A 57,671-nucleotide genomic window follows, 5' to 3' on the forward strand; every position below is an offset into this window, starting at 1 on the left:
TTTCGTGAGGGAAAGTTCAATGGCTTTTTCTGCTTTTTTTTCATCCACATCACCCGTAAAAGTGTAGTGCAGATGGATGCTTTTAAATTCTGACCAGGTCTCTACTTTTTGTTTATCTCCTTCAACATCAATGGTCACGGTATCCAATTTTTGCCGCTGTTTTTTTAAGATTCCAATGATGTCGATCGTTGAACAACCGGCTGCGGCAGCGAGCAACATTTCAGTGGGGCGAAGTCCCCCGTTAATTCCGCCAATATCAGGCGAACCGTCCATTTGAAGCGTGGAGCCGTCAGAATTTACAGCTTCCATATGGACGGCATCGTTGAGTCTTTTTACTTTAACTTTCATGGGATAATCTTCTTTAAATACTGCTATTTACTAAAGAGACAAGATAGGGATTCTTGCGTTGATGATGAAGTAGGAAGGAATTGTTTTACATGGAGTTTTGATGGGGTGAAACGGGGCTCCTATCATGGGTGTTCTCATGAAGACTTTGGGAAGGCAAAATGGTTTATCGGTCAATGTCCGTTTTACAGGAAGCAGAGCTTCCGGCGGAGTGTTCCGAAGAAAGATCTTCGGAACAAGTATTAGATCTCTGTCAATTTTTGCTCTATATGACGTATTCAAGTATAATCATGCAAACAATTAAGTCGTAGCTCCGCCGCAACTGCTGCCGGCGCCGGCCGTACATCCGTAGCAGTGTTGATCGGTAACAATCTCACGATTATTCAGAGATTCCAGATTCCAGTTTTTGATATGCTGTGGAGAATTTTTATCGGTTTTCATTTTCAGCATTTGATTGAAATCGCAATCGTACAGAGTACCGTCCCAACCGATGGAAATGGTATTGCGGCACATCACTCCCATAGCCGCTGCAGGATTGAAGTTGGCAACCAGTTTTTCCATGTAATCGTCAAGATTTCCGCTGGTCATAAGAAAGTTTAGATAACGGCTGATCGGTAAATTGGTAATCGTAAACAGATCGTTGAATACAATTCCATGATCTTTGGACAATCTCTCTTGGTATTGCTGTTTCATGGACTCCTGATCGCCCGGTAAAAATGCTCCGACCGGATTATAAACGAGGTTGAGTTTTAAACCGGTCTCCTCTTTCCCGTAACCAATTTCATTCAGGATTTTCAGCACTTTTATGGATTTATCATATGTTCCCTCACCACGCTGCGCATCTGTTCTTCGCTTGTTATAGAAAGGCAGAGAACAGGTAATCTCCACATTTCGATCGGCCATAAAAAAGGGCAAATCCTCAAACTTCCGGGTATTTAAAATGGTGAGGTTTGATCGGACAATGACATGTTTCCCCAGCTTTGAAACCTCATCCACAAACCATCTGAAATGCGGGTTCATTTCCGGCGCGCCACCGGTCAGATCCACAGTTTCGATATCGGTATTTCGCAGTGCATCGAGGCAGTATTCCAAGGTTTCTTTGGTCATAATCTCAGTCCGGTCCGGTCCCGCATCCACATGGCAATGCTTGCAGGTCATATTGCACATATACCCGACGTTGATTTGGAATATTTCAATCCCGGTCGGCCTGAGTGGGAAAAGCCCGATGCCATTCAGTTTGGACTCAAACTTCTCAAGGCTTTTTACCTTTTCGGTTTGATTATTGATGATATCTAGTTGAACAACGGGATCAGCCAGTGAATGACTTTGCGCGATGAGAGATTTCATAAATGTTTGATAGAAGATTTAATGTGTTAAACCCATCTCCTCAATCCCCTTCCCTATTCTGCAAAATAACAGAACAAGGAAGGGGAGGATTAAATTTTTCAAAAGCCCCTCATTGTTCCGATTGTTTGTGATCGGGATATGAAGGGGGTGGGTTCCAAAATGTTTATGTATACATAAACAAAACAATAACTTACATCGAAAGTTTTTTAACCTGATTCATCATTTGTACTCCGTGCACGAGAGAAGCTCCGCCGCGAATAGCTGTTGCAACGTGAACGGCTTCCATCATTTGTTCTTCTGAGCAGCCTTTTTGCAGAGTGTCTTGTGTATATGCATCAATGCAATAGGGGCATTGAATAGTGTGCGCCACAGCAAGTGCAATCAGCGATTTTTCTCTTGCTGTAAGGGCACCTTCTTCAAAAACAGAACCATAGTAATCAAAAAATTTGTCGCCCAGCTCTTTTTGAAATTCTGTTACATTGCCAAATTTCTTTAAATCTTCGGGATTATAGTACGTTTTTTCCATGATGTTATTATTTGATTGAGGGTTCTGATAAAAAGGTATGTAAAGTGGCGTGAGCCGAATGGTTCAGATAAGCCCAAACCATTTTGGTTCAAACAGATACTAAACCCGGACGGTAAGAAAAAGAGAAATTATATGATTTTCATTCATTATTGAACATTTATCATATAGAAGGAGAGCACGAACTTTATCACAAAAGGATAAAAAGAGAATGGAACACGGGGAATGTACGTCAGTTTGAACGCCGTCGAAAATTTAACTTTCGACATTCTTTCGGGGAAATAATCCGCGAAATTGCGTTCAATATGACGTGGACATTCATTTCACCAGGAAGCAAAAGAATTTAGGATGCATCCGCCATCTCATTCAGAGATGTGAGAAGCTGATTAGAAATTTCACCTGTATTGGCAAGTTTCGTTCCCGGTTCTTCAGTATAGATATCGGCAGGTCTGTAACCTTCTTCAAGAAGTTGCAAAATTGCGGATTCTATTTTCTTGGCAGCAGGCTCGAGATCAAGCGAATATCTGCATAAAAGTGCTGCTGAAGCCACAGCGGCCAACGGATTGGCAATTCCTTTTCCGGCGATGTCCGGCGCTGAACCATGAACGGGCTCATACAAGCCGTTTTCTCCGCCTAAACTTGCAGAGGGCAACATCCCAATGGAGCCGGTAAGCATGGAGGCTTCATCACTTAAAATATCACCGAAAAGATTTCCGGTAACAATTACATCAAATTGTTTGGGATTTCGGATGAGCTGCATAGCGGCATTGTCGACCAGCATGTGGCTCAATTCTACATCCGGGTATTCCTCAGCCACTTCAAGAACGGATTTTCTCCACATCCGGGAGCTTTCCAGAACATTCATTTTATCAACAGAACAGACGCGTTTGTCGCGAAGCCGGGCTGTTTCAAATGCGATTCTTGTCACTCTCTGAACTTCAGATCGGCTGTATTTCATGGTATCAACAGAAAACGGGTCTCCATTTTCTTCAGAAGTAAACCGCGGTTTCCCAAAGTAAACGCCACCGGTCAGTTCCCGAACAATAAGGATATCGGTGCCTTCGATAACTTCTTCCTTGAGGGTAGACGCACCGGCAAGTGCCGAGTGCACAAAAATGGGCCGAAGATTGGCAAATACACCCAACTCACTTCGAAGCTTAAGTAAAGCAGCTTCCGGGCGCTTATTGGCGCTGAGGTCATCCCATTGAGGGCCGCCAACAGCGCCCAGAAGTACAACTTTAGTCTCCTTGCAGGTTTGCAGTATTTCGTCAGTTACCGGTTCACCAAATTCTTCGTAACAAGTGCCTCCGAAAGGAAGTTTGGTTACATTTAGTTTCAGGTCATGCTGCTCTAATACAGTTTCCAATACATCAAGGGCTACTTGTGTAACTTCCGGGCCGATACCGTCTCCGGGCAGTGCTACAATCTTTACTTCACTCATGCTTCCTTAATCATTCCGTTTTGTCGTGCATATTCAAAAATGCCGCCGGCGTGAACGATGTCTGCCACACTTCCCAGCGGTTTGATTTTGTAGGTTTTGTCTTGGGTATGATTGATCAGTTGATGGTTTTCCTGATCGATTTCAAGTTCATCACCTGTATGGATGTCCTTGCTCAAGTCGTCTCTGCTTTCAAACGGGATGAGAAATCCGCCATCCACGGAATTACGGTAGAAAATTCGTGCATAGGAGGGAGAGATGATTGCTTCAATACCAGCAATTTCGAGGGATGCCGGAGCGTGTTCGCGGGAAGATCCGCAGCCGAAATTGTCGCTGGCTACAATAATCTTGAATTCGCTTTTGGTTTCATCATCTTTGGTGAGTGGTATATTCCCCTGCGGCAACCCCGATTCTTCAATGGGAACGCCGGAAAGGGCATACTTTCCATAAAGCTTTCGTTCTTCCGGATCATCAAGGCTGTACACAAGATGTGCCGCCGGGATAATCTGGTCGGTGTCAATATTTTTTCCCAATACAAAGGCTTTTCCTTTGATGGGTTCTTGTGGTTCGTTGCTCATTTTATTGAGTAAAAATTTTCTGTTTTTGATTTCAAAAATCCCCTTCTAAAAGGAGAAAGAGGGATGGCCAAATTTCGGATGCAGGTACTCTCCTTACGTGGAGTTCCTGCATCCTGAAACTTGTATATCCTGCACTCCGACTAAATCACTGTTTCCTGGATAAACACTCTGGGATCGGTAATAACACCGGTCACAGCAGAAGCCGCCACGGTATATGGCGATGCGAGATAGACGGCTGATTGTTTGGATCCCATTCGTCCCGGGTAATTCCGGTTGGTGGATGAGATACAAACCTCCGTGTCTTGTAACCGCCCAAACGTGTCTGATGGTCCACCCAAACAAGCTGCACAAGATGCGTTTCCAATTCTGCAGCCCGCTTCTCTGAAGATTTCAATCAACGGGGTTCCGAGCAGGGTTTCTGTTTCAAGGCCTTTTGCAATTTCAGTGGTTGCAGGAACAATGTAAGTATCGATTTTTGTCTTGTTGCCGCGAAGAATTTCGGCAGCAGCCTTAAAGTCAGACAGTTTTCCGCCTGTACAGGAGCCGATATACGCACGATCAAGTGGCGTTCCTTCCACTTCCTCGGCAGTTGCCTTGTTGTCCGGACTGTGTGGTTTGGCCACCATCGGTACCAATTCTTCCAGGTTATAAAAGTGTTCGCTGAAATATTCGGCATCGGGATCACTGTACACGCATTCGTAGGGGTGATCCGTCCGGGATTTTACATATTTCTCGGTAATCTCATCCGGTTCAACCACACCGTTTTTCCCTCCGGCTTCAATAGCCATGTTGGTCAGTGTCATGCGATCTTCCATAGAGAGCGCCTTAATACCGGGGCCTGCAAATTCCATGGTTCGGTAGGTTGCACCGTCAGTTCCGATATCACCAATAATTTTCAGGATGATATCCTTCGCCATCAAATAAGGTGGCAGTGAGGTCCCTTCAAATACAAACCGCATGGTTTCGGGTACTTTTACCCAAAGTTTTCCGGTTCCCATGATAAAGGCGGCATCCGTATTTCCAATACCGGTGGCAAACTGTCCGAACGCTCCGGCAGTACAGGTGTGAGAGTCTGTTCCGAAAAGAACTTCTCCGGGCCGTGTAAAACCTTCTTCGGGAAGAGCTACGTGGCAAACGCCTTTGTAACGGTCCGACCCCACATCATAGAAATAGGGCAGATCCTGTTCAGCGGAAAACGCACGAAGTACATCTACGTTTCGGTTGGCATATTTATCACTGGTAAAAATATAGTGGTCGGGGATGATAACCAGTTTTTCTTTATCCCAGACTTTTGCATTCTCACCAAATTGTTTGTTGAAGATTCCGATTGCAGGCGGTCCGCAAACATCGTGGGTCATCAGGATATCAACATCCACCCACACACTTTCGCCTGGCGTTACGTGATCTCTGCCACTGTGTTTGGCAAGGATTTTTTCAGTTAACGTCATTCCCATAATTCAGGAGCTATTCTTTAGTGTTTGTAATTAAAAGTTTTCAAATGAAGTTTCTCCTCAAGGGAGAGTTCCATTATCCGCCAGCCGCAATCGACTGATCGGGATTTTGTTTTGAATATTCAGTATTTGCCATCAGGTTGATCAGGTCTTCATCCTTCACAATCTTCTGTTCATCAGCAAGTTTTGTGACCATGGTGTAGACCCGGTTCAAGTCTTCCTTGTTGAGGAAATACCCAAGTTCTTCCAATTTTTTACCGAGTGCAAACCGGCCGGAGTGTTTACCGATTACAATTTTGTTTGAGGTCAAACCAACAGAATCGGGCGTCATAATCTCGTATGTTAACGGATTTTTCAGCACGCCGTGTTGATGGATTCCCGCTTCGTGCGCAAATGCATTTTCTCCCACAATCGCCTTGTTTGGCTGAACTCCCTTGCCGGTGATCTGTGCAAGCATCTGGCTGGAAGGATAAATTTCGTGGGTGTCAATTCCCGTGGAGTAATCCATGTTGTTTTTGCGTGTCTCGATTGCCATTACAACTTCTTCGAGTGAGGCGTTTCCGGCACGTTCGCCAATTCCATTGACGGTGCATTCGATCTGACGCGCACCACTTCTGACAGCCATCAGCGAATTTGCAACGGCCAGGCCTAAATCATTATGGCAGTGCACGCTGATGGTCGCCTGGTCGATATTCGGAATTCGGGTGTGCAGCGTTTGGATCAGGTCGGCATACTCCCATGGAAGGGCGTATCCAACGGTATCCGGCACATTGATGGTGGTTGCACCTGCTGCGATGACGGCCGTAAAAATTTCGATCAAAAATTCGGGATCGCTTCGGGAAGCGTCTTCCGCTGAAAATTCCACATCATCGTAATGAGAGGTGGCGAATTCTACAGCATTTACTGCCGACTCAAGAACCTCCTCACGGGTCATCTGCAATTTGTGCTGAAGGTGTATATCACTTGTCGCAATAAAAGTATGAATACGTGGTTTTGCGGCATGTTCAAGTGAAGATACGGCCCGTTCCAGGTCTACCTGCCGAGTTCTGCAAAGAGCAGCTACCGTACTTTTTTTGATGATTTTTCCAATTTCTTTAACGGTTTCATAATCACCGTCGGATGCGATTGGGAACCCGGCCTCAATCACATCAACACCCAGTTTTTCGAGCTGTAGAGCAAGACGAAGCTTTTCCTGCTTGTTCATGCTGTATCCCGGCGATTGTTCGCCGTCTCGAAGGGTTGTATCAAAGATGGTAATGTGATTGTCCATTGGTTTGATTGTTGTTTTTATGGTTGTTGGAAAGTTCCATCCTTTTGAAGGACGGAAATTCTTCAAAATTTCAGCTTATGCCGTACTTCCCTCAAGGGAAGTTTTTATACTTGTCTTTTGTTGCGGTTTGCTGTTCTTGTTCATCAAAAAGTAAATAATCCCTTCTGAAAGTGCTTTCCAGCTTGCATCAATAATATTCTCAGAAACGCCGACCGTGCCCCAGCTTGAACCATCCTGGACAGAGTCGATCAAGACGCGGACCTTGGCCCCGGTTCCGTCTTTTTCATTTAATACCCGTACTTTGTAATCCTGTAACTGTACGGTGGAAATTTCCGGGTAAAACTCACAAAGAGCACGCCTGAGAGCGGCGTCCAATGCGTTTACGGGGCCGTTTCCTTCAGCGGCACAAAGCTCAATCTGGTCATTCACACGAACCTTGATGGTTGCTTCAGACCGGGAAACGCCATCGGCATTTCGTTCCATAATCACACGAAATCCTTCCAGATGGAAAAACTCCGGAGCTTTGTTGGTTTTTTGTTTTACCAGCAATTCAAAAGATGCTTCAGCCGCTTCAAACTGGTAGCCGTCATTCTCGAGCCGTTTCAGCTCGTTGACAATCTCGGAACCTTCTTTTGAAGTCTTGTCAAAATCAAAGCCGAGTTCTTCAGATTTGTACGAGATATTACTTTTACCAGATAGGTCAGATAACAAAACCCGACGGCTGTTTCCAACCAGATCGGGTTTTATATGTTCATAGGTCTGTTCGTTTTTCATCACAGCGCTGACGTGGACCCCGCCTTTATGCGCAAAAGCACTCTTCCCGACATACGGTTGTTTATTGTCCGGTGTCAGGTTGGCCAACTCACTCACATATTTCGAGATGGTTGCCAAGTGCTTCGTTTGATCTTCAGGAATGCACGAATATCCCAATTTCAATTGAAGGTTTGGAATCACAGAGCAGAGGTTCGCATTTCCGCAACGCTCACCGTATCCGTTGATGGTTCCCTGAACATGCACGGCCCCGGCTTCCACAGCGGCAACTGCATTTGCAACGCCCAGCTCACAATCATTATGAGAGTGAATGCCAATAGGAGCGTCAATTTTGCAGCGAACTTCCTGGACAATTGCTGTAACCTCGTGCGGCATGGTTCCGCCATTCGTATCACACAGAACAACGACATCGGCTCCGGCACTTTCAGCAGCTTGCAACGTTTTTAAAGCGTATTCGGCACTGTCTTTATAACCGTCAAAAAAGTGTTCGGCATCATAAATCACTTCTTTTCCGTGAGATTTTAAATAACTGATTGAACCTGAAATCAATTCAAGGTTTTCCTCAGGAGTGATATTTAAAGCCTCTTTTACATGAAGCAGCCAGGTTTTTCCGAAAAGAGATACGGCCGGGGTGTCGGCATCAATCAACGCCTTGAGGTTTGGATCCTCTTCGGGTTTGTTGCCGGCACGGCAGGTACTTCCAAAAGCAACTATTTTTGCATGTGCAAATGTATGTTCTTTTGCTTTGTCGAAGAATGCCATGTCTTTGGGATTTGAGCCCGGCCAACCGCCTTCAATATAGTCAATACCAAATTCGTCGAGCCGTTTGGCAATACGAAATTTGTCTTCGGCCGAAAATGAGACTTTCTCTCCCTGGGTGCCGTCCCGGAGAGTGGTGTCGAATATTTGGATTGACTTTGACATGGTTAAAACTTCGTTAAAATTAACTGCGTTGAGTGAGGATTACTTCTCGATCCAGTCCATCATGGAGCGGAGTTCTTTCCCTACTTTTTCAATTTGATGTTCACTGAGGTCTTTTCTCATCTTGTTGAGATTGGGAAGACCTTCTTTATTTTCGTTGATCCATTCTCTGGCAAAATCACCTTTCTGAATTTCTTCAAGAATATTTTTCATTCGTTTCTTGGTGTCTTTATCAATCACTCGTGTTCCGCGTGAAAATCCACCGTATTCAGCCGTATCACTTACTGAATAATACATGCCTGCGATTCCGCCTTCATACATCAGGTCAACAATCAGTTTTAATTCGTGCAAGCATTCAAAGTAGGCGATCTCAGGCTGGTATCCGGCTTCCACCAATACTTCAAAACCGGTTGCTACCAGTTCGGAGGCGCCTCCGCAAAGAACGGCTTGTTCACCGAAAAGGTCGGTTTCGGTCTCTTCTTTAAAAGTGGTTTCAAGAACACCGGCGCGGGTTCCGCCAACTCCTTTTGCATATGCAAGAGCTGTTTCTTTGGCTGTGCCGCTGGCATCCTGGTAGATGGCAAACAGGCAGGGAACTCCGGATCCTTCTGTAAATACTCTTCGTACCAAATGGCCGGGACCTTTGGGCGCTACCATAAATACATCAACATTGTCGGGTGGTACGATTTGATCGAAGTGAATATTAAAACCATGAGCAAATAGCAGGGCATTGCCTTCTTCAAGATTGGGTTCAATGCTTTCTTCATAAACTGTTTTTTGAAACTGGTCGGGGATCAGGATCATAACAAGATCGCCTTTAGCGGCAGCTTCCGATGTTTCATATACTTTTAACCCTGCTTCCTCTGCATCACTCCAGGAGGAACTGTCTTCACGGAGACCTACAATTACATTTACGCCACTCTCGTGCAGGTTCAGTGCATGTGCATGCCCCTGGCTTCCATAGCCAATAACTGCTACGGTTTTATCTTTAAGGACATCGAGGTCGGCATCTCCGTTATAATATGTTTTCACTTTCATTTAATCGCTTCTTGTTTGGTTATGTTGATTTAAAATTTATTTGATAGAAGTCCCCTTGAGAGGGATGTAAGAATGTGTTCACTAATTAAAACTCACAGTTCCCTGAAATTCACGTTTTAGTGCCACGCTACCGGTGCGAGACATTTCGGTGATTCCGTACGGTTTCAGCACCTGAATCATTGCGTCTACTTTGTCGGTATTTCCGGTGACTTCAAGCGCAAGTTTATCATTGGTAATATCGATTACTTTGGCTTTAAATGCCTGTGCAATCAGCATAATTTCTGAACGTCCGGCTTTTGCTGTTGAAACTTTTACAATCGCCAGCTCGCGTTCAATGCATTTTTTATGGGTGAGATCGGTCACCTTCTGTACATCAATCACATTATGAAGGTGTTTGTTGATCTGTTCAACCGTTTTTTCGTCACCGTAGGTTGTAATTGTGATGCGTGCCATTCCGGGCTCCGCTTCCGATGCAAAAGTGACGCTATCGAGCTCAAAACCCTTTCCGCTAAAAATCCCGATGATGCGGGAAAACGTATTCAGGTTGTGCTTTACCAAAACGGAAAGTGTGTGCCGGGAATCTTTTTTCAATACTGTAGTTGCCATTATTTATTTACGTCGTTATCTGATTCAACCATTTCATACAAAGCGGCACCGGAGGGTACCATGGGGTAGCAGTTTTCAGTTTTCACTACACGAAAATCCATCAAAACCGGCCCGTCTTTTATTTTCATTGCTTTGTCGAGAACCTCTTTCATTTCTGCCGGATTGGTAGCCCGCATTCCAACGGCTCCGTATGCTTCAGCCAGTTTTACAAAATCGGGATTATTGCTGCCGAATACGGAGTAGCTGGTTCGGTTATTGTAAAAGAGTTGCTGCCACTGGCGAACCATGCCGAGACATTCATTATTCATCAGGGCGATTTTAACGGGAATTTTATATTCAACAGCCGTTGCCAATTCGCAAGACAACATTTGGAATCCGCCATCGCCCGTAACACAAACCACATCCCGATCAGGAGATGCCATTGCGGCTCCCATTGCTGCGGGGAAACCAAATCCCATGGTTCCAAGTCCGCCGGAAGAGATCCATGATCTGGGGTGATTAAACGTATAGTGCTGTGCAGCCCACATCTGGTGTTGTCCTACATCGGTTACAACAATGGCATTGCCATTCGTTGCTTCAGAAATCGCTTTGACCATATGCTGCGGATAAATGGTATCGTCAGACTTCGGCACCCTCAGTGGATGTTCTTTCTTCCAATCCTGGATCGTATCCCACCATTTATCAATTTTGGGAGCCTTGGCAAGCTTGCCAATTGCCGGAAGTACATTTTTTACATCGCCTACAATCGGGACTTCCACATTTACATTTTTGCCAATGCAGGAGGGATCGATATCAATTTGAATTTTCCTGGAATATTGGGCGAAACCATCCAGCCGTCCTGTTACGCGATCATCAAAACGGGCTCCTACGGCAAGCAGAACATCACATTCGGTGATGGCCATGTTGGCATACCAGGTTCCGTGCATTCCAAGCATTCCCAATGACTGTGGTTTGCTTTCGGGAAAAGCCCCCAAACCCATTAATGTAGTGGTAATAGGGATGTTCAGTTTTTCAGCAAATTCTATAACCTCTTCCCATGCTTCACCCAAAATGGCTCCGCCGCCCACATACATCAAGGGTTTTTTCGCCTTGCTGATCATTTCGGCCGCTTTGGCAATTTGAGGCTGATGGCCGTGAAGGGTAGGTTTGAAACTTGGGATATCCACTTTCTTCATTCCGGAATAGCGGGCGGCTGTATTCAACATATCTTTTGGAAGATCAACCAAAACCGGGCCGGGCCGTCCGTTGGTGGCAATATGAAATGCCTCACGAATCACGCTTTCCAGTTCATTTACATTCCGAACCAGGTAATTCTGTTTGGTGATGGGTCTTGTAATTCCCACAATATCTGCTTCCTGGAAGGCATCGTTTCCAATTACGCTGGTAGCAACCTGTCCGGTTAAAACTACAAGCGGTATGGAATCCATCATGGCTGTGGCAATACCTGTAACCGTATTGGTGCCGCCCGGGCCGGATGTTACCAGCACAACACCGGGTTTCCCGGTGGCCCGGGAGTAACCGTCAGCTGCATGGGTTCCCGCTTGCTCGTGGCGAACCAGGATGTGCTTCATGTCGTGCTCGTCAAAAAGCACATCATAAATAGGTAAGTTTGCTCCTCCGGGATAACCAAAGATGGTATCTACGTCAAGATCGGCGAGAGTCTTAATTAAGATCTCTGCGCCATTAAACGAGGGGCCCGGATTTTCATCCTCGCTCCGTTTAACAGGCTGGAGCGGCTGAGCCTTTTGAAATTTGTTTGTCGGTGATGAGGGTGTGGATTCAGATGGTTTCATATTGTCTCGCGGATATATATTGCCCGCCAGAGGTCAAAGTTAAATAAAATCATGTTCGCTTCTAACCTCTGGAGGGTGTGGATTAACTAATAATTAGAATTAGGTTTAGAATGCCAGAAATTAGAATCGAGATAGTTAGCAAATTAAGAAAGAAGCTTCTTGTACTATCTGAAGAGAGAGAAAAATCAGAGCTCACAGAATGTAAGGAACTCAAAACGGTCGCGATAAATACAGCAATCACGAACTGCAAATTTACAGTGCCCTTGCCGTCCATTGGCCGGGTCAAAAAATCGTTTAAAAAAGTATGTGTGATTGCGGTAGACAATTTGTAATCTGTTACTTCAACATCGCATTCAAAAACATAGATAAAGACATTAATGGAAGCAAGAAGTTTTTATAGATTCTTCGAATAGATTTCTTGACCTAAGAATGATTTTTTCAAAAGCGCTTCCATTAAAATTATCATTGACGTCTAACATATTGAAATTCAATAACTAAGCACCTTTATAAGTACCATGACGAAACTGAATAAATACAGCTCCAGATTAACAGAAGAACAATCCCAGGTAGGCTCAAAGGCAATGCTTTATGCAACCGGATTGAGCGAGGAAGACATGAAAAAGGCCCAGGTGGGAATCGCAAGTACCGGCTGGGACGGCAATCCGTGCAACATGCATCTTAACGGTTTGGCCTCTGTGATCAAGGAAAATGTTTGGGATAATGACATGGTTGGATACGTGTTTCATTCCATTGGAGTGAGCGACGGAATTTCGATGGGAACCCAGGGAATGAAATTTTCGCTTCCGTCCAGAGACATCATTGCCGACTCCATCGAAACCGTGATGAACGCCCAGTGGTACGATGCCAACATTTCGGTTGTGGGTTGTGATAAAAATATGCCCGGCTCCATCATGGCAATGGCGCGCGTAAACCGTCCATCTATTATGGTATACGGCGGAACAATCCGTCCCGGAAACCTAAATGGACGCAAGCTTGATCTCGTTTCCGCTTTTGAGTCGTACGGGGAATTGTTATCCGATAAGATTGATGAAGACCAGCTTCACCAAGTTTTGAAACACGCCTGCCCGGGAGCTGGCGCCTGCGGGGGAATGTACACGGCCAACACCATGGCATCGGCTATCGAGACGATGGGAATGAGCCTTCCGTTCAGTTCGTCCATCCCCGCAACACACCAGGAGAAAATCAACGAGTGTAAGCGGGCGGGCAAGGCGATCCGTAATCTTCTCGAAAAAGATTTGAAGCCGCTGGACATCATCAACAAAAAATCAATTGAAAATGCGGTGGCGATGATTATTCTGTTGGGAGGTTCCACCAACGCTGTGATGCACATGCTGGCAATTGCCCGTGCCGCCAAGGTGGATTTTACTATTGATGATTTCCAGGAGGTCAGCAACAGGACCCCGTTCCTGGCCGACCTGAAGCCAAGCGGAAAATACGTGATGGAAGACCTTTATAATGCAGGCGGTGTTCCTGCGGTTCAGAAGCTGATGTTTGAAGAAGGACTTTTGCATGAAGGATGCATTACCGTAACAGGCAAAACACTCGAAGAGAATGTGGAAGATTTGCCCGGCCTTCTTGAAGAACAAAAAGTGATTCAGCCGATTTCAAATCCAGTAAAGAAAACGGGTCATCTGCAAATTCTTTATGGAAACCTCTCGCCGGAAGGCAGTGTGGCAAAAATTACCGGGAAAGAAGGTACCACGTTCACAGGGACAGCCAAAGTGTTTGAGTCTGAAGAGGATTGCCTGCGCGGAATTCGTGGCGGCCATGTAGAAAAAGGCGATGTAGTTGTGATTCGGTACGAAGGCCCCAAAGGCGGCCCCGGCATGCGCGAAATGCTTTCCATCACCGCAGCTATTATGGGTGCCGGTCTTGGTAAAAATGTGGCTTTGATTACTGACGGACGCTTCTCCGGCGGAACCCACGGTTTTGTGATCGGACACATTACGCCCGAAGCTCAGCTTGGCGGAAACATTGCACTGCTTCGCGATGGCGATATCATCGAAATTGACGCTGACGAGCGAACGCTGAATGTCAAACTCTCGGACGAAGAACTCGATGAACGCCGAAAAACCTGGACGGCGCCCGAACTGAAAGTTCAAAGCGGTTCGCTTTATAAATATGCGAAACTCGTTTCCACCGCATCCGAAGGCTGCGTAACGGACTTATGATGAATATCGAATATTGAACAAGGATTTTAGAATGTCGAAGGGTCATTGCGGACAACACGAAGCTATCTCCACTTCATAATTCGTTATTCCTCGTTCGATATTCATTATTCTAGCGTCATTGCGAGCGAAACGAACGGAGTGAGTGCAGCGCGGCAATCTCCGAATGTTGTTGGGGGTGTATTCCTTGAGGGGGGGTGAGAAGTAGCAAAGGCCAAAGTCAGGAGATTGCGTCACTCCGTTCGCAATGACCATATTAATTGTTCTAAACCTGTCGCGTCATTGGCGAGAGAGTTCCGACGCTTCGGGACGACCGCGGCCCCAAAGAGATGCCTTTGGCACAATCCCCGAATGCAATTACAACTGGGGTTTTCCAATGCAAGGAGATCGCCACGCCCCAAAAATGAGGGCTCGCGATGACGATAATCACATCTTAAAGTCATTGCGAGTGAAACGAACAACGAGAGTGCAGCGCGGCAATCTTCACTTCATAATTCGTAATTCGTTGTTCGCTATTCATCATTCCTCTCCATAAATAAGGAATCCCCTCATATTTATTGATATCGGACCAGGCTACATTACTTGGATAACATCTAATAAAACCATTCAAGTATGAGTACTAATCAAGTGATATCTGCGAGTTTGAGAGTTTTTTCTGTTCTTTTGGTTCTGTCTGTGGCTGCCGTTTTTATATCGTCATCTCCGGCCGGGACCTCCAGTGAGGGTGAAGATGGATTCGCCCGGCTTTTTAATGATGATAATTTTGATAACTGGTACACCTTTTTCCCGGAGTATGGAAAGAATAACGATCCCGACAACGTCTTCTCCATCAATGAGGGAGTGATTCACGTTACCGGCCAGCATTTCGGATACCTGGCTACCGAGGAGATCTATGACAATTACCATCTAAAACTTGAGTTCAAGTGGGGTGAACAAAAATGGGAGCCAAGACTGGACCTGAAACGGGATAGCGGTATCTGTTTTCATATTGCAGAGGATGTGCCCGACAGCGTGTGGCCCAAAAGCATTGAGTGCCAGATACAGGAAGGCGATGTTGGTGATTTTTGGCTGATCGGCGGAACGACCATTTCGGTGGACGGAGAACGCAATGAACCGGGTGATTTTATGCGTTTCCAAAAGAAAAGAGATCTCGAACGCCCCAACGGGGACTGGAATACGGTAGAGGTGATAACCTATGACGGCGCGGTTACCTATCTCGTAAATGGCGTGGTCGTCAATCACGGAGAAAAAGCCAGCGTAAAACAAGGACGAATTTTGCTGCAATCCGAAGGCGCGGAGATTTACTTTCGGAATGTGGAGATCAAAGAATTTGAATAGCGAATATCTAACAAGGATTTCTGAATGATGAACGGTTATTGCGAGGAGATCGCCACGCCCAAAAAAGCAGGGCTCGCGATGACAAATATTGCATTTTTAATGTCATTGCGAGCGGATCGAACGGAGTGAGTGTAGCGTGGCAATCCCCAAACGTTTTTTTCCGCTAACGAGACATTCATTTTTCCCTCGAAACTCCACTGGTTCATCCTTCCATTTCACCAAAGGTGCACCAAGGATGATACAAGCCTGCTCCGAGCGAGAGGGAGGAGAAGAATAGCGAATATCGAGTGAAGAACTCAGAATGTAGAAGGGTCATTACGAGCGGAGTAATCTGCACATATTTTTATCTTTGCCTGTCGGTCAGTTGATCTATTATGGCAGGTAGTTACAGTTTTATGGATCCGTTATTAGGATTTAACTTTGTCTGATTTGCAATAAGAAGAAAGATGTTAATTATTTTCATTGCAAATAAATAAGATTTTTTTTCTCTTTTAGTAGTTGGCTTAAATCCAAATTCATCAATTTATATGGGACATGAATACAGAAGCATTGCGATTGAGAAGTTAGGTCTAGATTTTTTAAACCCTCGTTATGAAGAGGCAGAAAACCAAAGAGACGCCCTTCAAAAAATGCTATCAAATCAAAAAAAGAAACTTGTTAATTTAGCTGAAAGCATTATTGAAAATGGGCTTAACCCATCTGATATACCTATAATTATAAATGGAAAAGGTGATGGTTATACAGTTCTTGAAGGAAATAGGAGGATAACGGCATTAATTCTCTTATCACAGCCACAAATAGTTGATTTGATTAGTGATAGTAGCTTAAAAAAGTCTTTTAAAAAGCTGCACAACTTGTTTCTTGATAATCCAATTAAAGAAGTGCAGTGTGTTTTCTTCGAGAAACGAGATGAGGCAAACATCTGGATAGATCAGAAGCATTCGGGAGAACAAGATGGCGTTGGTATTGTTAAATGGGGTGCAAAAGAAAAAGCCAGATTTCAAGAAAGAAGTGGAAAAATTGATGCAAGATTATACGCAATTGAGTTAGTAAAACATTTTGGAAATCTAAATGATGAAGAGAAAAGTAAAATTAATAATATAGCTATTACTACTCTCTCCAGAATTTTATCTGATAGTTCTATAAAAGAAAATATTGGAGTGGGTATTATTGGTGATAAACTAGTGGCTCGAACTGGAATTGAAAATTTTATTCTACCATTAAAAAAAATTGTACTCGACTTAGCGGAAAGAAAAATTAATGTAACAGATGTCTATTATTCAGGGGATCGAGAAGGCTATTTACACACTTTTAATAAAGAAATTCTTCCTGATAGAATTGATTTGAAAAGTAATTTCGAAGAAGTTTCAATTGAAATTGCCAAAGAAGACGTGGAAGAGGATTCTGATATATTTGACGAAGAACAAGAGACAGAAGATCCTCAAAAAAGGTGGAACTTAATTCCTAAAGCTTTGGAATGGCACATAAGTAATAAAAGAGCACAACAGATATTTATTGAGCTTAAAAAATTGAATTTGAAGGCTTATAAAAATTCTATATCAGTAACTTTAAGAGTGTTTCTTGAGATAAGCATGGACCACTTTATAGATGAAAATAAAATGCTAACTGTTTATAAGAATGAGAAGTTTAAAAATAAAGTCCATAAAATTGCTGATTATATGGAGGAAGAAAAAATGTTAAATAAAGATCAGCTTAAGGCGGCGCGAAATGCAGCTAGTAGTCAGCATCATTTATTTTCTGTTGACACTTTTCATAACTATGTTCATAATCGTTATCTAATTCCTTCTCCTGATGAACTTGTTATAACGTGGGACAATATGGAGTTATTTGTTAAGAAGTTGTGGGGCATCAAATGAGGTTTTTGTCACCATTAAGATATCCGGGGGGGAAAGGTAAGTTGGCCCCCTTTTTTCATGAACTAATACAGACTAACAAACTACATGATTACGAATATGCTGAAGTCTATGCTGGTGGAGCTGGCATAGCACTTGATCTTTTAACTAATAAATTTGTTTCGGCTATACATCTCAATGATTTGAGCTATCCAATATTTAGTTTTTGGTACTCTATTTTAAACCATACAGATGGATTTTGTAACAGAATAGAAAACATTCCTCTCACAGTCGAAGAGTGGTTCAATCAAAAAAATATACTGCATAATACTGAATCAAATGAAATATTTGATGTAGGATTTGCTGCATTTTATTTAAATCGCACTAATAGATCTGGGATTTTAAATGGTGGCTTGATTGGGGGAAAATCACAAAGTGGTAAATGGAAGATGGATGCAAGATTTAATAGGGAGAATCTAGTAAAAAGAATAAAGCTTATTCAACTTTTTAAATCGAGGATTAATTTATACAACCTTGATGCTAAACAATTTCTGAGTGAATCGATAAATGAATTATCAGATGAGATGTTGATTTATTTGGATCCCCCCTACTACGAAAAAGGCAACGAGTTATATGAAAATCATTATCATCATGATGATCATAATGACATTGCAAATATAATTGGCACCATTGATAACAAAAATTGGATTGTGTCCTATGATAACACAAAACCAATTCGAAAAATTTATCAAAATTATGATAGACTAATGTATAATCTAAATTATAGTGCTCAAAAAAAGTACCTGGGCTCAGAGATAATAATTCTTGACCCAGATTTAGAGTATCCATCAGTAGGAGAAATTGACATTATAAAAAATCCGCAAGTTGTAAATGCAAAGTTAATATTCTGAATTTTTTTCGTAGAAACCCCATCTCCAGCTAACAAATAATTCCCTGAAATAGTCCTTTTTTCCTGCGATATTAAAGGACGTGCTGAGGTTCAAGCTATTCTGAGTACGTTTAAATTACCTATCACAGCTAATTAATCTAACTATTGCACTATGCGCTATCATAAACTTTGTCTGTTACTAACGGCCTGTATGTTTGCGTTAACATCATCAACACTGTTTGCCCAGAACTGGGAGCCTGCAGGAGATAAAATTAAAACCGAATGGGGCGAGAATCTCGATCCCGAAAATGTGTGGGATGCCTATCCGCGACCTGTCATGGAGCGGGAAGAGTGGATGAATCTCAACGGATTGTGGGATTATGCAATTCGTCCGGCGAATCAGTCCGCCCCCGATAATTTTGACGGCGAAATACTGGTGCCGTTTGCGGTGGAATCGAGTTTGTCCGGAGTGATGGAGCGTCTCGGCAAAGAGAACGAACTTTGGTACGAGCGGGAGATTGAAATTCCGTCGGACTGGGACGATAAGAATATCATCCTGCATTTCGGTGCGGTAGACTGGAAAGCGGATGTTTGGCTGAACGACGTCAAAATCGGTTCGCACACCGGTGGGTATGCACCGTTTTCGTTTGACATCACTCCATACTTGGAAGATGGATCGCAGAAACTGGTTGTAAAAGTTTGGGATCCTACCAGCGAGGGAGGTCAGCCGCGTGGGAAGCAAGTGGTCAATCCCGAAGGCATTTGGTACACCCCGGTTTCCGGAATTTGGCAGACCGTTTGGCTGGAACCGGTTAGCGATGTTTACATCAAGGATTTCAAGCAAACGCCTGATATCGACAAAGGAATCGTCACCTTCAGCGTAGATGCCAAGAATGCGGAGGACGGCGATGTGTACGAAGTGATCGTTCGCGATGAAGGAGAGGTTGTAGCCCGGCAAAAAGCGGGTATGGGCCAGTCGCTCGATATCCCGATTCCCGATGCGAAGTTGTGGTCGCCCGAATCGCCTTTTCTCTATCGAACGGAGGTAATCTTGCATCATTCCGGAGAAGAAACCGACCGGTTTGATAGCTATTTTGCCATGCGGAAAATTTCCATGAAACGGGATGAAAACGGGATGGTTCGGTTGCAGCTTAACAACGAGAATTATTTCCAGTACGGCACGCTGGACCAGGGTTGGTGGCCGGACGGGCTTTACACCGCGCCGAGTGATGAAGCGTTGCGATATGACATCGAAAAGACAAAAGAGTTTGGGTTTAACATGATCCGAAAACACGTAAAAGTAGAACCGGCACGGTGGTACATGCATGCCGATGAGCTGGGGATGCTGGTGTGGCAGGATATGCCGAACGGTGGTGGACAGCCGGACTGGCAAATGAGACAGTTTTATAAGGGTGATGATCTGACGCGCTCACCAGAAGAGGAAGCGATCTTCAAAAAAGAGTGGAAGGAGATTATCGACTATTTATATAACCAGCCTAGTATTGTGGTTTGGGTGCCGTTTAACGAGGGATGGGGGCAATTTCGCACGAAAGAGATCAGCGATTGGACGAAAAAACTGGATCCGTCACGTCTGGTGAATTCGGCATCGGGCGGAAACCATTTTCCCGGCGTGGGTGATATTCTGGATCTGCACAACTATCCGCCACCGGCGATGTATTTATATGATGGAATGAAAGCCAACGTGATGGGTGAGTATGGCGGTATCGGCTTGGTGATGCAAGACCATCTTTGGGATACCGAAAAACGGAATTGGGGATATGTTCAGTATCAGTCTGTTGAAGAAGTGACGGATGAATATGTGAATTTTGCCGAAATGCTCGTGGATTTTGTGAAAGCTGGATTTTCCGGGGCGATTTATACGCAAACAACCGACGTTGAAGGCGAAGTGAACGGCTTGATGACGTACGATCGAAAACGCGTGAAAGTGGATGCCGAACGGGTACGGGAAATCAACCAAAAGGTGATTGATGCGCTGGATTAGGAGAAAGGCTGATTTTTGACTGCTGAGGACAAGAGACAAAAGTCATTGCGAGCGAAACGAACAAAGTGAGTGCAGTGTAGCAATCTCCGGGTTTTATTCAATTTGGTTTCCAATCAACACCGTGAGATTGCTTCGCGTTGCTCGCAATGACATAGTATTTAAGCTTTGAACCTATTGCGTCATTGCGAGGGAGCCTGCGACCGCGGCCCCGAAGGGATGCCTTTGGCACAATCGCCGAACGTAATGAAGTACCTCCTAAAAGTGACATTAGGAGATCGCTTCACTTCGTTCGCGATGACCGTTCTGTGTCGTCATTTTCCTGTCATTACGAACGGATTGAACGGAGTGAAAGTAGTGCGGTAATCCCCAAATGTGATTACGACTGGATTAATCCGTATGGCAGGAGATCGCCACGCCCCAAAAAGCGGGGCTCGCGATGACGGTTAGTGCGAGTGAAGAGAGCAACGCGAACATAATGCGGCAATCACCAAATTTCTCTAAGGATTTGGATTTTCTGTAAGGATTTCAGCTTTTTCCGTTCATACAGATATGAACAAATCCTACTACATCTATATCCTTACGAATAAATATAACCGTGTTTTATATACAGGAGTTACCAACGATTTGGTTCGGAGAGTTCACGAGCATCGGTATTCAAAGAAAGGATTTACTGGGAAGTACAATGTCAGTAAACTGGTCTACTTTGAAGAGTTTACTTCTCCTGAACAGGCGATTCAAGGGGAAAAACAGATCAAGGCAGGATCTCGTGAGAAGAAAATTGAGTTGATTGAGGAGATGAATCCTGAGTGGGAGGATTTGTATGAAGATGTGGTTGGGTGGCATGAATAAGTTGTTGAAGCTTACTTGATAATTGTTGTCATGAGATTGCTTCGCGTTGCTCACAATGACAGTGTTTACGGTTTAATCCAATTACATCATTGCGAGCAGGAGTCGATAGCAATGACACAGTAATTTCCGAGCGTGATAAAGTCATTGCGAGTGAAACGAACAAAGTGAGTATAGCGCGGCAATCTCCGGGCATATTTTTAAATTGAGACTTTACCAACGAGAAGAGATCGCTTCACTTCGTTCGCGATGACGATAACAATGACGCATCAACCTTCTTCAAACATTCTGTTCTGGGGCCTTTTAAATCACTTCTCGCTATCCCGGAGCATATTCTTCAATCCGCCTTCAGAAGTCTCTTCAGGCCTTTTTGGACGGGGAGTCACTCGCTTTTTTCGCAAACGGTATTCTGGCTCTTCATCCTCATCATCCAGGTGCTCCAACTGGAGTTCCAGAATTTCATACATCAGCTTAGACCGGAATGCTTGAGCTTTATCCAGGTGCTTTTTCTTTACAGATAATTTCAGCCGGTTCTCTTCCAGCTGAAAGGGATTATCAAGATTGGGAATGCGATTGAAAACCAGCTCAACCCGTACGGAAAACCATTTCTCTTTAAGTTCAACCGAATCCAGAATGCGCAGCGGAATGTGGCACGATTTTACGCTGGAATCCAATAAGCCGAGAGTAGTGTCCTTTACTTTGTACTCTATTTCAAGGACATCCTTTGCCACCCGTAGAAGACCGCTGATTTCAGCGAGTCCCAAATAGATTTCTTTTTGTTTGAAGGGGAGGACGATGTTGGACATGAAGTGTATACATGATTAAAGCGTTATAAAAGGTAAGAGAAATGCAGGGTATTGCAAAGGGGGATGTAAGACCATGCAGGAGATCGCTTCACTTCGTTCGCGATGACAGGATTGACGTTGACTCGGTGTCATTGAGGGAGCTTGCGACCGCGGCCCCGAAGGGATGCCTTTGGCACAATCTCCAAATATGATTACGACTACATCAATACTTACGGAAGGAGATCGCGTCGCTCCGCTCGCGATGACGGTCTTACGTTTTTTCATATCCCAATCGTGATTATGTTTGCCACCTGAATGGAACAATTTCACTTTAGATCTCTTTAAATGAATACCGAATTCTTAGAATGATAATTACTAATCAAAGGAGACAGAATCACGGCAGATTCAACGAAACAGAGCGAAGAGGAGAAAAAAAAGAACAAGGGAAAGCAAGGCAAGGGAGCAAATATGAAAAACCCTGAGACTGACGAACATCAAGGGAAGAAAGGAGCCCATCATCGTAAATCTAAATATGCGAAAGGCTCCAAAAATTAAAACACAACCACTTTAAAGCAAAAAGCCGTGCTCTTTTTTGAGTGCGGCTTTTTTTATACTCAGTTTCTTCAAGCTTTATTCCAGTCCTACTTCTTACTGCGAAGCATCATTTCCTGGATCACTCTGTCGAGTGGGATTTCTTTTTCTACAAGAAGTACCAACATGTGGTAAATCAGGTCGGCGGTTTCACCAATTAATTCAGCATCTTTTTTATTTTTCGAAGCGATAATGGTTTCAACCGCCTCCTCACCCAGTTTTTGAGCAATTTTGTCGATGCCTTTTTTGAAGAGTTTTGTGGAATAAGATCCCTTTGGCTTATTGATTCGCCTGCTGATTAATAATCGTTCAAGATCGTATAGAAATTCGATTTCTTCTTTGGTAGCCATTATTAATGATTTTAATCGTTTAGTATTCGTACGCTGATTCCCTGCTGAGCCATATTTTGTTTTAGCAGTGCAATTTCAATTTCCCTGAAATGGAAAATACTGGCCGCAAGTACGGCATCTGCATTTCCAATCAAAACAGCATCGCAGCAGTGCTGGATGGTTCCTGCACCGCCACTGGCAATAACGGGAATCGATAAAATTTCATTGGTCTTTTGCAAAAGTTCAAGGTCGAAACCGGATTTGGTTCCGTCGCGGTCCATACTGGTCAACAAGATTTCTCCGGCGCCAAGCTCTTCGGTTTTTTTCATCCATTGCAGGGCATCCAGACCGGTGGGTTCAGAACCGCCTTTTACAAAAACTTCCCAGGTATTGCTTCCATCCGTTCGTTTCTTGGCATCCACAGCCGCAACAATGGCCTGGAATCCAAACTCATCAGAAGCCCTGGTTATCAAACCGGGATCTCGCACAATGGAACTGTTTAAGGATACTTTATCTGCACCGGCTTTTAAAATTTCCTCAATTTCTTCCACCGATTTAATACCGCCTCCAACTGTAAACGGAATGTTGATGTGAGAGGCAATATCTTTGACAAGTTTTACGAGGGTTTTTCGCTTTTCCTTTGTTGCAGTGATGTCAAGAAAAACCAGTTCATCGGCTCCTTCGGTGGTATATCTCTGGGCAAGTTCAACGGGATCGCCGGCATCCCGGAGCCCGACAAAATTTACCCCTTTAACGGTTCTTCCGTTTTTGATATCTAGGCACGGTATGATTCGTTTTGTCAACATTTTTAGAAGGAGTGAAGATAACGGATTATTTCATCGAAATGAATGAATTTTATGTTATGATTCGGTTTTGTGCCAAATGATTACAATGAGATTCAGGGAGAGCGGGTAAAAATTTCGGAACGTGTGATAACTTGTCTGGGTATACTGCAGTTCTTTGGTGTATTAAATATGAAATCCCTCAATAAAGAAAACAAGACAAGAACAATCAGCAACAGGAAAAATCCCCATGAATAGTGCTCCATTGTTTAAAATAATGCTGTTACCTCTTCTTTTGGTTCTCACTTTAACCACCTGTAAAAGTGATGTGGTGGGTCCCGGAAATGACGGCCCGAAAGGTGAATTGCCAAGAGATCTGACCGTCGTGGAAAAAGAGCTTATTGAAGCAGATCATTCCTTCAGTTACAAAATTTTCAGCAGGACGGTCGCCTATGATCAGAAAGAAGAAAATATTTTTATCTCGCCGTTAAGTATTTCTATGGCGCTGGCAATGACGCTAAACGGCGCGGAAGGACAGACTTTTGAGGACATGAGATCAACTCTCGAACTGAAAGGGATGGACCTGGAAGAAATCAACAGTTCATTCAAATCATTAATGGAATTACTGGTTTCGCTTGATCCAAGTGTTCAATTGAAAATTGCCAATTCTATTTGGTATCGCGAAGGATTTCCGGTTAACTCCGAATTTCAACAGAACATGGATGAATATTTCAGTGCCCAAATTCAGGGGCTCGATTTTAGCGATCCGGCTTCGGTGGATGTCATCAACAACTGGGTCAGTGAGAATACCGAAGAGTTGATCGAAAAGATTATTGATGAAATTCCGGGAGATGTGGTGATGTACCTCATAAATGCGCTCTATTTCAAAGGAGAATGGCTGCGCCAATTTGATCCGGATGAAACAACTCCGGCTGACTTCTATCTTGAAAACGGTGAAACCGTTGAGGTTGAAATGATGAACCAGCAAGGACGGTTTGCCACGTATCAAAATGAGGAAGTACAAATGATTGAGCTTCCATATGGCGACAGTCTCTTTACGATGACTATCCTGATGCCCGGCAATGATGAAACGCCGATTGACCAGTTTATTGAAGAACAGGTAACTGCGGAGAATCTTGATCAGTGGAGATCGAATCTTCATGTATCCGAATATCATCAAATTACGGTTGGGTTGCCCAGGTTTGAGATGGAGTACGAGATTACTTACAACGATGTCCTTAAGGCAATGGGAATGGAAATCGCATTTACCCCTGGAATGGCGGATTTTTCAGGTTTGATTGAGTCTGAATCAGCCGACTTGTGGATTGATGAAGTCAAGCACAAAACATTTATCAGGGTAGATGAAGAAGGAACCGAAGCTGCGGCCGTTACATCTGTTGCCATTGTTGAAACATCACTGCCACCATCCATGATTGTGAACCGGCCGTTTGTTTTCATTATTTATGAAAGAGAAAGCGGGGCAAATCTCTTTATGGGAAAAATAAAAAATCCGCCGTCACTGATGGATTAAAGTGCTTTTATGTATTTAAAGATGGGCTTATCCTTTATTTAAACCAAGTATAAACTGGTGTTTACCGTATCATCTTTCACGAAAAATTGCGTTTATAAGAGGGTAATGTTAAACAAAAAGGAGGGTTAAATTATGGACAAGCCAACATCATGCCCCAAATGTGGTGCATCAGCAGTTGACATCTGTCAAATTACTAATGAGAAAGATGACGACTGCGTACGCAGTTAAATCTCAATTATTTTATTAAAAAAGCCGTTCTGAATGAAGGACGGCTTTTTTTGTTTCGGAGAAAGTTCTAATCAATATGTAGTTCGGCTAATTGATCCAGGCTTATTTTTTTTTCATAATATGCCTTTCCTACCACAACTCCGTACACATCAATGTTTTGGAGATTTTTTAAATCATCGGTATTTGAAACTCCGCCAGAGGCAATCCAGTTCAAATTCGGAAAATCGGATTGAAGCTCTTCATACATGTTGATATTGGGCCCGCTCAGCATGCCGTCCCGTGAAATGTCTGTACTGAGCACTGTTTGAAGTCCGGCATCTATCATGGGTTGCAAGAAATCAGAAATAGATTGATCGGACGTTTCCAGCCAGCCGCCGTAGGCCATTTTCCCATCTTTCAGGTCGAGTCCCAGAATCATTTTTTCGGGATGATCGCTGACTGCACCGATCCACTCATCCGGCTTTTTAACGGCCATAGAAGAGCAAATCACACCACTTAATCCGGCATTCAATAATTGATCGATATCGCTTCTGGATCGGACACCGCCTCCCGTTTGGACAGACAATCCCAGTTCATTAATTATTTTTTTGATGATCGACAGGTTTTCAAACGTACCACTTTTCGCACCGTTCAGATCCACTACATGAATATGAGAAAATCCGGCATTTTTGAACTTGGCAGCCTCTTCAACCGGATTTTCGTTGTAGACGGATTTTTGAGCATAATCACCTTTTTGGAGGCGAACGACCTGTCCGTCGAGCAGATCAATGGCAGGGATAATTTTCATAGATGATAATTTTTTCTTTTGAAAATAAGAGTCATACGGATGAAAAGCAGGTGCAAAGTCATTGCCAGGAGCGCTAGTAATGACGTGGCAATCTTCGAATGAGATTACATGTAAGTTAATCAACGTTGGAGATCGCTTCACTTTGTTCGCGATGATTCTCCTGGATTAACCGTCTTTAACCATATCCAAAAAGTTCTGAAGCAGCAACGAGCCAACCTGTCCCGACTTTTCGGGGTGAAACTGAACGCCAAGAAAATTGCCTTTTTTCACCACGGCGGTAAAATCATGAATGTAATTGCACGTAGCAATGGTGTGTTCAGTAACCGGCGCATAATATCCATGGACATAGTAAACAAAATGCTTCTCATTGATTCCGGATAAAAGGGAGTGATTTTTTACGGATTCAAATTGATTCCATCCCATGTGCGGTACTTTTGCTTTGGATGCATCGAATTTTTTAAGCCGGCCGGGAATAATACCCAATGTTGTGGTGTTGCCCTCTTCAGATGATTCAAAAAAAAGCTGCATTCCCAAACAGATACCGAGCACCGGTTTTTTGGTATTTTTGAGCCATACATCCAAATCTTTAGAGCGAAGATCATCCATCGCAGCTGCAGCATGGCCTACGCCTGGAAATATGATGGCACTTGCATTCTCCAGTTCAGCCGTATTATCGGTGATGATGTAATCGGCATTTAAACGGTCCAGTGCATTCGAAACCGATGCTAAATTTCCTGCCTGGTATTTTATTATTCCAATCATTTTGTTGTGTGAGGAGACGAGCATGTGTCTGTCATTGCGAAGGAGCGGAAGCGACTGCGGCAATCTTCAAGTTGGATTGCATCGCTTTTCTGGCAATGACTGTAAACGTTAATTTTTGTCGTCTCACAGATTAAATCGTTCCTTTAGTTGTGGGTAAAATGCCGCGAATTCGTTCATTACGGCTTACAGCAAACCTCAGTGCTTTGGCAAATCCTTTGAAGATTGCTTCCACAATGTGATGCTCATTTTTTCCGTCAGCTTTAACATGGAGGGTAGCCCTGGCGTTCATGGCCAGCGAATAAAAAAAGTGTTCCAGCATTTCGGTTGGGAAGTCGCCGACGTACTCTCGCTTCAGTTCAACATTCCATTCAAGATATGGCCTGTCAGAAAGGTCAATACCAACGGTTGATTGCGCTTCATCCATCGGTAAAACAAAGCCATACCGCTGTATACCGGCTTTATCATCCGAAATAGCTTTCCTGATGGCCTGGCCAAGTGCGATGGCCGTATCTTCAATGGAGTGGTGTTCATCTATTTCGAGATCACCATCACATTTGATTTCCAGATCGATCAACCCGTGCCGGGCAATTTGGTTCAGCATGTGATCAAAGAAATTAAGTCCGGTCTTGATATTACTTTTCCCGGTGCCATCAAGATTCAGGGAAACCGAAATTTTCGTCTCTTTGGTGTCTCGCTGAATTACTGCTCGTCGGCTTGGAAAGAGAATTTTGCGGCTGAGTTCAGTCCAATCAGACGCTTCTTCAATCAATGTGTTCTCCGAAATAAATTGCAGAGATTCTTTTTGCTGAATAAAACCATCTGCATCCTTTTTCAAAAAATCACCCTGAGTGATTCCTTCATTCCGGATGAGTTCGCGTTGTTGTTCGGTGAGGGCATCTTCAGAAAAAGAGAAATCCATTTCATACTGTTGCAGATATTTTACTCCAAACAGAAGGCCAGGCAAAAGCAAATGTTCAGAATGGCTTTTCAAGGCAGATGATTCAATCCAGATTTTCATACAAGAACCTCCTTCAGTGTTTTCAGAAAGCGGATATTTTCGTCCGGCATACCGATGGTTACACGCAAACAATCTTCGCACAACGGCTCATTTCCGCGATAACGAACAATCACGCCGCGATCGGCCAGTTTCTGGTAGATCTCCTTCGCATTTTTGATTTTGAAAAGGAGAAAGTTCGCATCAGATGGATAGACTTTTTCAACCTCATCAGCATGACGTAACTGCTCGGCCACATATTCTTTTTCTTCAAGGATTTTTTCGATGTTGAATTTCATCAAATCCATATTATCAAATGCATCGAGTGCGGTTTGCGCGGTAAGTTTGTTCACATTATAAGGAGCCTTCACCTTCATCATATAACGGATGATTTCCGGATTTGAGATCGCAATTCCGAGCCGAATTCCGGCGAGTCCAAACGACTTCGAGAACGTTTGAAGTACCACAAGATTTGGATACTGCTGAACCAGTCCCGCCATCGATTCCTGTTTGCTGAAGTCGATATAAGCCTCATCCACAACCACAATTCCGGGAAATTGGGAAACGAGTTTGAGAAGATCCGTTCGTTTCATCTCATTCGCGGTGGGATTATTTGGCGAACACAAAAACAGAACTTTTGTCTGATCATCCACTTGCTCCAGAATCTTGCCAGTTTGGAGCTGGAGGGATTCAGTCAGAAGAACTTCCTTTACACCAAGATTATTGATGTTTGCAGATACTTTGTACATGCCGTATGTAGGCGGAGTGGTGATAATGGAATCCTGGCCAGGCTCACAAAAAATCCGCATGATCAGGTCAATTGCTTCATCACTTCCTACTCCGAGAAAAATGTTTTCAAAATCAACCTGTCTCCAGTCAGCAATTTTTTTACGAAGCTTATTGTGTGTTGGAGTTGGATACCGATGCAATTCAAGTTGATTTCGGACCGGCGCCCCCAGACTGTTTTCATTGGCATCCAAAAGAAGCCCCTTTTCAAAGTCGTCGCGGGCACTTCGGTACGGGTTTAAATTTCTGATGTTCGGACGAACGAGATTATCTATGTCGATGGTTTTAAGCATGTTTTGATTTTAATCCTTCAATTTTTTTAATCGCAAACTCACAGCTTTTTTATGGGCATCCAGGCCTTCCAATTCAGCCAATATTTCGACCGTGGGGCCAAGATCTTTCAAACCGGTTTTTGAGATTTTCTGCATGGTAATAAATTTCTGAAAACTGCTGAGTGATACTCCGCTGTACATTCGTGCATAGCCGTAAGTGGGTAATGTGTGATTCGTTCCGGAGGCGTAATCGCCCATACTTTCCGGTGTCCACGGGCCGATAAACACCGAACCGGCATTTGTTACTTTTTTAGCAAGTTTGTCTGCATCCCCGGTGTTGATGATTAAATGTTCCGGTGCGTACCGGTTTGAAAATTGAATCGCTTCGGCCGAATCATTAACCAGTAACATAAAACTGTTTTCGATGGCTTTGGATGCAAATTCCTTTCGTGGAAGTTGGTTGAGGAGCTTATTCAATTCATCTGATATGGCGGAAGTATCCGTTTCTTTTGTGGCTACCAAAATCGCCTGGCTGTCTGATCCGTGTTCGGCCTGGGATAGCAAATCAATAGCAACAAATTCAGGATCAGCCGTTTCATCGGCAATCACCAAAACTTCAGACGGACCGGCCGGCATATCGATGGAAACCATCGCTTCGCTGTTTTGGAGAATCATTTTGGCGGCAGTAACATACTGGTTGCCGGGCCCGAAAATTTTATCCACTTTCGGGATGGATTCTGTTCCAAATGCCATTCCTGCAATGGCTTGGGCACCACCGGCCTTTACAATTTTTGAGACGCCGGTTTTTTGAGCAACATACACAACCGATTCAGGAATTTTGCCATTTTTATCAGGAGGTGTGGCCAGGACAATGGTTTTGCATCCGGCTAGCATGGCCGGAACACAAAGCATCATAGCGGTTGACGGAAGTGGAGCAGTTCCGCCCGGGATATAAACCCCAACCCGTTCAATCGGTTTGGCTACGCGTTGACACACCACTCCGTTTTGAATTTCCACTTCGATATCATCCGAAATCTGTCGCTGATGAAACTTCGAAATATTATGCATTGCGCGATCCAGGGCCGCAGTAATTTCATCAGGCAAATGGATGGAAATGTCATTGGGATCTACAGCTAACGGATCGGGATCAACACCGTCAAATTTTTTCGAAAACTCCCGAATCGCCCGATCCCCCTTTCTTTCAACGTCATCCAGAATAGGCTGTACCTGACCAAAAACAGCACTAAAATCCATTTTTGGCCGCCGGCAAAGAATCCCGGTTTCAGATTCGGAAAGTTGGTTGTAAGTGTACGTTTTCATAAAGGTTCAGTATTAAGTATCGGGTAGAAAGTAATGAGTACATTGAATCCTGATACTCAATACTTCATGCTTACTAACTCATTAAGCGATCATACTTTCTATGGGTAACATCACAATTCCGGTGGCACCGGCTTCTTTCAGGCGTTCCATCACATCCCAGAATGTTGATAATGGAACAACCGTGTGGATTGCAACCATTCCGTTATCTGCAAGGGGCATAACAGTCGGGCTTTTGAGTGAAGGAATGATTTCCTTGATTTGCTCAACAGCTTCCTGTGGGGCATTCATCATAATATACCTGCTTTTGCCCGCTTTTTGATACCCTTCAATTCGTTGGATTATTTTTTCAATGAGCTGACTTTTTCCTTCTGAGAGAGGTTTTTTGGTTCTGATCAGTTGGGTTTCTGAATCAAAAATATTGATCAGTTCAATCAAGCCATTTGCTTTGAGCGTGTTACCGGTAGAAACCAAATCACAAATGGCATCGGCAATTTCCAGGCGGGGAGCAATTTCCACAGATCCTGAAAGAGTAATCACTTTTACGTCAATGTTTTTCTCTTCAAAATAACGTTTTGTGATACCGGGATAACTCGTGGCAATTTTTTTACCGGCAAAATCTTCCGGTTTTTTGATGTCTCCGTTTTTGGGAACAGCCAGAGAAAGCCGGCATACGCCATAATTCAATCCGTGTAAAATATCTACGTCTACCTGGTCTTCTTCCACAACATTGGCTCCCACAAAGCCAAGATCGCAAACGCCATCCTGAACATATTCCGGGATATCATCATCGCGAATTAGCAGGAGTTCTACGTCAAAATTGAGGCATTTGACAAGCAGACTTCGTTTGTAGTCGTCAAACTTTAGTCCAATTCCTTCCAACAAGTTTAACGTTTTATCGGTCAGTCGTCCGCTTTTTTGGACGGCAATTCGTAGTGAGGTAGTAGAATCGAGAGTTCTCATAGGTCAAAAAAAATCTATAAATACAGAATATTAAAATTTAAAAGGTGAAAAAATGCGGTGCGGAAGTGTGGAAAGAGTTTAATGCACAACATGTTCATGGCTACCATGATGATGGTGGCCCAAATGATGAGAGATATGGAGTTTGAATGTCATCACGAAAAGAAATTAGGCATTTCGTGAATAGAATTCCAACATAAAGTTGGTTTGATGAAGAATGAAAAAAACAGGCTGTTCAAAGCTTCTTGTTTTTAATCAATCAAAAAGTCGAACAGCCTGCATGAAGTATAAGTTATTATGGAGTATTATTCTCCTCCCAAAAATACGATTCCAACATTCGTTGTGTCGGACGGCATAACTTCCACATCAAAAAGCTCTTTTTTCTGGAAGCCGCCTTCTGACGGATCAATAGCTACCGTATACGATCCCGGCAACAGGCCAATCAGGCGAAAATCTCCATTCGTGTTGGCTTTGGTTCCCGCAAGGGTATCTTGTCCCGCAATTGCGTAGACCCAGGAAAGTGACTCCTCCGGCTCAATAGTACCTTCGATGGCTCCGGTTGTGGCGAGAGCAACTGTTCGTATCACAGGTTTCAGAATAAATTTACCGGAGTTTCCGGCTTCCACAATCGAGCGCGAGGCATCAAAATCGAGAAGAAGTGTGTAAACTTCTCCACCTTCAATTTCAGCATGAATATTGAGTTTTAAACCGGATTGTTGCGCACTTGGCGTATCCAGAGTATGCGATACGCCATCTTTAACGATTTCATTATCGCTGCCGAGAATCAATCTTATCTGGCTGTAAGTGCCATCTTCAAGTTCGGTTTCGCCCAGTACTTTCAGCTCGCCGTTTGTCAGATCGAGCAAGTTGACGCGCATGGGGTCTTGGTTGATGGTTATCCAGCCATCATCATCTTCGTCAATATCGTCGTTATCGTTCAGATGAATTCTTACCGCCTGGATGTCAATCCAAACGGCATCATAATCAGCCGGGGCGTCGGTTAAGAAGACGCGTAAAGTACCGTTGCCATCGTTTGAGTCTGTGTCGTTGGCAATATCACAGGATGTGAGCAAAAGTAATATTGTAAATAGAGTAATAACTAATCGTGAATACATGGGGTGTTCTCCTCTTTGTTTGTGTGATCTTGACTGCTTTTATTACAGCAAAGAGGGGATGTTCCCACTAATTGAAATGCAAAAAGTTTCTAGTCAGAACGGTTGATATGAAAATGCCGGTCCGCAAAATTCAGGAATTGTATCCAGTCATACAGCTTTAAGTCGTGCTCTCCGTTGCGAATATGATAGGCCGCATAAGGATTGTCGGTCGGATTATTTATGGGAGGCATCCGATCATAAAGTGGAACGGACAGGCCATATATTTTTTTCCAGACTTCAGATGCGTGAAGCAGCGAAAGGTACATTCCTCGCGGATCAGCCCAAAGATCTTCTTCGGCTGCCGTAATATAAACTCCCCGTGGCGCTATGGTGGAAATCAGCATGTGCTGGTCGAAAGGCAATGCGTCTTCTTTGTCATTAAATTTCTCAAAATTTGGGGTGAACCAATATGGAAAACCATTATTGATGATTTTGACAGTTTCCCCGAATCTCCGTTTGGAAAGAGCCGCTCCAACTGCTCCTGATTCATTTGCTACGACAATCGCCCAACGTTCATCATTTGCTCCGGCCCACAGCGCAGCTTTTCCGCCTCGCGAATGCCCCACAAGTATTGATTTATTCTGATCAATATCATCGTCCGTTTCTAAATAATCCATCACCCGCATGGCGCCCCACGCCCACGCCGAAAGTGCCTGCGTTCCATTTGGCCGGTCAATTTGTTCGGGGTAGAGTGTGCTGAGAATATCTTCGGTATAAGTCTCGGGATCGTCATCGGCCACATCTTCCACATCAAAAACAGCGGCTGCATATCCTCTTTCGATGAGGGTTTCCGCCGGCCAGAAATCCTGTTTTATTTGCCTCGTAATATCCATATTGTCAGGTCCGCGATGGTTCAAAAGAAGAGTTACAGGTACCGGTTTTTGTATTTTATTGGAGATGAGAAGATTGAGCCGGATCGGTAATGAGTTGCCATTTCGGGTCACAATAATATCAATCTCTTTTGCAGTACCATTTCCATCAATCGCATTTGAGTTTTCACGGATAGTTCTGAATTCAATCGAATCAAAAGACCGGGGAAGCTCACCATAAACATGCTCCGCAAACATGTCTATGATTTCAGGACGCCGTATATATTTCCATTCATTTATCGATTCAACGGGAAGTCCATCTGCTGTTTTCAGGATTGCGGGAAGCGAGTAATTGGGAATGTTGGCTTCATCATAGTTGACATCCTCCTGGGCAATTGCAATTTGATTGGACAAGAGAAAAAGAATGAAAAGAACGAAGTAGCGTTTTAATCTTTCAAGCATCGGGTGGGAAAGCTGGTTATGGTCAATGGATAACATTTATTCCAGTTCAATTTAACATTCGCCGCAAGAAGTGCAAGCCTGGGAAATTCAGAAAAAAGATGGCGGGAAAATTTATGTTTTGTTTTCGGAACGTACTATTTTAGGCTGGAAAAAAGAGAATAATCTCTGAAAATTTTTGGCTAATAATGATTCAAAAGAACGAAAAGAAGGTATGACAACAATTGCCCAAATAACCTACATCCCACTCTATACCGACCACCCAAAAGAGAAAGTTCAAGATCTTATAGAATTTGTTGCTCAACATGATGTGGAGGTTGATATCAATTACCTGTCTACAAGCGTAAAGGGAGAGCCTGATGTGATTTTTGAACTCATCCGGGATATTTATGAAACCATGACACTTGAAAAAGAAGTATTCAGGCTTCATGTGGAGCTATTGAGCCCAACGGAACTGGATCCTGCGGAAGAGTTGGAATCTGATGATGAGGAGTGAGTTGGAGAACCTGTCTTCGCGAATGGAGTGAAACGATCTCTTCCATCGATAGGATAGGTTCAACTCATAATTTGGTGATTGCCATGTCGTTGCTCTGCATCTCCATATAAAGAGAATTCAAAAAATAACATTTCGCTGTACGAACCGTTTCGAATTTGTATATTAAAGGCTTGCTTAAATTTTGGATTTGGCTGCTATTTGAATGAAAAATATTCGGAACTTTTGCATCATCGCTCACATTGACCACGGAAAGTCTACACTGGCCGACAGGCTGCTGGAACGCACCGGTACGATTAGTGAACGAGAGATGCAGGAACAAATTCTGGACGACATGGACCTGGAGCGTGAGCGTGGAATCACGATTAAAAGCCATGCCATCCGGATGGATTACAACCGCCCCAATGGTGAGGTTGTCACCTTTAACCTGATCGACACTCCCGGTCACGTAGACTTTGCTTATGAGGTATCCCGTGCGTTAAAAGCGTGTGAAGGAGCACTGCTCGTAGTGGACGCCGCTCAGGGGATTGAAGCACAAACCATTTCCAATTTATACCAGGCCATTGACCAGGAACTGGAGATCATTCCGGTTCTCAATAAAATTGATTTGCCCGGCGCTGACCCCGATAACGTAGGCCAGCAAATTGTGGATCTGATTGGCGGCACCAAAGAAGAGATTTTAAAAGTATCGGGAAAAACCGGCGATGGAGTGGAGGAACTTCTGGAAGCAATCGTGGAACGAATTCCCGGCCCCAAGCAAGAAGTTGACAAACCTCTCAAAGCCCTTATTTTTGACTCCATTTTTAATACCTATCGGGGATCGGTTTGCTATGTTAGGGTGATGGAAGGTGTTCTCCATAAAGGCGACGGAATAACCTTTATGGCTACGAAGAAAGAGTACGACGCCGAAGAGGTCGGGTATCTGAAGCTAAAGAAAGAGAAAACCGACAAACTGGAAGCCGGCGAAGTGGGCTATGTGATTGGAAGCGTAAAATCCCTTCAGGATGCCAAGGTTGGGGATACCATCACGCATCAAAAAAATAAAGCGGAGAGTCCAATTCCCGGTTATAAGGAAGTGAAACCGATGGTTTTTAGCGGGATTTTTCCAACCAACTCCGAAGATTTTGAAGACTTGCGAGGTGCGCTGGAAAAACTGCAATTGAATGACGCCTCCCTTTCCTATCAACCCGAAACGTCGAAGGCTCTTGGGTTTGGATTCAGGGCCGGCTTTTTGGGTCTCCTTCATATGGAAATTATCCAGGAACGGCTCGATCGGGAGTTTGATATGGATATTATCACTACGGTTCCCAACGTGCGGTACGAAATAGATCTTGAAAGTGGGAAGCGTATTCCGGTTGACAATCCCAGTGATATGCCGGATGCCGGGAAAGTGGATAAAGTTTGGGAGCCGTACATTAAAGCAAGCATTTTAACCCCGGCGGATTATATTGGGCCGATTATGTCGCTTTGCCAGGAACGGCGGGGAAATTATGTGAACCAACACTTTATGCAAAACAACCGCGTTGAAATAACCTATGAACTGCCGATGGCTGAAGTGGTTTTTGATTTTTATGATCGGTTGAAAAGCGGAACGCGAGGTTATGCATCACTTGATTATGAATTTTTAGAATACCGAAAAGGCGATCTGGTACGTTTGGATATTTTACTGAACGGAGAACAGGTGGATGCACTTTCCAGCATTACCCATCGGGACAAGGCCTATTACCAGGGACGCAAAATTTGTGCGAAACTGAAGGAACTTATCCCACGTCAACAGTTTGAAGTAGCAGTACAGGCTGCCATTGGATCGAGGGTGATTGCCCGCGATACGATTCGTGCCCTGAAGAAAGATGTTACCGCCAAGTGTTATGGCGGAGATATTTCCCGAAAACGCAAGCTGATTGAGAAGCAGAAAGAAGGAAAGAAACGCATGAAGCAGGTTGGTACAGTAGAAATTCCGCAGGAGGCGTTCCTGGCTGTCCTGTCTATGGACGATGAGGATTAACACTCAAAAAAACAGATGAAAGTATTGTATGGCACGTAAGTTATATTTAGCGACATTTTTTTTACTCTTATCATTTTCAACGGCTTTTGCCCAGTTTGAAGAACCTGAAATTGTAAAGGTTGAACCGGCCGACAGGGAAAGATTCCAGGATCGCTTTGAGAGTATCAAATGGACAGGCCAGGGGCTTTATAATCCCACAACGATTGATCGTATCCCCACTATTGAATTAAGATCACGCCTTCAGGCAGTTTTTGGTGATCCCACGCAAACCATCGAAGATCTTATCAACAACCGGAATTTCCGTCCGGGAAAAGCCATCCAGTTCGAATATTGGTTTGTGGTTGATGAAGAAATGCCTTTAATGATTTTGGACCTTGATGGTCCTTTTGAAAACGGCCTTGTTTATGTAGGCGCCAGCCGTTTTATTGATTTAATGCCGCAAGTAAAACGTACGTTAAACCGGCTTTTGATGGGTGAGGAAGGGAACCTTCAGGAATTCCAGGATTATTTCTACTCACCGGAGCGACAACAGTGGTATCTTGTACAGTACAAAGATGGTGAGTTCACTCAAAATACCATCGACCGTCCAACATTTAACTAACCAGTTTTTTTACTTTGAAAAAGAAGAATAGTTCATCGGGTACACGTTCAGCCAGGTCGGAACGAAGAAAATCAGAAGAAACGAAAGCGAAACACTGGGCAAAGGAATGGCTGGATGCATTGGTTTGGGCCGCTATAGCCGCAATTATTCTCCGAACATTCTTTTTTGGCGCCTACCGAATTCCCACCCCAAGTATGGAAAAAACCCTTCTGACGGGTGATTTTCTGATTGTGAGCAAGCTTGCCTACGGCCCGCGCACCCCAATGACTCTTTCCATTCCATTTACGGACATTTACATGCCGGGAGTTAACTTGCCGTGGACACGCATTCCCGGTTATACCGATATCAAACGAAATGATATCGTGGTTTTTAATTATCCGATTGATGTAGCGCCGATTTCCGTTAAGACCAATTATATAAAACGGGCTGTCGGAATACCTGGAGACACGCTTCGGCTGGACAATAAAGTACTCTATGTAAACGGGGAAGAAGAGCAGAGTTTTGATACGTTTATGTTCAATCACCGCGTAGATGTTCGGGATCGCATTCGTCTCAGTCCCACAAAAATCCGTGAAGCCGGTGCTTCGCTGGTTCAAAGTGGAGATGGATATCACATCATTAATATGACGGAACAAACAGCCGGGGAAATGCAGGGATGGCCGGAAATTGAGAGTGTTCAAAAATTTGCATTGCCGGATGAATACGATGGTTTCAGCCGCCGCGGATTCAATTTTTCCAACGGGTTTGCCAATCACGACAACATGAAGGAATTCGTGGTTCCAAAAGCGGGAATGGAAGTCACACTTACGGCTGAAAATTTTCATATTTATGAAGATATCCTGCTCCGGTACGAGCGAAATATGGTAGAAAGAAACGGCTCCCAGTTTATGATCAACGGTGTAGAAACCAACACGTATACCATTCAGCAGGATTATTACTTTATGATGGGAGACAATCGCGACGACAGTGAAGACAGCCGCTTTTGGGGATTTGTACCGGAAGATCATGTGATTGGAAAGGCCGGTATCATCTACTTCTCATGGGATAGCGAAAACTGGCTGCCGCGTTTCAGCAGAATTTTTGATGTGATTCATTCCTGAGGAACCGATGGCTGAGAAAAAACGCTGCCGATGGGTTGAGGGTCAATTCGACGAATATATTAAATACCACGATGAAGAGTGGGGAGAACCGGTTCATGACGACCGTACTCACTTTGAGTTTTTAATCCTTGAGGGTGCGCAGGCCGGGTTAAGCTGGTCAACTATTTTAAAAAGAAGAGAAGGCTACCGCCAATCCTTTGCCAACTTTGACCCCGAAAAAGTCGCCAAATTTGATGAAGCGAAAATCCAGGAACTGCTTCAATTCGAAGGAATTATTCGCAACAAACTGAAAGTCCGGTCTGCCGTAACCAACGCTCAGAAGTTTCTTGAAATTCAGGAAGAATTTGGCAGCTTTGATAACTATATCTGGCAATTTGTGGGCGGCAAGCCCATCGTCAATCGCTGGACAGAAATGAGCAAAATTCCGGCAACCACAAAAGAATCCGATGCTTTAAGCAAAGACCTCAAAAAACGAGGATTCAAATTTGTGGGAAGCACCATAATGTACGCCTACATGCAGGCTTGCGGACTGGTAAACGATCACTCGGTTGATTGTTTTCGATATAAAGAGTTGGTTAAATAACCTATTCACTCCACGGCGGCACAACTCCATTCACCCGGGCATAAGCGATGGATTGCCCCACGTGTTCGCTCATATGTATGATTAGCTGCATCAAGACAGCCTGGCCATTTACTGTTCGTCCATATAGTTCTGCTGGCTCCTGAAGGTTTGCTTCCGGCATTGCTTCAATCTGCGTTTTTACGTGTTCAATAGAGCGTTTCAGTATTTCCACAACCTCTTCTTTGCCGGTAGTAGATTCAATATTATCAACATCCACATCACTAGGGGCAGAGATGCCAAGCGACTGTTCAGGGTAATAGAAATTATAGCGTGCGATGTGGGTAAAAACTTCCTCCACTGAATAGACTCCCTCCTCCGGCCGCCACGAAAACGTTTCTGCAGGCATTGCTTCCGCCAGGGATAACACCCGTGAGGCACGTTCAAAATGCTGAGTGAACTGGCTTTTGAAATTATTGCCTGATTCCTGGGCCTGTACGGATGGAACAGACAATATTAATATCAGGAATAAGGATAAAAGTTTGCTGGATAAGTTTTTCATAACCACATGTTTAAGTTTGAGTTCGTTTGATTTTAAAGTTAAATATTGGGGCACCAAAAAAAGGATTTAATTTGTCTGCTCTGCATCATATTCATTCTCTACAAATTCAATGCGGCTGGCAATTTCCTCCCATTTATGCATGTGTTCAATCAAATCGGTTTTGATGGATTCGTATTCAAGGGAGATTTTTTTTACTTCATCGGAATCATCATAAAAACCAGGGTCTGCCATTAATTCTTCGATTTCGGCTTTGCGCAGCTCCATCCCTTCAACTTCCTTCTCAATTTTTTCGAGCCTCTGTTTAAGAGGTTTAAGCTTTTTGGAAAGTGCATTTCTTCGTTCGGCTTCAATTCTCCGTTCTTCTTTTCGGCTCAGTGATTTTGTATCTGAATTGTCTTTCCGGGCTTCGAGACTTGCCGCTTCATCCAGTGATTTTTTCTCGAGGTAATAACTTACATCGCCAAGCCAGGTTTTTACATAGCCGGGCTGAATTTCAAGCGTTTTGTTAACAATGGGATCAAGAAAATCGCGGTCGTGAGAAACAATCATCAGTGTGCCCTCAAACTGATCAAGCGCCTGCTGAAGAATATTTTTTGATCGCATATCGAGATGGTTGGTCGGCTCGTCAAAAATCAGGAAATTGCCGGAGTTTAGCAGCATTTTGGCCAAGGCAAGCCGGCTTTTTTCCCCGCCAGACAGCACGCCAACCTTTTTGAAAACGTCATCTCCTTCAAAAAGAAAACAACCCAGAATGGTTCGTAATCTGGTTTCCGACTCTCTGGAACCTGCCAGTTTCATTTCGTCAAGCGCGGAGTTTTTAGGATTCAATTCTTCGGCCTGGTGCTGTGCAAAATATCCCGGGGTAACATTATACCCGAGTTCTCTCTTTCCTGATGTAATCGGTTCAAAACCGGCCAGAATTCGAATCAGGGTTGACTTTCCCGCACCATTTGGTCCCACAACAGCAATTTTATCGCCGCGCTCCACTTCATAATCAAGACCGTTAAAGACCACATTGTCGCCATATTTCTTTACAATATCCGCGAGTTTGATCACCACTTGGCCGGATCGCTCGGGAGGAGGAAACTGGAAGGTGATTTCAGACTGCTCTTCCTCCAGCTCAATCTTTTCCATTTTTTCAAGCTGCTTGATTCGGCTTTGAACCTGTTTGGCCTTTGTAGCTTTGTACCGAAACCGGTCGATGAATTCTTGGGTTTGCTTGATCTCTTTCTGCTGGTTCTCGTATCGTTTTTTCAGCAGTTCAAGCTCTTCTTCATATTTTCGGGTGTAAAAGGAATAATTCCCGGCATAATCCTGCAGGCCCCCAAACTGGAATGCGAGTGTTCGGTTGGTAACGCTGTTCAGAAATGCCTTGTCGTGAGAAACAAGAATCACAGCACCATCATAATTATTCAGAAAGTTCTCAATCCACTGAAGCGATTCAATATCGAGGTGATTGGTCGGCTCATCCAGCAAGAGATAGGTAGGCCGTTTGAGCAGAAGTTTGGCAAGTGCAATCCGCATCAGCCAGCCGCCGCTAAACTCGGTTGTTGGGCGGGAAAAATCTTTTTCATCAAACCCAAGGCCTTTTAAAATACGCTCAATGTCGGCTCCAAGCGAATAAGCACCTGCATTTTCAAGTTTATGCTGAATGACCCCAAATTCTTCAAGCGCCTGGCTGTGTTCGTCAGAATCCACAGAAAGAGAATCCAGTTTTTGCTGAAGCTCTACATGCCGGTCTCTCAAGGCCAGTATTTCTTCAAACACCTGCTCTACTTCTCCAAAGACGGTGAGAGACGGATCCGGCTCCACGCCATCCTGCGGCAGATATCCAACCGTATCGGCATTGCCCATTTTCACTTTGCCGCCATCGGGATTCATTTCACCCGTAATGATTTTCAGTAGGGTTGATTTTCCCGCACCGTTTGGACCAACGAGGCCAATCCGCTCACCTCTGTTGATGGTTGCGGAAAGATTCTCAAACAAAGTGCGTTCGCCAAAATGTAATGTTAAGCTGTCAAGTTGAAGCATAGGGCATATAAACGATTCTTCAATAAAAAAGGGTGTGCAAAAATAAGAATCAATTCGGAAGGGAAATAGATAAAACCAAAATCATTTTTCATTTCCTGGTTTGATGTAAATTATCGCAACAAAGTTAGCATATCCGGCAGGAGTGAGGTATTTTCAAGCCGAATACTTTAGCAAAACTTTTGATATTCTCTACACGTTTAAACGGAAGTTTTTTGATGATCAGAAAAGCAGTTCTTTTTTTATTCGTTTTTTTCCTGGCAATTTTGATGATTGCCTGCCAGGATGAGCGGCTTCAACAGCCTCTTTTTCAATATTCTATGAACAATCCTGCGGACAGCGGCTCGCGATATCCCAATATTTATGTGGATAATACCGGGAAAATGTATTTGAGCTGGCTCGTTCCGATTGAAGAAGATATCGCCACGGTTCAGTATTCAACTTACAAGAATGAGAGGTGGACGCTGCCAAAAACCGTTCATATCGATACAGACTTTTTTGTGAACTGGGCTGATTTTCCATCCGTGGTAGGATATGAAGGCACTGAAGTGGCCGCTCACTGGTTAAGAAAAGTTGAAGGCGGTCCCTATGCTTACGATGTACAAATTTCTTTTTTTGATGAAGATCGAAACCGATGGGGCGAAGCGATAAAGCCTCACCTTGATATGACTGCAACCGAGCATGGATTTGTTTCTCTCGAGCCGATCGATTCCGACAAGGTGCTTGCAGTCTGGCTGGATGGACGTGAAACAGCGGGACGCGCGGACGATGAATATTCAGATACCAGCAAATCAATGACCCTTCGATCCGCAGAGATTTCGAGATCGGGGGAAATCACAAACAGCCAGATCATTGACGGAACCGTATGCGACTGCTGCCAGACCGACCTCGCAAAAACCGACGATGGATTTGTGGTTGTTTACCGTGGCCGAACTGCTGAAGAAATTCGCGATATTAAAATTGCACACTATAATACCGATTCAGGTACGTGGAGTGAACCCGTTACGGTTCATGATGATGGCTGGCAAATTATGGCATGCCCCGTAAACGGACCAAGAGTGGTGGCAAATGGAAATCAGGTTGCCGTGGTTTGGTATACAGGCGAGGGTGATAATCCCAGGGTTTCCGTTGCAACCTCGGCTGATGGCGGACAAACGTTTGGCGATCCGGTTGAAATGCCCGAATCGGAAAGCCGCGTGCTTGGCCGGGCCGATCTTGTTATTGGCGATGATGGCTCTGTTTACGTTAGCTGGATGCAGGAATTTGAAGGAAGTGGTTACATAATGATGGCAGAAGTTGGCCCGGACGGAACTGTGTCTGATGAACAAACGGTCGGTATCACAGATGCTTCCAGAACCAGTGGATTCCCAAGAATTGCTTTAGTGGATGATTCTCTTGTTTTTGCCTGGACTCAAACCGATCCCATTGTCAGGCTTCGAACAGCAAAAGTGGATTTAGAACCCTAAAATTTTTCAGAAACAGCGACATAACTCATCCTAATTTTAAACAGATCTGTATGTATTCAGCATTCAAAAAAATTGCTCTTAATCTTGTTGTTTTAACTTTTATTCTGGCAAATAGTTCACTTCAGGCGCAATCAGAAAGAAACGAATACCGTGATCAGGCTATTGAAGTTTTAGAAAGTGTTCCTCTTTTTGACGGCCATAATGACGCTCCCTGGCAATACAGAAACAGGGTCGGTTACAAATTTTCGGAACTCAATTTTAATGATACAAGTCATCTGGATAATCCAATGCATACGGATATCCCGCGGTTGCAAGAAGGGCGAATTGGCGCGCAGTGGTGGTCAGTTTATGTCAGTGCTCATATCCCTGAGGATGAAGCTGTGGTTCGAACTATGGAGCAGATCGATTTTGTAAAAAGAATGGCGCAGAAATACCCCGATATTTTTGAAATGGCTTACACCGCCGACGATGTAGAACGAATTTTTGAAGATGGAAAAATTGCATCCCTGATGGGTATGGAAGGCGGGCATTCGATTGCAAATTCCCTGGCTGTTTTAAGGCAATTTTATGATTTGGGTGCGCGATATATGACTCTTACCCATAGCCGAACCCTCGATTGGGCGGATGCCGCCAGCGATGATCCAAAACACGACGGTCTCAATGAGTTCGGCGAGGAAGTGATCCGCGAAATGAATCGGCTTGGAATGATCGTGGACCTTTCCCATACCACCCCGGCCACAATGCAGGATGCTATTGAGACATCTGAAGCACCGATTATGTTTTCACACTCCTCCGCCCGTGCCGTTTCTGGTCACGTAAGAAATGTACCGGATGAGATTTTGCCGTTAGTCAAAGAGAATGGCGGAATTATAATGGTAACGTATGTAGGCTCTTTCGTGTCTGAAGATTTACGGCAGTATTATGCCGAACGAGCTGCTTATCAACGGAAAACGGAGTATTTACACCCCGGTGAAGTGGATGTTATTGCCGAAAAAATGGAAGAATGGGATGCCGAACACGAAGCCCCGACACCCTCATTGAACGATCTGGCCGATCATATTGATCATATCCGGGATGAGATTGGCGTGGATTATATTGGAGTTGGAGGTGACTATGACGGAACGTCCGGGCTGCCAACAGGCCTTGAAGATGTTTCTACTTACCCGGATCTTTTTGCCGAACTGCTAAAACGGGGATACTCTGAAGAAGATCTGAAGAAAATTGCCAGCCACAATATGATGCGTGTGATGCAGGGAGTGGAAGAAACGGCTGCAAGACTGCAAAAAGATCGTGAACCCTCAGAAGTATTGATTTCGGATTTTGAGTCAGAAACCGAGTAGTGCCCCGGTTTTGAGCCGTATCAATTTGTGATTACTTTTTCCGCCAGTTCATCTGAATAATAAGCCTTGGCTCGGTCTCTGAGATTATACACACTCGCCATGACTTCGCCATAGGCACCGGCGCTTCGGATAGCCACCAGGTCTCCGCGCTGAACTTCAGGGAGAGAAATGCCCCGTCGGAAGGTATCGGAAGACTCACAAATGGGTCCGACAACATCGTACACCAATGGAGATTTGTCACTGGTCAGTACATCAATTTTATGTTGTGCCTGGTACAAAGCGGGACGAATTAATTCTGTCATACCGGCATCAATGACGGCAAAATGAGTGGATACTCCCTCTTTGATGTACAAAACTTTAGAGATAACACTTCCACACTGCCCGACAATACTCCGGCCCAATTCAAAATGAATTTCCTGTCCGGGACGAACCTCTAGATTCTCCTCAAACACACCAAAAAACGTTTCAAAATCCGGGATGGATTCTTCATCAGGTGAATTGTAATTAATCCCTAAACCGCCTCCCAAATTGATGTGGCGGAGTTGAAATCCATTCTCTTCAAAGATATTCTGGAATTCATTGACCTTTTCGCAAAGTTGCCGGTATGATTGTAAATCCACAACCTGGGATCCGATATGAAAATGGATTCCTGTCAATTGAATAGAATCCAGTTTTGGAAGCAGGTTGAATAGTTCAGAAAATCTGCCGGGATGAATGCCAAACTTGTTTTCGTGAAGTCCGGTCGTGATATATTTGTGCGTGTTTGCAGAAACATTCGGGTTCAGGCGTACAGCTACATTGGCAACTTTTCCCGTTTGGGAAGCCAACTCATTCAGCACTTCCAGTTCCTGAAGAGACTCGCAATTAAAAGAGAAAATGCCATGATTTAGGCCAATCTGAATTTCTTCATCAGATTTGCCAACACCTGCAAAAGCAATTTGATTTGGCTGAAAACCGGCCTCAACGGCACGTTCAATTTCTCCTCCGCTCACACAATCAATGCCCAACCCGGCATCGAGCATTTTTTCCAAAATCTTGTAATTAAAATTGGCTTTCACCGCGAAATGCACATGATATCCTTTTGAGAGGCCATGTTTCTTTACTTCCTCCAGGGTCTTGTCCAGCAGACCCATGTCATAAAAGTAAAACGGTGTTTTTAAATTTCGGAAATGGTTTATTTGTGTATCACTAAACATATCAAAGAGTCAGAATGCGAACGAATCAAAAGAGTTTTAAAAATGAGTAAGGCCAAAGATAAATCATTAAACGTGTTAATGAAATGATTGGCAACTATAGAATCATCAAAAGACAAAAAAGGTAAGCAAGATTCTCGTGATCAGTTAGTCATTTTTTTGAGGAGGTTTGGGATTGAAACCGGATTTATGAATAAATATCGAGGTTTTTTTGGGAGCTAAAAGAGTTTCTTGTAATTTGATTTATAATATCATTTACTGAATTTTTTTATATAAAATCGCTCTGCTTTGGAAGGACTACTCGCTCAGTTCAGAAATCTTGAGGAAGTTTTAAAAAGAAAAATTAAGAAGGAGCCCGTCTATTACGTCCCAAATCCCGGCAATTGGGGGGATGGTCTGATCCGTGAAGGAACTCTTAAATTTTTCAGAGACATCAACCTGGAATATCGTGTGATACTTCCCTCCCGGAGAAACTGGTCAGATTGGCTTCTTCCCTCCGTTCAGGGTGGAACTGTTATTTACGGAGGCGGTGGCGGCTGGTGTAAAAATCATGGTAATGCCGCGAAATATGTCAATTACTTCCGGAAGAGATTTAACGTAATTGTGTTGCCGTCCAGTTATCAATTCAGCTATTCGTATCCCAATACGTTCTTCTTTTGCAGGGATATTTTTGAAAGCAAGCAGAACATGCCGGAATCCATTTTTTGTCATGATATGGCTTTTTATCTCGGCGATATCCGGATGGAAGAGGGGAGCGGTACGGGATATTTTTTCAGATGGGACAAGGAGAGTTCCGGAAAAATCGATATCCCCAAAAATAATATTGATCTCTCAAGCCACGGGAATTATTTGTCGGAAGGGATTACCTTTTTACAGGAGATATCCGGTTATTCGGTCATTCATACTGATCGGCTTCACGTGGCGATTGCCTCCTGCTTGCTTGGGCTTGAACTTCACTTTTATCCCGGATCCTACTTCAAGAATTATGCGGTTTACCAATCCAGTATGCAAGATTATTTCGACAACGTTACCTTTCACACCGAATACCTGGAGAAGAGGATACCGGAAGAAAATATGGCGTTTTAGTACATCAGTTCCTTCCGTAAAGACTGTTGCCAGCACTTTCATATTCATCGCCGGGATTCCAAAACGGAGCTTCCTCTGCATTGGCAATATTCTGGGCCGCAAGAATATATGCGCGCACATAGTTGGTCACGTATTCAAAATCCAGGGTGTCTGATTCATCTGCCGCCTGGTGGTAATAGCGCTGAATCTGCTCATCGAAAGACGTAAAGCCCATACTGAATGTTGGAGCCGGAATGCCCTGCCGTGCAAAGTGAACGTTGTCGGAGCGGTTAAAGAGATTCTGTTCTGGTACCGGACTGGCAATTGCTTCAAGGCCAAAGGCTTCGCTTGCAGATCGCAATAATGGTTCGGCTCCTGTTCGTTCAAGCCCAACAACAGTTACTTTGGTGATGTCGTTATAGCCGGCATTATCAATATTTAAATTGAAAATAATTTGATCTAACGGCATTGCTGGATTTTCTGTAAACAGCCTGCTGCCAATTAAACCCATCTCTTCGGCAGTCCACAAAGCCAGAATTATGGAACGTTTTGGCGGGTGATCAGCAAAAAATTTACCTGCTGCCATTACAGCCGCTACACCGGTGGCGTTATCGCGCGCACCGTTATAGATGGAGTCTCCCTCAGCCGTCGCTTGACGAACTCCTACATGATCAAAATGTGCTGACAAAAGAATGTATTCATCTTTCAACTCAGCATCGGTGCCTTCAATAATCCCGATAACATTTTGGCTTGGAATCGTGAGTGAAGTATCCCTTCGGGGAATTTCAACATGTTGGAAATAAGAGTTGTATCCAGGCGCAGTTTTTACCCCGTTTGACAGAAACCAGGAAGAAATATACCGTGCGGCAATGTCGAGTCCGGGTGTTCCGGTGGCTCTACCGCGCAGTTCATCCGAAGAGAGAAAGTGAACATTCAGTTCGATATCCGATTGAGTAACTTCTGCCTGAATTTGATCGGCAGTGGATGTTTGAGCTAGTGAACATGAGGACATGCAAAAGCTCATCAATAAAATGGAGCCAAGAAAAATAAAATATTTCATGAAGATGGAGTCGGTTGACCGCAAAAACCGCAGATCGGTTATGGTTGAGATTTTAAAATTTTTTAGTGATCGGGATCATCAAGAGAGAGCAAATATAACAAAAGAGAGGAGAAGAATCGCCCCAGAGTGAGATCACCTCGGAAGCATCCACGAGAACATGAAAAACCGCTTTTTTATTTTACAGAATATGAAACCTCTTGTTTTACCTTCACGTGAATTTTAGTACACTAATAGTAACTGCAGAAAAAAGCCGGATCTACTTGCAGTTAGTATTTTCATGAATAATGAGCTGTTTTTTACGAATAGACTCAGGTATAAAATTCACCCATTATGAAAAAACAAACACACATCTACCGGATCTGGGAAGTAAAGATCATTCAATTCGTGTTGATCCTTCTGTTTATTATTGCGGGGTGTTCATCCACCAGGGATATTGGCAGACATTCCGGGAATGCAACAGATACAGGATATTACAGGAATCATGTAAATTCGGGCCTGATAAGAATGCAGATTGAGGAAGGGTTCAGGTCTATTTTAAGAATTCAGAACAATGTGATTTATCGTACCTACCAGTTTTATCTTGACGAACTGCCTTCAGAGTCTGAAGTACATGGACAAAATCTGAACGAGATCTCTGTACAATCCTATCTCGATGATCAATCGACAGCGGGAACAGCTATTGTATTAACTGAATTTCGCGGAAGGTATGCACTCCTTACAGCCGCACATACCGTTTCCTATCCCGATACGATTTGGCATTATCACGATGACTCTCCGGACCCTGACGATCCGTTAGTGGAAGCTGTATCCGTCAGGCAGTCGGTGAATCACTTTGTAATTATGGAAAACGGAATTGTCCGGCTGGAATTGGGCCCATCCGATATGCGTCGCGATCTGGCTATCATGACAAATATCAACCAAGCGAACAGAAATCTGATGGCTCCACTTTCATTACCCATTGGGAATTCGCAAGAGCTTGGCTGGGGGGATATGGTATATGCCCTGGGATATCCGAAAGGCGCTAAAATGGTTACCATGGGCACGGCAAGCCGTAGCGATCATCCCACAAGAAGTATCCTGATAGACGCTTCTTTTAACAGGGGATTTAGCGGAGGTGCACTTTTTGCTGTTAGAAATGCCGATTCTGGTTTGGAATTTATGGGGATTGTTACATCTGCATTGGGAGAAAATGAAACCTATCTGACACCGGAAATTTCAGAAACCAAAGACTTTGATCCTGATGTTCCCTACACGGGGCAACTTTATGTAAGAAATACGCCAAGAATTAATTACGGGATCACAAATGCGGTTGCCATTAACGAAATCATGGAGTTTTTTATTGAGAATGAAGAAGAAATGAATGATCTGGGAATGATTATTCCGTAGCCGGTGATTTATGCAAATCGGTTTATAGATAAGTGCAGGTTCACACATTTCATCATCTTGACTTCTTTGAATTTTACAGGAACGTTTTTATCTGGTGGCAGGTTTATTTTGTTCAATCTATTAAAAGCATGAACCGTGCCGGCCGGTTGGGTCACCTTCAGGTTTTTGTCTGAAATCTTTGTAAAGTCGAACCGGGTACTCTTTGAAGAAATGTTTAGCGGGGATAAAATCATCTTCAAAATCTATTTCTACAGATACGTTATACATTCATTTTGCAGTTTCTCATATAGATTTTCTGCACAATACTTTTTGCCGGTCAAAAGTTTGGTCGATTTCATCGGCTCCAGGGCATGACTAAAAATTCCATCGGTATTGATAAAAAATGTAAGATGTTTGATGAAAGCTGATCAGGCAGAATCATATATTAAAAGTCACCGACAAGTGCTGAGAAGCAAGGGCAGTAAAATTTTTGCGTGAAAAGATGCGGTTTATAAATTAAAAAAGTTTTTGAAATGCCTATGATATTTCGCTTAAACGGATTAGTAACTGATTTTAGAAGTTAACGGCCAGCCGGAGAAACCAGAAGTCTGCATGGCGGAAAAGATTGTATGATAAATTTTTCACTTCCATTTTCGAATCCGGTTTTAATTTTTGCGCTGGTGATGCTCATTATCCTGCTGGCGCCCATTCTTTTCAGGAAACTGAAAATTCCGGGCATTGTTGGGTTGATTCTTGCTGGAACACTGGTCGGTCCGAGTGTTTTGGGCTTGCTGGAGCGGGATAATACAATTGAACTCCTGGGTACCGTCGGGCTGCTTTACCTGATGTTTATGGCCGGTCTGTCCATCGACCTGAACCGGTTTGAAAAGCTTCGGAATCAAAGTATTGGGTTTGGAACTGTTTCCTATTTACTGCCGGCATTGGGTGCGTATTATGGTGGGATTCACCTGTTGGGTTATTCGCTGGAAACATCGCTTCTTCTCGGGGCCATTGTTGGCTCTCATACACTACTCGCCTATCCAATCGTTGAGCGACTGGGAATCACAAAGAATACGGCCGTGACGATGTCGATGGGAGGTACATTGGTTACAGACGCCCTCTCACTCGGGGTGTTGGCAATTGTAGCCGGAACGGTGAATGAAAGTTCGGGAGCGGGATACTGGACCGGATTCATCACCTCTATCGTGATTTTTTTGGTTGCCGCTATTATCATCCTTCCACGCCTGGGGCGCTGGTTCTTCCGAAATATGAAACACGACACCGATGTGGATTTTGTATTCATGATGGCAGTTCTGTTTTCTACCGCATTTTTAGCAGAACTTGCAGGATTGGCATCCATTATCGGGGCGTTTATTGCAGGCTTGCTTTTGAACCGGCTTGTACCGGCTTCAGGTACCCTGATGAGCCGAATCCAATTTGTAGGAAATGCACTGTTCATTCCATTCTTTTTGATTTCAGTTGGAATGCTTGTGGACGTACAGGTTTTGGCCAGCCTTGAAGTTTGGATTTACGCCATTTCATTCGCAGTATTGGTTTTTGTGGGAAAGGGAATTGCCTCCTTTGTGATTCAACTCGTAAAAAGATTTTCACTATCGGAAGGGTTGGTGATTTTTGGTTTAACAACACCTCAATCCGCGGCTACACTTGCGGTTACTCTTCTGGGATATGATTTGGGATTTTTTGATCAAACGGCTGTAAATGCTGTCGTCATTCTCATTTTAATTACTTGTCTCGTTGGGCCCTGGCTGGTTGAAAAATATGGACGCGAAGTTGCCATTCAGGAAGAGTCAAAACCGTATCAACCCTCAGAAGCGCCACAAAGAATTTTGGTTCCACTCGCAAACCCGGAGACCTCCGACACGCTTATGGATATCGCTTTTATGATCCGCGATGAAAAATCTGATCAACCCGTCTTCCCATTAACTGTGGCACGCGATGGAAAAGATGTGGATGCGCAGGTTGCAAGAGGAGAGAAAATGCTGAGCCATGCGGTTGTTCATGCGGCTGCGGCCGAGGTGCCGGTCAATCCCGTAACCGCCATTGATTTGAATATCGCGAACGGAATCGCACGATCGGTGAAAGAGAAACTCGGCTCTACCGTTGTGATTGGTTGGAACGGGGCTGTTTCTCCACGACAAAGAATCTTCGGGACGATTCTGGATCAATTACTGTACGAAATCGACGAGATGGTTTTTGTCACGAAAATTCATAAACCGGTTGGTACACACAGGCGGGTGGTAATTGCCGTACCTCCGTTTGCAACTTTGGAATCCGGTTTTGCCGGAGCGATGCGGTCTTTGAAATTATTGGCCGATCAGGTTGGGAGCGAACTTGTAATTTTGTCTCCACAGGAGCGATTGGACTACGTGAAACGACGAAGCAAACGCGTGAAACCGGATCTGGATACAAAATATGTTGCCATTTCCCGGTGGTCTGAGTTGCCGGGCTGGCTGGATGAGAATATTCATGATGAGGATTTGTTTGCATTGATTAGTGCCAGGGAAGGTTCATTGTCATGGCGTCCGGCCCTGGACCGCCTTCCCAGGGTAGTGGCTAACCGGTACCCGGATTTGAGTTTTATAACTGTTTATCCATCGGAAGTGGAGATAGATTTTGGTAGCCTCAGCCAGGATTTGAACCAGAAACTGCTTGATCAGAAGCGAATTTACCTGGTCGATTCGGGAGAGAATATCGAACAGGTACTTATTGAAATGCTTCAAAACGAAGAAAGTATTAATCAAAAAAACATAGAAGAGCTCATTCACAGACTCTTAAAAAATTCTGCCGATTATTCTCCTGAAATGATGTCGGGTGTAGTTTTATACGACGCTCATACATCGCTTATAAAAGAACAGATGTTAGTGGTTGGAGTGGTAAAAAATGGGTTGCAGGTGCCAAAAGCTGCCAGCAAAGCTCACGTGGTTTTGCTGCTTCTCAGTCCAAAAGCCACGCGCATAAGAGATCACCTTAAAGGGGTAAATACAGTAGCCCGAATCATCCGTCCGGGCGAAAGCCTTCAACAATTAATAGACGCTGAAAGCCGTGAGGAGGTTTACAGCATTATTGTTAAGCAATAATCAAGGCCGATCTGTGCCAGCCCATTCTCATTAAAATTAAGAAGAATCAGATTCTAAAAGTTTTATCTTAGAAAAGCATTCAACGATTATTTATTTATGCCAGAATTAAAGGAAGATAAAAAGCTCAAAAAAGAGCTTCGATTATTTGATGTATACGCGATTAGCACCGGTGCCATGTTCAGTTCAGGTTTTTTTCTGTTGCCCGGTTTGGCAGCAGCACAAACGGGGCCATCGGTTATTCTTGCATATTTTGTAGCCGGCCTGCTTATTCTGCCGGCCATGTTCAGTGTTGCCGAACTCTCTACAGCGATGCCGCGTGCCGGCGGGGCATACTATTTTATTGACCGAAGTCTCGGGCCATTGTTTGGAACGGTTGGAGGAATCGGGTCGTGGTTGGCACTGATTTTTAAAAGCGCATTTGCACTGATCGGGATGGGAGCATACATCGCCATTTTTATTGATTTGCCGATTACACCGGTTGCCCTGGCCCTGACGATAATTTTTGGAATTACAAATATTGTGGGTGCGAAAGAGAGCAGCTGGCTCCAAAATGTTCTGGTTTCTACACTGGTAAGTATTCTTCTTTTTTATGTTTTCCAGGGTTTATTTGCAGTTTTCAATGTCGATTTTTTTGAGGTTCTCCGGAGCGAGTTTCAGCCGTTTTTCCAGTTTGGAGTCCAGGGATTTTTCGCCACCATCGGGTTTGTATTTGTCTCGTATGCCGGTTTAACAAAGGTGGCCAGTGTATCCGAAGAAGTTCAAAATCCTGACAGAAATATTCCCCTTGGAATGATGCTGTCTCTGGGAACAGCCACATTTATTTATGTGGTCGGCGTATTTATTATGGTGATGTTACTTGAGCCTGAAGCACTTCATGCCGACTTAACCCCGGTAGCCACCGCCGGCGAAGTATTTATGAACTGGTTGCCCGGAAATACCGGGTTGTTATTGGTTGTAATTGCTGCCATCGCTGCATTCGCTTCCACTGCCAATGCAGGAATTATGTCGGCCGCCCGTTATCCGCTGGCAATGGCGCGGGATGAACTCATCCCCAGGAGATTTTCAAAATTGGGCAGGTTTGGAACTCCCACTCTTGCCACACTTGCTACTGTAATTGCCATGATCCTTTTGATTTTACTGTTAAATGTTGAGGCCGTTGCAAAATTGGCAAGTGCATTTCAGCTTCTTTTATTCGGGATTCTGAATGTCTCCGTGATTGTAATGCGGGAGAGTGAAATTGAAGGTTACGATCCCGGATTCAGATCTCCGTGGTATCCGTACATGCAAATTGCCGGTTTCTTTATTTCAGGATTTTTGATTGCCCAGATGGGTTTTCTGTCCATTGCCTTTACAATCGTTATCGCTGCAATCAGTGTTATTTGGTATTTCGGATATGCCCAGAGCCGGGTGAAAAGACAGGGAGCCATTTTCCATGTTCATGCCAGGTTGGGACAATATCAGTATGAAGGATTGGAACGTGAAATGCGCGGCATCATGCGCGAAAAAGGTTTGCGGAAAGAAGATCCCTACGAAAAAGCAATTGGGCGGTCATTGGTGTTTGATTTCAATCGGCCGGTCACTGTAGAATCCGTGACGGATATGGTTTGTGCAATGATGGCCGAAAGAGCCAAAACAACCAAGAAAACACTGATAGAGATGTTCAGGCAGGATCCCGATGAAAGTATTATCCCGGTGGGTCATTCGACGGCACTGAAACATATTCGAATTGATAACGACATGGATACGGAAGTCGCCCTTGTGCGGCTCACAGAGGGACTTGAGACGGATAATTCGGATGACGATGACATTCATTGCCTCATTTACCTGGCCAGTTCAAATCAAAATTCGGGACAGCATTTGAGGATTTTGGCACACTTGGCCGAAATGATTGATAATGTGGATTTTGAAGAGCGCTGGCTGAAAGCGGAGGATGAAGGCGAGCTTCGGGAAATCCTGCTTCGGGATGAAAGGTTTATCAATATTACATTGAAAAAAGGATCAAAATCAGAGAAAGCCATTGGGAAAATGGTGAAAGAACTGGACGAACTTTTGCCCGGAGAAAGCCTGATTACCATGGTAAAAAGAGATGGCGAACTCATCTTTCCGCACGGAAATACAGTTTTGCAGGAAAATGATCAGCTTTCCATCATTGGTGAGAAAAAAGATATAGAAGAGATAAAAAAGCGAGGTGAAGATTAAAACTACGCCAATCGGAAATATTTCAGAATGTGTGCTGAACTTATTTCGATGAAAGCCGGTTAAAAATCTCGTCCATGGTTAGTGCTTCTTCCTCACTTTCTTTCATGTTGCGGAAAGTAAATTTGTCGCTTTCCAATTCATGATCTCCTACGATGATCGTATATTTGGCATTTTCACGATCGGCATCTTTCATCTGGCTTTTCATGGATCGGCCTTTATAATCCATCGTTGCGGAAAGACCTTTTTCGCGAAGTTTTGGCAGGTTGCTCAAACCCCATTTCCGGGCAGCATCGCCTAATGTGACGATATAAACATCTACCGATTTTGAAGTTCCAAGTTCAATTCCCAATTCCTCGCAGGCAATGAAAAGGCGCTCCATTCCGGCGGCAAACCCAACAGCCGGTGTTTTTGGCCCGCCAATTTCTTCGACCAATAAATCATAGCGTCCGCCGCCAGCCAAAGCATCCTGTGCGCCTAAATCCGGGCTAATCAGTTCAAAGGCGGTTTTTGTGTAATAATCCATTCCCCGAACCAGATGCGGATCTTCCTCAAAAGGAATCCCCAAATCATTCAAATATTCCTTCACTTTTTCATAATGATTCAGGGAAGACTCGTTCAAATATTCCGTAATAAGCGGTGCAGATTCGATGAACGGCTGGTCCTCTTCTTCTTTTGAATCCAGAATGCGAAGCGGATTTTTCTCAAATCGTTTCTTTGATACATCACTCAGCTTTTCATAATTCGGTTTGAGATGCTCTTTCAATGCTTTTTTATAAGCCTCACGGCTTTCCGGGTCGCCGATGGAATTCAGCTTCAGCGAAGTGTTTTTGATCCCCACTTTTTTGTAGATGTGAACCATAAATGCGATTACTTCCACATCCGCAACGGGATCATCACTTCCCAAAATTTCCAGGCCAAACTGGTGGAATTGTCGCTGCCGTCCTTTCTGAGGGCGTTCGGCGCGGAACATCGGGCCGATATAATACAGTTTCTGTGATCCGCCGCGCTGTTCAAGGTGATGCTCCACAAATGAGCGAACGACCGGCGCCGTTAATTCCGGGCGAAGAACGTAATTATCCTCACCGCGGCTGAACGCAAAAATCTCTTTTGAAACGATATCCGTCAACTGGCCCACACCGCGGACAATCAGCTCGGTCTGCTCCATAATGGGAGTGCGAATCTCCTCGAAATTAAATTTCTCTGCCTCCTCGCGAATCAGGTTTTCAAGGGTTTGCCATTTGCGAACGTCATCGGGCAGAATATCCACCATGCCGAGGTGGGTTGTATATTTCGGCTGAGCCATAAAATCAGGTAACAGTTATCAAAATTTCAGTTAACAGTAAGTGGCGAAAGATAAGAGGGATTGTGGAAAGAATCTTGTGTTTGGCTGATTAGATATGCAAGGGGAGAGAATGGAAGAGTGGCGCTATGTTCAAATTCTTGATATGATGACTTAAAAAAGTTTAATCGGATCATAGGATTATGATTCGGCTCACGTTTATCTTCAAATATCCATTGAAAATTTTCCTATTTTGATGCGGTCTGATTTAAAAATTCACTTTATGTTTTCAAGAATTTCACTTCTTTTTGCTTTTATAGTTTTATTGACGAAACCTGCTATTTCTCAGGAACTGATCTATGATTCGGGCGGTGACCTGACTCCTGAGCTATCCGCTTATAACGTTCATTTTTACGATCTGAATTTAACCGTGAATCCGGCCGACAGCACCGTTTCCGGGTTTGTTGATGTACATTTTGATGTGGTTCAGCCCTCCAACAGAATCGCACTGGCATTGGATCCGCAGCTGGACATTACTTCGGTTGAGCAGGTTCAAACGGACAGCCTGCTATCCGAGTTAAACATTTCCCGAAGTGATGCAAGCCAGACGTTTCACGTGAATTATCCAGCCACACTTCAACCCGGGAGTTCAGAAAAACTCCGGATTTCATATAAAGGAAAACCGCGCGTTGCCCCGAATCCGCCCTGGGACGGAGGCATGGTTTGGGATACCACATCCACAGGAGAACCGTGGGTGGCCGTAACCGTACAATCCGATGGCGCCTGGATTTGGTGGCCGAATAAAGATCATCCTTCTGATAAAGCAGATTCTGTAGCGATCAACCTGACAATGCCCGATGATTTGGTTGTAGCTTCCAATGGAAGATTGCGTGGGGAAACCGTTCCAGAAGACGGCTGGAAAACGTGGAATTGGTTTGTATCGACGCCCATCAATAATTACAACATAACGGTAAATGCTGCTCCGTACGAAATTATCGAAGAAACGTATACCAGCACAAGCGGCGATGAATTTCCAGTAAAATTCTGGGTTCTGCCGGAAAATCTTGAAGACGGCAAGGAGCTTTTTCCGCAGTTTATCAATCAGCTTCGTTTTCTCGAGGAATTGCTTGGGCCGTATCCATTTCGGGCCGACAAATACGGGGTTGTTCACAGTCCGCATTTGGGAATGGAGCATCAAACACTGATTGCATACGGAGCAGGTTTCCGGGATGGAGCACTGTCAAACGGCGAGGCTCAGTTCGATGATTTGCATCAGCACGAACTGGCACACGAATGGTGGGGGAATCTTGTAACGGCCTGGAACTGGCGTGATTTTTGGATTCATGAAGGAATTGGAACCTACATGCAGCCTCTCTATTCCGAACATCTGGGAGGAGAAGAAGCCTACAAAAAATCGATGGAATACATCCGTATGAGAATGGCGACAGATCCCTCAATGGAAGTAGCTCCGCGCAAATCGATGAGTACACTGCAAATAACACAGGGTACGCGTGGCGGGGATGTCTATTTCAAAGGTGCCTGGTTTTTACACACCTTACGATACGTTATTGGTGATAATCACTTCTTTACGTTGTTGAGACGATTTGCCTATCCCACCGAAGAGATGGAGTCCGTAACGGACGGAAGCCAGGTTCGGTTTGCTACCACGGATGATTTTTTGAATTTAGCCGAAAAAATATCCGGACAGGATCTCGATTGGCTGTTTGAAATCTATTTACGCCAACCCAAACTTCCCGTTCTTCATGCCAGCCGGCAGGGGGTGCTTGTAACTCTGCGCTGGGAAGTACCGGAAGGATTGAAATTCCCCATGCCGATAGAAGTACAAATTAACGGCGAAGTTGTCATGATGAGTCCCGAAAATAACAGGATTGCTTTTGAAGTAGGAGAAACGGTACAAGTAGAAGCCGATCCCGATAACTGGATTTTAAAGGAGTTTGATTTGGCTGGTTCGGAAGCAGACGCTGAGAATGAATAAGCAAGTAATTTTTAATCAAGTAAACGGTCAGTTTATGAAATATTTTTCTTCATCATCCAAATTTCTGATTACAGTCGTATTCCTCATCGGTTTCCTCAATACCTCCTTATTCTCACAGGAAGTTGAAGATCCCGATCCACATCGGTTTGAAGAAGAGGTGAATCGCTTCGAAGAGTTCGACAGTAAAAACAGTTTTCCCGAAGATGCCATCCTTTTTGTAGGCAGTTCCAGCATTCGTTTTTGGAAAACGGCTGAGGCTTTTCCCGAAATGCCCGTGATCAATCGCGGTTTTGGCGGATCACATTTTTCTGATCTTCTGTACTATTACGACGAGTTAGTGCTGCCCTACAATCCGTCTGTTGTGGTTTTATATGAAGGCGATAATGATATAGCTTCGAACAAAACCAACGACCAGGTGTTTGAGGATTATCTTGAGTTTACGGATCGATTGACAAATAATTTTCCTGATGTAAAGCTTGTTTTTGTGCCCGTCAAGCCAAGCAGCAGCCGGTGGGAGT

At 44.1% G+C, this 57,671-nt stretch carries 48 protein-coding genes (2 of these 48 only partly in view); 20 read left to right on the forward strand and 28 right to left on the reverse strand.

All coding sequences use genetic code 11. The features are described from left to right. From L0B18_RS05980 to ilvB, 11 genes are all read right to left on the reverse strand, one after another. Positions 1 to 348, reverse strand: partial view of an OsmC family protein gene (locus L0B18_RS05980; protein ID WP_234570026.1) — the 5' portion only. It extends 75 nt beyond the left edge of the window; the window shows 348 of its 423 coding nt (coding positions 1–348); its start codon is at positions 346 to 348; the stop codon falls past the left edge of the window. A gap of 297 nt (positions 349 to 645) precedes the next feature. Further along, positions 646 to 1,692, reverse strand: coding sequence for an arsenosugar biosynthesis radical SAM (seleno)protein ArsS (gene arsS, locus L0B18_RS05985; protein ID WP_234570028.1), 1,047 nt, complete (start codon positions 1,690 to 1,692; stop codon positions 646 to 648). 190 nt (positions 1,693 to 1,882) lie between these two features. Then, positions 1,883 to 2,218 carry an arsenosugar biosynthesis-associated peroxidase-like protein gene (locus tag L0B18_RS05990; RefSeq protein ID WP_234570030.1) on the reverse strand — a complete coding sequence of 112 codons (336 nt, stop codon included), beginning with the start codon at positions 2,216 to 2,218 and terminating at the stop codon, positions 1,883 to 1,885. A 340-nt stretch (positions 2,219 to 2,558) separates the two neighbouring features. After that, complete coding sequence (gene leuB, locus L0B18_RS05995) at positions 2,559 to 3,656, reverse strand: 3-isopropylmalate dehydrogenase (RefSeq protein ID WP_234570032.1); 1,098 nt, start codon at positions 3,654 to 3,656, stop codon at positions 2,559 to 2,561. After that, positions 3,653 to 4,231: a hypothetical protein gene (locus L0B18_RS06000; RefSeq protein ID WP_234570034.1), complete on the reverse strand. Its 579-nt coding sequence runs from the start codon at positions 4,229 to 4,231 to the stop codon at positions 3,653 to 3,655. The genes leuB and L0B18_RS06000 overlap by 4 nt, the downstream gene beginning before the upstream one ends. A gap of 140 nt (positions 4,232 to 4,371) precedes the next feature. Then, positions 4,372 to 5,685, reverse strand: coding sequence for a 3-isopropylmalate dehydratase large subunit (locus L0B18_RS06005; RefSeq protein WP_234570036.1), 1,314 nt, complete (start codon positions 5,683 to 5,685; stop codon positions 4,372 to 4,374). Between the two features lie 73 nt (positions 5,686 to 5,758). Further along, positions 5,759 to 6,952, reverse strand: a complete 1,194-nt coding sequence (locus L0B18_RS06010; protein WP_234570044.1) for a 2-isopropylmalate synthase — start codon at positions 6,950 to 6,952, stop codon at positions 5,759 to 5,761. Between the two features lie 75 nt (positions 6,953 to 7,027). Further along, entirely contained in the window at positions 7,028 to 8,647 is a 1,620-nt protein-coding gene (cimA, locus tag L0B18_RS06015) for a citramalate synthase (protein ID WP_234570063.1), read from the reverse strand. Between the two features lie 39 nt (positions 8,648 to 8,686). Then, positions 8,687 to 9,682, reverse strand: a complete 996-nt coding sequence (ilvC, locus tag L0B18_RS06020) for a ketol-acid reductoisomerase (RefSeq protein ID WP_255695562.1) — start codon at positions 9,680 to 9,682, stop codon at positions 8,687 to 8,689. Positions 9,683 to 9,763: 81 nt separating this feature from the next. Further along, complete coding sequence (ilvN, locus tag L0B18_RS06025) at positions 9,764 to 10,288, reverse strand: acetolactate synthase small subunit (RefSeq protein WP_234570071.1); 525 nt, start codon at positions 10,286 to 10,288, stop codon at positions 9,764 to 9,766. After that, on the reverse strand, positions 10,288 to 12,081 hold the full coding sequence (ilvB, locus tag L0B18_RS06030; protein ID WP_234570073.1) for a biosynthetic-type acetolactate synthase large subunit: 1,794 nt from the start codon (positions 12,079 to 12,081) through the stop codon (positions 10,288 to 10,290). Before ilvB ends, ilvN begins: the two co-directional genes overlap by 1 nt. Positions 12,082 to 12,596: 515 nt before the next feature. On the opposite strand from ilvB, the gene ilvD reads away from it, so the two are divergent. The 6 genes from ilvD to L0B18_RS06060 all read left to right on the forward strand — a co-directional run bounded on the left by ilvD (position 12,597) and on the right by L0B18_RS06060 (position 21,201). Further along, positions 12,597 to 14,273 carry a dihydroxy-acid dehydratase gene (gene ilvD, locus L0B18_RS06035; RefSeq protein WP_234570075.1) on the forward strand — a complete coding sequence of 559 codons (1,677 nt, stop codon included), beginning with the start codon at positions 12,597 to 12,599 and terminating at the stop codon, positions 14,271 to 14,273. A gap of 609 nt (positions 14,274 to 14,882) precedes the next feature. Beyond that, positions 14,883 to 15,608 carry a 3-keto-disaccharide hydrolase gene (locus tag L0B18_RS06040; protein WP_234570077.1) on the forward strand — a complete coding sequence of 242 codons (726 nt, stop codon included), beginning with the start codon at positions 14,883 to 14,885 and terminating at the stop codon, positions 15,606 to 15,608. Between the two features lie 527 nt (positions 15,609 to 16,135). Next, positions 16,136 to 17,485, forward strand: a complete 1,350-nt coding sequence (locus L0B18_RS06045; RefSeq protein WP_234570079.1) for a ParB/Srx family N-terminal domain-containing protein — start codon at positions 16,136 to 16,138, stop codon at positions 17,483 to 17,485. After that, positions 17,482 to 18,372, forward strand: a complete 891-nt coding sequence (locus tag L0B18_RS06050) for a DNA adenine methylase (RefSeq protein WP_370647503.1) — start codon at positions 17,482 to 17,484, stop codon at positions 18,370 to 18,372. Before L0B18_RS06045 ends, L0B18_RS06050 begins: the two co-directional genes overlap by 4 nt. 150 nt (positions 18,373 to 18,522) lie before the next feature. After that, the gene (locus tag L0B18_RS06055) at positions 18,523 to 20,352 is read left to right on the forward strand and encodes a glycoside hydrolase family 2 protein (protein WP_234570083.1); all 1,830 of its coding nucleotides are present in this window, start codon (positions 18,523 to 18,525) and stop codon (positions 20,350 to 20,352) included. A 549-nt stretch (positions 20,353 to 20,901) separates the two neighbouring features. Continuing rightward, positions 20,902 to 21,201, forward strand: a complete 300-nt coding sequence (locus tag L0B18_RS06060; RefSeq protein WP_234570093.1) for a GIY-YIG nuclease family protein — start codon at positions 20,902 to 20,904, stop codon at positions 21,199 to 21,201. A gap of 305 nt (positions 21,202 to 21,506) precedes the next feature. Here L0B18_RS06060 and L0B18_RS06065 read toward each other — a convergent pair whose 3' ends face one another. From L0B18_RS06065 to hisF, 3 genes are all read right to left on the reverse strand, one after another. Continuing rightward, entirely contained in the window at positions 21,507 to 22,004 is a 498-nt protein-coding gene (locus L0B18_RS06065; protein ID WP_234570095.1) for a hypothetical protein, read from the reverse strand. A gap of 620 nt (positions 22,005 to 22,624) precedes the next feature. After that, positions 22,625 to 22,924 (reverse strand): phosphoribosyl-ATP diphosphatase, encoded by a 300-nt coding sequence (gene hisE / locus L0B18_RS06070; protein ID WP_234570096.1) that lies wholly within the window; start codon positions 22,922 to 22,924, stop codon positions 22,625 to 22,627. An 11-nt stretch (positions 22,925 to 22,935) separates the two neighbouring features. Next, positions 22,936 to 23,709 carry an imidazole glycerol phosphate synthase subunit HisF gene (gene hisF / locus L0B18_RS06075; RefSeq protein WP_234570114.1) on the reverse strand — a complete coding sequence of 258 codons (774 nt, stop codon included), beginning with the start codon at positions 23,707 to 23,709 and terminating at the stop codon, positions 22,936 to 22,938. Positions 23,710 to 23,935: 226 nt separating this feature from the next. Here hisF and L0B18_RS06080 point away from each other — a divergent pair, with 226 nt between their 5' ends. Next, the gene (locus L0B18_RS06080; protein WP_234570116.1) at positions 23,936 to 25,216 is read left to right on the forward strand and encodes a serpin family protein; all 1,281 of its coding nucleotides are present in this window, start codon (positions 23,936 to 23,938) and stop codon (positions 25,214 to 25,216) included. 295 nt (positions 25,217 to 25,511) lie between these two features. On the opposite strand, the gene hisA is transcribed toward L0B18_RS06080, so the two are convergent. The 8 genes from hisA to L0B18_RS06120 form a co-directional block, all read right to left on the reverse strand. Continuing rightward, a complete protein-coding gene (gene hisA, locus L0B18_RS06085; protein ID WP_234570119.1) occupies positions 25,512 to 26,231 on the reverse strand; it encodes a 1-(5-phosphoribosyl)-5-[(5-phosphoribosylamino)methylideneamino]imidazole-4-carboxamide isomerase in 720 nt (239 codons plus the stop codon). 165 nt (positions 26,232 to 26,396) lie between these two features. After that, positions 26,397 to 27,017, reverse strand: coding sequence for an imidazole glycerol phosphate synthase subunit HisH (hisH, locus tag L0B18_RS06090; protein ID WP_234570120.1), 621 nt, complete (start codon positions 27,015 to 27,017; stop codon positions 26,397 to 26,399). Between the two features lie 106 nt (positions 27,018 to 27,123). Beyond that, entirely contained in the window at positions 27,124 to 28,011 is an 888-nt protein-coding gene (gene hisB / locus L0B18_RS06095; RefSeq protein WP_234570122.1) for an imidazoleglycerol-phosphate dehydratase HisB, read from the reverse strand. Further along, a complete protein-coding gene (gene hisC, locus L0B18_RS06100; RefSeq protein WP_234570169.1) occupies positions 28,008 to 29,066 on the reverse strand; it encodes a histidinol-phosphate transaminase in 1,059 nt (352 codons plus the stop codon). The genes hisB and hisC overlap by 4 nt, the downstream gene beginning before the upstream one ends. Before the next feature lie 9 nt (positions 29,067 to 29,075). Then, the gene (gene hisD / locus L0B18_RS06105; protein ID WP_234570171.1) at positions 29,076 to 30,365 is read right to left on the reverse strand and encodes a histidinol dehydrogenase; all 1,290 of its coding nucleotides are present in this window, start codon (positions 30,363 to 30,365) and stop codon (positions 29,076 to 29,078) included. An 81-nt stretch (positions 30,366 to 30,446) separates the two neighbouring features. Further along, positions 30,447 to 31,325 carry an ATP phosphoribosyltransferase gene (gene hisG / locus L0B18_RS06110; RefSeq protein WP_234570182.1) on the reverse strand — a complete coding sequence of 293 codons (879 nt, stop codon included), beginning with the start codon at positions 31,323 to 31,325 and terminating at the stop codon, positions 30,447 to 30,449. Positions 31,326 to 31,627: 302 nt separating this feature from the next. Continuing rightward, on the reverse strand, positions 31,628 to 32,437 hold the full coding sequence (locus L0B18_RS06115) for a DUF4382 domain-containing protein (protein WP_234570184.1): 810 nt from the start codon (positions 32,435 to 32,437) through the stop codon (positions 31,628 to 31,630). Between the two features lie 89 nt (positions 32,438 to 32,526). Then, positions 32,527 to 33,783: a glucuronyl esterase domain-containing protein gene (locus tag L0B18_RS06120; protein WP_234570193.1), complete on the reverse strand. Its 1,257-nt coding sequence runs from the start codon at positions 33,781 to 33,783 to the stop codon at positions 32,527 to 32,529. A 139-nt stretch (positions 33,784 to 33,922) separates the two neighbouring features. Here L0B18_RS06120 and L0B18_RS06125 point away from each other — a divergent pair, with 139 nt between their 5' ends. The 5 genes from L0B18_RS06125 (at position 33,923) to L0B18_RS06145 (ending at position 38,526) form a co-directional block, all read left to right on the forward strand. After that, positions 33,923 to 34,240 carry a thiamine-binding protein gene (locus tag L0B18_RS06125; RefSeq protein WP_234570203.1) on the forward strand — a complete coding sequence of 106 codons (318 nt, stop codon included), beginning with the start codon at positions 33,923 to 33,925 and terminating at the stop codon, positions 34,238 to 34,240. Positions 34,241 to 34,442: 202 nt separating this feature from the next. After that, on the forward strand, positions 34,443 to 36,242 hold the full coding sequence (lepA, locus tag L0B18_RS06130; protein ID WP_234570213.1) for a translation elongation factor 4: 1,800 nt from the start codon (positions 34,443 to 34,445) through the stop codon (positions 36,240 to 36,242). A 28-nt stretch (positions 36,243 to 36,270) separates the two neighbouring features. Beyond that, the gene (locus tag L0B18_RS06135; RefSeq protein WP_234570223.1) at positions 36,271 to 36,843 is read left to right on the forward strand and encodes a hypothetical protein; all 573 of its coding nucleotides are present in this window, start codon (positions 36,271 to 36,273) and stop codon (positions 36,841 to 36,843) included. A 14-nt stretch (positions 36,844 to 36,857) separates the two neighbouring features. Continuing rightward, positions 36,858 to 37,943 carry a signal peptidase I gene (gene lepB, locus L0B18_RS06140; protein ID WP_234570232.1) on the forward strand — a complete coding sequence of 362 codons (1,086 nt, stop codon included), beginning with the start codon at positions 36,858 to 36,860 and terminating at the stop codon, positions 37,941 to 37,943. Between the two features lie 7 nt (positions 37,944 to 37,950). Beyond that, positions 37,951 to 38,526 carry a DNA-3-methyladenine glycosylase I gene (locus L0B18_RS06145; RefSeq protein ID WP_234570233.1) on the forward strand — a complete coding sequence of 192 codons (576 nt, stop codon included), beginning with the start codon at positions 37,951 to 37,953 and terminating at the stop codon, positions 38,524 to 38,526. 1 nt (position 38,527) lies between these two features. Here the strand turns inward: L0B18_RS06145 and L0B18_RS06150 are convergent, their stop codons facing one another. After that, positions 38,528 to 39,064: a DinB family protein gene (locus tag L0B18_RS06150; protein WP_234570235.1), complete on the reverse strand. Its 537-nt coding sequence runs from the start codon at positions 39,062 to 39,064 to the stop codon at positions 38,528 to 38,530. Between the two features lie 66 nt (positions 39,065 to 39,130). Next, complete coding sequence (locus L0B18_RS06155; RefSeq protein WP_234570244.1) at positions 39,131 to 41,095, reverse strand: ABC-F family ATP-binding cassette domain-containing protein; 1,965 nt, start codon at positions 41,093 to 41,095, stop codon at positions 39,131 to 39,133. Positions 41,096 to 41,310: 215 nt separating this feature from the next. Between L0B18_RS06155 and L0B18_RS06160 the strand changes: the two genes are divergently transcribed. Beyond that, positions 41,311 to 42,558 carry an exo-alpha-sialidase gene (locus L0B18_RS06160; protein WP_234570245.1) on the forward strand — a complete coding sequence of 416 codons (1,248 nt, stop codon included), beginning with the start codon at positions 41,311 to 41,313 and terminating at the stop codon, positions 42,556 to 42,558. Between the two features lie 50 nt (positions 42,559 to 42,608). Beyond that, on the forward strand, positions 42,609 to 43,898 hold the full coding sequence (locus L0B18_RS06165; RefSeq protein WP_234570247.1) for a dipeptidase: 1,290 nt from the start codon (positions 42,609 to 42,611) through the stop codon (positions 43,896 to 43,898). A 20-nt stretch (positions 43,899 to 43,918) separates the two neighbouring features. Here the strand turns inward: L0B18_RS06165 and lysA are convergent, their stop codons facing one another. Further along, positions 43,919 to 45,094, reverse strand: a complete 1,176-nt coding sequence (lysA, locus tag L0B18_RS06170; RefSeq protein WP_234570249.1) for a diaminopimelate decarboxylase — start codon at positions 45,092 to 45,094, stop codon at positions 43,919 to 43,921. Positions 45,095 to 45,379: 285 nt separating this feature from the next. Here lysA and L0B18_RS06175 point away from each other — a divergent pair, with 285 nt between their 5' ends. Continuing rightward, entirely contained in the window at positions 45,380 to 46,177 is a 798-nt protein-coding gene (locus L0B18_RS06175) for a polysaccharide pyruvyl transferase family protein (RefSeq protein WP_234570265.1), read from the forward strand. A gap of 4 nt (positions 46,178 to 46,181) precedes the next feature. On the opposite strand, the gene L0B18_RS06180 is transcribed toward L0B18_RS06175, so the two are convergent. After that, positions 46,182 to 47,216, reverse strand: a complete 1,035-nt coding sequence (locus tag L0B18_RS06180) for a M28 family peptidase (RefSeq protein WP_234570275.1) — start codon at positions 47,214 to 47,216, stop codon at positions 46,182 to 46,184. A gap of 330 nt (positions 47,217 to 47,546) precedes the next feature. On the opposite strand from L0B18_RS06180, the gene L0B18_RS06185 reads away from it, so the two are divergent. Then, positions 47,547 to 48,602: a S1 family peptidase gene (locus tag L0B18_RS06185; protein ID WP_234570277.1), complete on the forward strand. Its 1,056-nt coding sequence runs from the start codon at positions 47,547 to 47,549 to the stop codon at positions 48,600 to 48,602. Positions 48,603 to 48,722: 120 nt separating this feature from the next. Here the strand turns inward: L0B18_RS06185 and L0B18_RS06190 are convergent, their stop codons facing one another. After that, positions 48,723 to 48,869 carry a hypothetical protein gene (locus L0B18_RS06190; RefSeq protein ID WP_234570279.1) on the reverse strand — a complete coding sequence of 49 codons (147 nt, stop codon included), beginning with the start codon at positions 48,867 to 48,869 and terminating at the stop codon, positions 48,723 to 48,725. Positions 48,870 to 49,210: 341 nt separating this feature from the next. Here L0B18_RS06190 and L0B18_RS06195 point away from each other — a divergent pair, with 341 nt between their 5' ends. Together L0B18_RS06195 and L0B18_RS06200 are read left to right on the forward strand one after the other, a co-directional pair. Next, complete coding sequence (locus L0B18_RS06195; RefSeq protein WP_234570290.1) at positions 49,211 to 51,679, forward strand: cation:proton antiporter domain-containing protein; 2,469 nt, start codon at positions 49,211 to 49,213, stop codon at positions 51,677 to 51,679. 96 nt (positions 51,680 to 51,775) lie between these two features. Continuing rightward, the gene (locus L0B18_RS06200; protein WP_234570292.1) at positions 51,776 to 53,878 is read left to right on the forward strand and encodes an amino acid permease; all 2,103 of its coding nucleotides are present in this window, start codon (positions 51,776 to 51,778) and stop codon (positions 53,876 to 53,878) included. A 40-nt stretch (positions 53,879 to 53,918) separates the two neighbouring features. Here the strand turns inward: L0B18_RS06200 and hisS are convergent, their stop codons facing one another. Next, on the reverse strand, positions 53,919 to 55,181 hold the full coding sequence (gene hisS / locus L0B18_RS06205; RefSeq protein WP_234570294.1) for a histidine--tRNA ligase: 1,263 nt from the start codon (positions 55,179 to 55,181) through the stop codon (positions 53,919 to 53,921). A gap of 259 nt (positions 55,182 to 55,440) precedes the next feature. Between hisS and L0B18_RS06210 the strand changes: the two genes are divergently transcribed. After that, positions 55,441 to 57,153 carry a M1 family metallopeptidase gene (locus tag L0B18_RS06210; RefSeq protein WP_234570295.1) on the forward strand — a complete coding sequence of 571 codons (1,713 nt, stop codon included), beginning with the start codon at positions 55,441 to 55,443 and terminating at the stop codon, positions 57,151 to 57,153. Beyond that, positions 57,146 to 57,671, forward strand: partial view of an SGNH/GDSL hydrolase family protein gene (locus L0B18_RS06215; RefSeq protein ID WP_234570297.1) — the 5' portion only. The gene runs 218 nt beyond the window's last position; 526 of the gene's 744 nt are visible here — the first part of the coding sequence; its start codon is at positions 57,146 to 57,148; its stop codon lies off the right edge, out of view. The genes L0B18_RS06210 and L0B18_RS06215 overlap by 8 nt, the downstream gene beginning before the upstream one ends.

Source organism: Rhodohalobacter sp. 614A (genome assembly GCF_021462415.1).
In the GTDB taxonomy this organism is placed as follows: domain Bacteria; phylum Bacteroidota; class Rhodothermia; order Balneolales; family Balneolaceae; genus Rhodohalobacter.

Excerpts from the sequence above, each read along its gene's own strand:
- hisC (WP_234570169.1), bottom strand. The coding sequence starts at position 29,066 with ATGCTTAAAACCATCGACATAGATAATCTCGTTCGTCCGAACATCAGA.
- ilvC (WP_255695562.1), bottom strand. The coding sequence starts at position 9,682 with ATGAAAGTGAAAACATATTATAACGGAGATGCCGACCTCGATGTCCTT.
- hisH (WP_234570120.1), bottom strand. The coding sequence starts at position 27,017 with ATGCTCGTCTCCTCACACAACAAAATGATTGGAATAATAAAATACCAG.
- L0B18_RS06145 (WP_234570233.1), top strand. The coding sequence starts at position 37,951 with ATGGCTGAGAAAAAACGCTGCCGATGGGTTGAGGGTCAATTCGACGAA.
- L0B18_RS06065 (WP_234570095.1), bottom strand. The coding sequence starts at position 22,004 with ATGTCCAACATCGTCCTCCCCTTCAAACAAAAAGAAATCTATTTGGGA.
- cimA (WP_234570063.1), bottom strand. The coding sequence starts at position 8,647 with ATGTCAAAGTCAATCCAAATATTCGACACCACTCTCCGGGACGGCACC.
- L0B18_RS05990 (WP_234570030.1), bottom strand. The coding sequence starts at position 2,218 with ATGGAAAAAACGTACTATAATCCCGAAGATTTAAAGAAATTTGGCAAT.
- L0B18_RS06080 (WP_234570116.1), top strand. The coding sequence starts at position 23,936 with ATGAATAGTGCTCCATTGTTTAAAATAATGCTGTTACCTCTTCTTTTG.
- L0B18_RS06055 (WP_234570083.1), top strand. The coding sequence starts at position 18,523 with ATGCGCTATCATAAACTTTGTCTGTTACTAACGGCCTGTATGTTTGCG.
- hisA (WP_234570119.1), bottom strand. The coding sequence starts at position 26,231 with ATGAAAATTATCCCTGCCATTGATCTGCTCGACGGACAGGTCGTTCGC.
- L0B18_RS06165 (WP_234570247.1), top strand. The coding sequence starts at position 42,609 with ATGTATTCAGCATTCAAAAAAATTGCTCTTAATCTTGTTGTTTTAACT.
- L0B18_RS06005 (WP_234570036.1), bottom strand. The coding sequence starts at position 5,685 with ATGGGAATGACGTTAACTGAAAAAATCCTTGCCAAACACAGTGGCAGA.
- ilvD (WP_234570075.1), top strand. The coding sequence starts at position 12,597 with ATGACGAAACTGAATAAATACAGCTCCAGATTAACAGAAGAACAATCC.
- L0B18_RS06155 (WP_234570244.1), bottom strand. The coding sequence starts at position 41,095 with ATGCTTCAACTTGACAGCTTAACATTACATTTTGGCGAACGCACTTTG.
- hisE (WP_234570096.1), bottom strand. The coding sequence starts at position 22,924 with ATGGCTACCAAAGAAGAAATCGAATTTCTATACGATCTTGAACGATTA.
- L0B18_RS06210 (WP_234570295.1), top strand. The coding sequence starts at position 55,441 with ATGTTTTCAAGAATTTCACTTCTTTTTGCTTTTATAGTTTTATTGACG.
- L0B18_RS06050 (WP_370647503.1), top strand. The coding sequence starts at position 17,482 with ATGAGGTTTTTGTCACCATTAAGATATCCGGGGGGGAAAGGTAAGTTG.
- L0B18_RS06190 (WP_234570279.1), bottom strand. The coding sequence starts at position 48,869 with ATGTATAACGTATCTGTAGAAATAGATTTTGAAGATGATTTTATCCCC.
- L0B18_RS06150 (WP_234570235.1), bottom strand. The coding sequence starts at position 39,064 with ATGAAAAACTTATCCAGCAAACTTTTATCCTTATTCCTGATATTAATA.
- hisB (WP_234570122.1), bottom strand. The coding sequence starts at position 28,011 with ATGAAAATCTGGATTGAATCATCTGCCTTGAAAAGCCATTCTGAACAT.
- hisD (WP_234570171.1), bottom strand. The coding sequence starts at position 30,365 with ATGAAAACGTACACTTACAACCAACTTTCCGAATCTGAAACCGGGATT.
- L0B18_RS06120 (WP_234570193.1), bottom strand. The coding sequence starts at position 33,783 with ATGTTATCCATTGACCATAACCAGCTTTCCCACCCGATGCTTGAAAGA.
- L0B18_RS06010 (WP_234570044.1), bottom strand. The coding sequence starts at position 6,952 with ATGGACAATCACATTACCATCTTTGATACAACCCTTCGAGACGGCGAA.
- ilvN (WP_234570071.1), bottom strand. The coding sequence starts at position 10,288 with ATGGCAACTACAGTATTGAAAAAAGATTCCCGGCACACACTTTCCGTT.
- L0B18_RS06040 (WP_234570077.1), top strand. The coding sequence starts at position 14,883 with ATGAGTACTAATCAAGTGATATCTGCGAGTTTGAGAGTTTTTTCTGTT.
- leuB (WP_234570032.1), bottom strand. The coding sequence starts at position 3,656 with ATGAGTGAAGTAAAGATTGTAGCACTGCCCGGAGACGGTATCGGCCCG.
- hisF (WP_234570114.1), bottom strand. The coding sequence starts at position 23,709 with ATGTTGACAAAACGAATCATACCGTGCCTAGATATCAAAAACGGAAGA.
- L0B18_RS06160 (WP_234570245.1), top strand. The coding sequence starts at position 41,311 with ATGATCAGAAAAGCAGTTCTTTTTTTATTCGTTTTTTTCCTGGCAATT.
- arsS (WP_234570028.1), bottom strand. The coding sequence starts at position 1,692 with ATGAAATCTCTCATCGCGCAAAGTCATTCACTGGCTGATCCCGTTGTT.
- L0B18_RS06180 (WP_234570275.1), bottom strand. The coding sequence starts at position 47,216 with ATGAAATATTTTATTTTTCTTGGCTCCATTTTATTGATGAGCTTTTGC.
- ilvB (WP_234570073.1), bottom strand. The coding sequence starts at position 12,081 with ATGAAACCATCTGAATCCACACCCTCATCACCGACAAACAAATTTCAA.
- lysA (WP_234570249.1), bottom strand. The coding sequence starts at position 45,094 with ATGTTTAGTGATACACAAATAAACCATTTCCGAAATTTAAAAACACCG.
- L0B18_RS06115 (WP_234570184.1), bottom strand. The coding sequence starts at position 32,437 with ATGTATTCACGATTAGTTATTACTCTATTTACAATATTACTTTTGCTC.
- L0B18_RS06135 (WP_234570223.1), top strand. The coding sequence starts at position 36,271 with ATGGCACGTAAGTTATATTTAGCGACATTTTTTTTACTCTTATCATTT.
- L0B18_RS06000 (WP_234570034.1), bottom strand. The coding sequence starts at position 4,231 with ATGAGCAACGAACCACAAGAACCCATCAAAGGAAAAGCCTTTGTATTG.
- hisS (WP_234570294.1), bottom strand. The coding sequence starts at position 55,181 with ATGGCTCAGCCGAAATATACAACCCACCTCGGCATGGTGGATATTCTG.
- L0B18_RS06060 (WP_234570093.1), top strand. The coding sequence starts at position 20,902 with ATGAACAAATCCTACTACATCTATATCCTTACGAATAAATATAACCGT.
- L0B18_RS06185 (WP_234570277.1), top strand. The coding sequence starts at position 47,547 with ATGAAAAAACAAACACACATCTACCGGATCTGGGAAGTAAAGATCATT.
- hisG (WP_234570182.1), bottom strand. The coding sequence starts at position 31,325 with ATGAGAACTCTCGATTCTACTACCTCACTACGAATTGCCGTCCAAAAA.
- L0B18_RS06045 (WP_234570079.1), top strand. The coding sequence starts at position 16,136 with ATGGGACATGAATACAGAAGCATTGCGATTGAGAAGTTAGGTCTAGAT.
- L0B18_RS06200 (WP_234570292.1), top strand. The coding sequence starts at position 51,776 with ATGCCAGAATTAAAGGAAGATAAAAAGCTCAAAAAAGAGCTTCGATTA.
- L0B18_RS06195 (WP_234570290.1), top strand. The coding sequence starts at position 49,211 with ATGATAAATTTTTCACTTCCATTTTCGAATCCGGTTTTAATTTTTGCG.
- lepA (WP_234570213.1), top strand. The coding sequence starts at position 34,443 with ATGAAAAATATTCGGAACTTTTGCATCATCGCTCACATTGACCACGGA.